At 54.7% G+C, this 55,839-nt stretch carries 51 protein-coding genes and 10 pseudogenes (2 of these 61 cut by a window edge); 39 read left to right on the forward strand and 22 right to left on the reverse strand.

From position 1 onward, the window contains the following. A protein-coding gene (locus tag ABTV29_RS14785) for an alpha/beta fold hydrolase (protein WP_433771420.1) crosses the window boundary here: on the reverse strand, nucleotides 1–27 show its 5' portion. The gene continues 750 nt to the left of window position 1, outside the view; 27 of the gene's 777 nt are visible here — the first part of the coding sequence; its start codon is at nucleotides 25–27; its stop codon lies beyond the left edge, outside the window. 602 nt (nucleotides 28–629) lie between these two features. Next, a complete protein-coding gene (locus ABTV29_RS14790; RefSeq protein WP_433771422.1) occupies nucleotides 630–1,535 on the reverse strand; it encodes an AraC family transcriptional regulator in 906 nt (301 codons plus the stop codon). Between the two features lie 109 nt (nucleotides 1,536–1,644). Here ABTV29_RS14790 and ABTV29_RS14795 point away from each other — a divergent pair, with 109 nt between their 5' ends. The 3 genes from ABTV29_RS14795 to ABTV29_RS14805 all read left to right on the forward strand — a co-directional run bounded on the left by ABTV29_RS14795 (nucleotide 1,645) and on the right by ABTV29_RS14805 (nucleotide 3,914). Next, a complete protein-coding gene (locus tag ABTV29_RS14795) occupies nucleotides 1,645–1,986 on the forward strand; it encodes a carboxymuconolactone decarboxylase family protein (RefSeq protein ID WP_433771423.1) in 342 nt (113 codons plus the stop codon). A gap of 172 nt (nucleotides 1,987–2,158) precedes the next feature. Beyond that, on the forward strand, nucleotides 2,159–2,734 hold the full coding sequence (rclC, locus tag ABTV29_RS14800) for a reactive chlorine resistance membrane protein RclC (protein ID WP_433771425.1): 576 nt from the start codon (nucleotides 2,159–2,161) through the stop codon (nucleotides 2,732–2,734). A gap of 247 nt (nucleotides 2,735–2,981) precedes the next feature. Further along, nucleotides 2,982–3,914 (forward strand): alpha/beta fold hydrolase, encoded by a 933-nt coding sequence (locus ABTV29_RS14805; RefSeq protein ID WP_433771427.1) that lies wholly within the window; start codon nucleotides 2,982–2,984, stop codon nucleotides 3,912–3,914. 183 nt (nucleotides 3,915–4,097) lie between these two features. On the opposite strand, the gene ABTV29_RS14810 is transcribed toward ABTV29_RS14805, so the two are convergent. Continuing rightward, a complete protein-coding gene (locus ABTV29_RS14810; RefSeq protein ID WP_433771429.1) occupies nucleotides 4,098–5,582 on the reverse strand; it encodes a CoA-acylating methylmalonate-semialdehyde dehydrogenase in 1,485 nt (494 codons plus the stop codon). A 166-nt stretch (nucleotides 5,583–5,748) separates the two neighbouring features. On the opposite strand from ABTV29_RS14810, the pseudogene ABTV29_RS14815 reads away from it, so the two are divergent. The 3 genes and pseudogenes from ABTV29_RS14815 to ABTV29_RS14825 form a co-directional block, all read left to right on the forward strand. Further along, nucleotides 5,749–5,889: pseudogene (locus ABTV29_RS14815) on the forward strand (tyrosine/phenylalanine carboxypeptidase domain-containing protein); the annotation flags it as partial. A gap of 242 nt (nucleotides 5,890–6,131) precedes the next feature. Beyond that, nucleotides 6,132–7,058 (forward strand): enoyl-CoA hydratase/isomerase family protein, encoded by a 927-nt coding sequence (locus ABTV29_RS14820; RefSeq protein ID WP_433771431.1) that lies wholly within the window; start codon nucleotides 6,132–6,134, stop codon nucleotides 7,056–7,058. A 34-nt stretch (nucleotides 7,059–7,092) separates the two neighbouring features. Continuing rightward, the gene (locus tag ABTV29_RS14825; protein WP_433771433.1) at nucleotides 7,093–7,518 is read left to right on the forward strand and encodes an organic hydroperoxide resistance protein; all 426 of its coding nucleotides are present in this window, start codon (nucleotides 7,093–7,095) and stop codon (nucleotides 7,516–7,518) included. Between the two features lie 400 nt (nucleotides 7,519–7,918). On the opposite strand, the gene ABTV29_RS14830 is transcribed toward ABTV29_RS14825, so the two are convergent. The 3 genes and pseudogenes from ABTV29_RS14830 to ABTV29_RS14840 form a co-directional block, all read right to left on the reverse strand. Beyond that, nucleotides 7,919–8,182, reverse strand: coding sequence for a hypothetical protein (locus tag ABTV29_RS14830; protein WP_433771434.1), 264 nt, complete (start codon nucleotides 8,180–8,182; stop codon nucleotides 7,919–7,921). Between the two features lie 817 nt (nucleotides 8,183–8,999). Then, a pseudogene (locus ABTV29_RS14835) lies at nucleotides 9,000–9,107 on the reverse strand (DUF1289 domain-containing protein); the annotation flags it as partial. Beyond that, the gene (locus tag ABTV29_RS14840; protein ID WP_433771436.1) at nucleotides 9,100–9,423 is read right to left on the reverse strand and encodes a hypothetical protein; all 324 of its coding nucleotides are present in this window, start codon (nucleotides 9,421–9,423) and stop codon (nucleotides 9,100–9,102) included. The gene ABTV29_RS14840 and the pseudogene ABTV29_RS14835, both read right to left, overlap by 8 nt. Before the next feature lie 188 nt (nucleotides 9,424–9,611). Between ABTV29_RS14840 and ABTV29_RS14845 the strand changes: the two genes are divergently transcribed. Both ABTV29_RS14845 and ABTV29_RS14850 read left to right on the forward strand, forming a co-directional pair. Continuing rightward, nucleotides 9,612–10,157 (forward strand): chalcone isomerase family protein, encoded by a 546-nt coding sequence (locus ABTV29_RS14845; RefSeq protein ID WP_433771437.1) that lies wholly within the window; start codon nucleotides 9,612–9,614, stop codon nucleotides 10,155–10,157. 19 nt (nucleotides 10,158–10,176) lie between these two features. Then, nucleotides 10,177–10,701, forward strand: a complete 525-nt coding sequence (locus ABTV29_RS14850; protein WP_433771439.1) for a DUF3833 domain-containing protein — start codon at nucleotides 10,177–10,179, stop codon at nucleotides 10,699–10,701. 91 nt (nucleotides 10,702–10,792) lie between these two features. On the opposite strand, the gene ABTV29_RS14855 is transcribed toward ABTV29_RS14850, so the two are convergent. The 3 genes from ABTV29_RS14855 to ABTV29_RS14865 form a co-directional block, all read right to left on the reverse strand. Then, nucleotides 10,793–11,719 carry a MurR/RpiR family transcriptional regulator gene (locus tag ABTV29_RS14855; RefSeq protein WP_433771441.1) on the reverse strand — a complete coding sequence of 309 codons (927 nt, stop codon included), beginning with the start codon at nucleotides 11,717–11,719 and terminating at the stop codon, nucleotides 10,793–10,795. 70 nt (nucleotides 11,720–11,789) lie between these two features. Next, complete coding sequence (locus tag ABTV29_RS14860) at nucleotides 11,790–12,902, reverse strand: succinylglutamate desuccinylase/aspartoacylase family protein (protein ID WP_433771442.1); 1,113 nt, start codon at nucleotides 12,900–12,902, stop codon at nucleotides 11,790–11,792. Between the two features lie 58 nt (nucleotides 12,903–12,960). Further along, entirely contained in the window at nucleotides 12,961–13,737 is a 777-nt protein-coding gene (locus ABTV29_RS14865; protein ID WP_433771444.1) for an ABC transporter substrate-binding protein, read from the reverse strand. Nucleotides 13,738–14,074: 337 nt separating this feature from the next. On the opposite strand from ABTV29_RS14865, the gene ABTV29_RS14870 reads away from it, so the two are divergent. The 4 genes from ABTV29_RS14870 (at nucleotide 14,075) to ABTV29_RS14885 (ending at nucleotide 18,789) form a co-directional block, all read left to right on the forward strand. Then, entirely contained in the window at nucleotides 14,075–15,790 is a 1,716-nt protein-coding gene (locus ABTV29_RS14870; protein WP_433771445.1) for a cyanophycinase, read from the forward strand. Nucleotides 15,791–15,846: 56 nt separating this feature from the next. After that, the gene (locus ABTV29_RS14875) at nucleotides 15,847–16,173 is read left to right on the forward strand and encodes a hypothetical protein (RefSeq protein WP_433771447.1); all 327 of its coding nucleotides are present in this window, start codon (nucleotides 15,847–15,849) and stop codon (nucleotides 16,171–16,173) included. Between the two features lie 424 nt (nucleotides 16,174–16,597). Further along, complete coding sequence (locus ABTV29_RS14880) at nucleotides 16,598–17,038, forward strand: GFA family protein (protein WP_433771449.1); 441 nt, start codon at nucleotides 16,598–16,600, stop codon at nucleotides 17,036–17,038. A 1,505-nt stretch (nucleotides 17,039–18,543) separates the two neighbouring features. Beyond that, the gene (locus ABTV29_RS14885; protein ID WP_433771450.1) at nucleotides 18,544–18,789 is read left to right on the forward strand and encodes a hypothetical protein; all 246 of its coding nucleotides are present in this window, start codon (nucleotides 18,544–18,546) and stop codon (nucleotides 18,787–18,789) included. 137 nt (nucleotides 18,790–18,926) lie between these two features. Here the strand turns inward: ABTV29_RS14885 and ABTV29_RS14890 are convergent, their stop codons facing one another. After that, nucleotides 18,927–19,469, reverse strand: coding sequence for a cytochrome b (locus tag ABTV29_RS14890; RefSeq protein ID WP_433771452.1), 543 nt, complete (start codon nucleotides 19,467–19,469; stop codon nucleotides 18,927–18,929). Between the two features lie 161 nt (nucleotides 19,470–19,630). Between ABTV29_RS14890 and ABTV29_RS14895 the strand changes: the two genes are divergently transcribed. The 10 genes and pseudogenes from ABTV29_RS14895 (at nucleotide 19,631) to ABTV29_RS14940 (ending at nucleotide 29,274) form a co-directional block, all read left to right on the forward strand. Then, nucleotides 19,631–20,308 carry a thermostable hemolysin gene (locus tag ABTV29_RS14895; protein WP_433771454.1) on the forward strand — a complete coding sequence of 226 codons (678 nt, stop codon included), beginning with the start codon at nucleotides 19,631–19,633 and terminating at the stop codon, nucleotides 20,306–20,308. After that, nucleotides 20,298–21,767, forward strand: a pseudogene (locus ABTV29_RS14900) (AMP-binding protein); the annotation flags it as partial. The gene ABTV29_RS14895 and the pseudogene ABTV29_RS14900, both read left to right, overlap by 11 nt. Next, a complete protein-coding gene (locus tag ABTV29_RS14905; RefSeq protein ID WP_433771883.1) occupies nucleotides 21,741–22,451 on the forward strand; it encodes a TenA family transcriptional regulator in 711 nt (236 codons plus the stop codon). The pseudogene ABTV29_RS14900 and the gene ABTV29_RS14905, both read left to right, overlap by 27 nt. Continuing rightward, complete coding sequence (locus tag ABTV29_RS14910; RefSeq protein WP_433771455.1) at nucleotides 22,438–23,247, forward strand: SDR family oxidoreductase; 810 nt, start codon at nucleotides 22,438–22,440, stop codon at nucleotides 23,245–23,247. Before ABTV29_RS14905 ends, ABTV29_RS14910 begins: the two co-directional genes overlap by 14 nt. After that, a complete protein-coding gene (locus ABTV29_RS14915; RefSeq protein ID WP_433771457.1) occupies nucleotides 23,244–23,888 on the forward strand; it encodes a tetratricopeptide repeat protein in 645 nt (214 codons plus the stop codon). The genes ABTV29_RS14910 and ABTV29_RS14915 overlap by 4 nt, the downstream gene beginning before the upstream one ends. Nucleotides 23,889–23,899: 11 nt before the next feature. Continuing rightward, the gene (locus ABTV29_RS14920) at nucleotides 23,900–24,562 is read left to right on the forward strand and encodes a response regulator (protein ID WP_433771459.1); all 663 of its coding nucleotides are present in this window, start codon (nucleotides 23,900–23,902) and stop codon (nucleotides 24,560–24,562) included. Next, nucleotides 24,559–25,926: an ATP-binding protein gene (locus ABTV29_RS14925; protein ID WP_433771461.1), complete on the forward strand. Its 1,368-nt coding sequence runs from the start codon at nucleotides 24,559–24,561 to the stop codon at nucleotides 25,924–25,926. Before ABTV29_RS14920 ends, ABTV29_RS14925 begins: the two co-directional genes overlap by 4 nt. 288 nt (nucleotides 25,927–26,214) lie before the next feature. Next, the gene (locus ABTV29_RS14930; protein ID WP_433771463.1) at nucleotides 26,215–27,255 is read left to right on the forward strand and encodes a homoserine dehydrogenase; all 1,041 of its coding nucleotides are present in this window, start codon (nucleotides 26,215–26,217) and stop codon (nucleotides 27,253–27,255) included. Nucleotides 27,256–27,267: 12 nt separating this feature from the next. After that, on the forward strand, nucleotides 27,268–28,698 hold the full coding sequence (locus tag ABTV29_RS14935) for an aldehyde dehydrogenase family protein (protein ID WP_433771465.1): 1,431 nt from the start codon (nucleotides 27,268–27,270) through the stop codon (nucleotides 28,696–28,698). A 207-nt stretch (nucleotides 28,699–28,905) separates the two neighbouring features. Further along, the gene (locus ABTV29_RS14940) at nucleotides 28,906–29,274 is read left to right on the forward strand and encodes a histone-like nucleoid-structuring protein, MvaT/MvaU family (RefSeq protein ID WP_433771466.1); all 369 of its coding nucleotides are present in this window, start codon (nucleotides 28,906–28,908) and stop codon (nucleotides 29,272–29,274) included. A gap of 219 nt (nucleotides 29,275–29,493) precedes the next feature. Here the strand turns inward: ABTV29_RS14940 and ABTV29_RS14945 are convergent, their stop codons facing one another. Then, entirely contained in the window at nucleotides 29,494–30,618 is a 1,125-nt protein-coding gene (locus ABTV29_RS14945; RefSeq protein ID WP_433771468.1) for an ATP-binding protein, read from the reverse strand. Between the two features lie 320 nt (nucleotides 30,619–30,938). On the opposite strand from ABTV29_RS14945, the gene ABTV29_RS14950 reads away from it, so the two are divergent. From ABTV29_RS14950 to ABTV29_RS14960, 3 genes are all read left to right on the forward strand, one after another. Beyond that, nucleotides 30,939–31,178 carry a KUP/HAK/KT family potassium transporter gene (locus ABTV29_RS14950; protein ID WP_433771470.1) on the forward strand — a complete coding sequence of 80 codons (240 nt, stop codon included), beginning with the start codon at nucleotides 30,939–30,941 and terminating at the stop codon, nucleotides 31,176–31,178. Nucleotides 31,179–31,800: 622 nt separating this feature from the next. Beyond that, entirely contained in the window at nucleotides 31,801–32,577 is a 777-nt protein-coding gene (locus ABTV29_RS14955) for an SDR family NAD(P)-dependent oxidoreductase (protein ID WP_433771885.1), read from the forward strand. Between the two features lie 721 nt (nucleotides 32,578–33,298). After that, the gene (locus tag ABTV29_RS14960) at nucleotides 33,299–33,739 is read left to right on the forward strand and encodes a hypothetical protein (protein ID WP_433771472.1); all 441 of its coding nucleotides are present in this window, start codon (nucleotides 33,299–33,301) and stop codon (nucleotides 33,737–33,739) included. 40 nt (nucleotides 33,740–33,779) lie between these two features. Here the strand turns inward: ABTV29_RS14960 and ABTV29_RS14965 are convergent, their stop codons facing one another. Then, the gene (locus tag ABTV29_RS14965) at nucleotides 33,780–33,998 is read right to left on the reverse strand and encodes a hypothetical protein (RefSeq protein ID WP_433771474.1); all 219 of its coding nucleotides are present in this window, start codon (nucleotides 33,996–33,998) and stop codon (nucleotides 33,780–33,782) included. 704 nt (nucleotides 33,999–34,702) lie between these two features. Between ABTV29_RS14965 and ABTV29_RS14970 the strand changes: the two genes are divergently transcribed. From ABTV29_RS14970 to ABTV29_RS14980, 3 genes are all read left to right on the forward strand, one after another. Continuing rightward, nucleotides 34,703–35,074 (forward strand): NUDIX hydrolase, encoded by a 372-nt coding sequence (locus tag ABTV29_RS14970; RefSeq protein WP_433771476.1) that lies wholly within the window; start codon nucleotides 34,703–34,705, stop codon nucleotides 35,072–35,074. Between the two features lie 388 nt (nucleotides 35,075–35,462). Continuing rightward, complete coding sequence (locus ABTV29_RS14975; protein WP_433771478.1) at nucleotides 35,463–36,965, forward strand: diguanylate cyclase; 1,503 nt, start codon at nucleotides 35,463–35,465, stop codon at nucleotides 36,963–36,965. Nucleotides 36,966–37,547: 582 nt separating this feature from the next. Further along, nucleotides 37,548–37,733: a DUF3606 domain-containing protein gene (locus ABTV29_RS14980; RefSeq protein WP_433771480.1), complete on the forward strand. Its 186-nt coding sequence runs from the start codon at nucleotides 37,548–37,550 to the stop codon at nucleotides 37,731–37,733. A gap of 319 nt (nucleotides 37,734–38,052) precedes the next feature. Here the strand turns inward: ABTV29_RS14980 and ABTV29_RS14985 are convergent, their stop codons facing one another. Both ABTV29_RS14985 and ABTV29_RS14990 read right to left on the reverse strand, forming a co-directional pair. Beyond that, entirely contained in the window at nucleotides 38,053–38,235 is a 183-nt protein-coding gene (locus ABTV29_RS14985; protein ID WP_433771482.1) for a hypothetical protein, read from the reverse strand. Between the two features lie 145 nt (nucleotides 38,236–38,380). Next, a pseudogene (locus ABTV29_RS14990) lies at nucleotides 38,381–38,503 on the reverse strand (VOC family protein); the annotation flags it as partial. Between ABTV29_RS14990 and ABTV29_RS14995 the strand changes: the two are divergent. The 3 genes and pseudogenes from ABTV29_RS14995 to ABTV29_RS15005 all read left to right on the forward strand — a co-directional run. Continuing rightward, nucleotides 38,502–38,649 (forward strand): annotated as a pseudogene (locus ABTV29_RS14995) (transposase domain-containing protein); the annotation flags it as partial. The pseudogenes ABTV29_RS14990 and ABTV29_RS14995 sit on opposite strands and share 2 nt — an antisense overlap. A gap of 294 nt (nucleotides 38,650–38,943) precedes the next feature. Beyond that, nucleotides 38,944–39,294 carry a DUF3147 family protein gene (locus ABTV29_RS15000; protein ID WP_433771484.1) on the forward strand — a complete coding sequence of 117 codons (351 nt, stop codon included), beginning with the start codon at nucleotides 38,944–38,946 and terminating at the stop codon, nucleotides 39,292–39,294. Nucleotides 39,295–39,374: 80 nt separating this feature from the next. Then, complete coding sequence (locus ABTV29_RS15005) at nucleotides 39,375–39,668, forward strand: metal-sensing transcriptional repressor (protein WP_433771486.1); 294 nt, start codon at nucleotides 39,375–39,377, stop codon at nucleotides 39,666–39,668. A gap of 101 nt (nucleotides 39,669–39,769) precedes the next feature. On the opposite strand, the gene chrA is transcribed toward ABTV29_RS15005, so the two are convergent. Both chrA and ABTV29_RS15015 read right to left on the reverse strand, forming a co-directional pair. Beyond that, nucleotides 39,770–41,134: a chromate efflux transporter gene (chrA, locus tag ABTV29_RS15010; RefSeq protein ID WP_433771488.1), complete on the reverse strand. Its 1,365-nt coding sequence runs from the start codon at nucleotides 41,132–41,134 to the stop codon at nucleotides 39,770–39,772. Beyond that, nucleotides 41,127–42,068 carry a chromate resistance protein ChrB domain-containing protein gene (locus tag ABTV29_RS15015; protein WP_433771490.1) on the reverse strand — a complete coding sequence of 314 codons (942 nt, stop codon included), beginning with the start codon at nucleotides 42,066–42,068 and terminating at the stop codon, nucleotides 41,127–41,129. The genes chrA and ABTV29_RS15015 overlap by 8 nt, the downstream gene beginning before the upstream one ends. Nucleotides 42,069–42,169: 101 nt before the next feature. Between ABTV29_RS15015 and ABTV29_RS15020 the strand changes: the two genes are divergently transcribed. Further along, nucleotides 42,170–43,411 carry an MFS transporter gene (locus ABTV29_RS15020; protein WP_433771492.1) on the forward strand — a complete coding sequence of 414 codons (1,242 nt, stop codon included), beginning with the start codon at nucleotides 42,170–42,172 and terminating at the stop codon, nucleotides 43,409–43,411. Between the two features lie 269 nt (nucleotides 43,412–43,680). Here ABTV29_RS15020 and ABTV29_RS15025 read toward each other — a convergent pair whose 3' ends face one another. From ABTV29_RS15025 to ABTV29_RS15040, 4 genes and pseudogenes are all read right to left on the reverse strand, one after another. Continuing rightward, nucleotides 43,681–43,944, reverse strand: a complete 264-nt coding sequence (locus ABTV29_RS15025) for a hypothetical protein (RefSeq protein ID WP_433771494.1) — start codon at nucleotides 43,942–43,944, stop codon at nucleotides 43,681–43,683. Between the two features lie 944 nt (nucleotides 43,945–44,888). Then, nucleotides 44,889–47,537, reverse strand: coding sequence for an EAL domain-containing protein (locus ABTV29_RS15030; protein ID WP_433771496.1), 2,649 nt, complete (start codon nucleotides 47,535–47,537; stop codon nucleotides 44,889–44,891). 24 nt (nucleotides 47,538–47,561) lie between these two features. Beyond that, nucleotides 47,562–48,680, reverse strand: coding sequence for a methyl-accepting chemotaxis protein (locus tag ABTV29_RS15035; protein ID WP_433771887.1), 1,119 nt, complete (start codon nucleotides 48,678–48,680; stop codon nucleotides 47,562–47,564). 165 nt (nucleotides 48,681–48,845) lie between these two features. Next, nucleotides 48,846–49,133, reverse strand: a pseudogene (locus ABTV29_RS15040) (PAS domain-containing protein); the annotation flags it as partial. Between the two features lie 289 nt (nucleotides 49,134–49,422). On the opposite strand from ABTV29_RS15040, the pseudogene ABTV29_RS15045 reads away from it, so the two are divergent. The 6 genes and pseudogenes from ABTV29_RS15045 to ABTV29_RS15070 all read left to right on the forward strand — a co-directional run. Continuing rightward, nucleotides 49,423–49,503: pseudogene (locus tag ABTV29_RS15045) on the forward strand (transcriptional regulator); the annotation flags it as partial. A 650-nt stretch (nucleotides 49,504–50,153) separates the two neighbouring features. Continuing rightward, nucleotides 50,154–50,594, forward strand: coding sequence for a CBS domain-containing protein (locus ABTV29_RS15050; protein WP_433771498.1), 441 nt, complete (start codon nucleotides 50,154–50,156; stop codon nucleotides 50,592–50,594). Between the two features lie 94 nt (nucleotides 50,595–50,688). Beyond that, nucleotides 50,689–51,165, forward strand: a pseudogene (locus ABTV29_RS15055) (MCP four helix bundle domain-containing protein); the annotation flags it as partial. Between the two features lie 6 nt (nucleotides 51,166–51,171). Further along, entirely contained in the window at nucleotides 51,172–52,308 is a 1,137-nt protein-coding gene (locus ABTV29_RS15060; protein ID WP_433771889.1) for a methyl-accepting chemotaxis protein, read from the forward strand. 342 nt (nucleotides 52,309–52,650) lie between these two features. Continuing rightward, nucleotides 52,651–53,664, forward strand: coding sequence for a threonine ammonia-lyase, biosynthetic (ilvA, locus tag ABTV29_RS15065; RefSeq protein ID WP_433771499.1), 1,014 nt, complete (start codon nucleotides 52,651–52,653; stop codon nucleotides 53,662–53,664). Nucleotides 53,665–53,677: 13 nt separating this feature from the next. Next, a pseudogene (locus ABTV29_RS15070) lies at nucleotides 53,678–53,785 on the forward strand (LysE family translocator); the annotation flags it as partial. A 66-nt stretch (nucleotides 53,786–53,851) separates the two neighbouring features. Here the strand turns inward: ABTV29_RS15070 and ABTV29_RS15075 are convergent. Then, the gene (locus ABTV29_RS15075) at nucleotides 53,852–54,061 is read right to left on the reverse strand and encodes a hypothetical protein (RefSeq protein ID WP_433771501.1); all 210 of its coding nucleotides are present in this window, start codon (nucleotides 54,059–54,061) and stop codon (nucleotides 53,852–53,854) included. A gap of 516 nt (nucleotides 54,062–54,577) precedes the next feature. Between ABTV29_RS15075 and ABTV29_RS15080 the strand changes: the two genes are divergently transcribed. Next, a complete protein-coding gene (locus ABTV29_RS15080; RefSeq protein ID WP_433771503.1) occupies nucleotides 54,578–54,793 on the forward strand; it encodes a hypothetical protein in 216 nt (71 codons plus the stop codon). A 774-nt stretch (nucleotides 54,794–55,567) separates the two neighbouring features. On the opposite strand, the pseudogene ABTV29_RS15085 reads toward ABTV29_RS15080, so the two are convergent. After that, a pseudogene (locus ABTV29_RS15085) lies at nucleotides 55,568–55,839 on the reverse strand (diguanylate cyclase); it runs 805 nt beyond the window's last position.

Consider the following 55,839-nt stretch of genomic DNA (forward strand, 5'->3'; position numbering starts at 1 on the left):
GGCCAGACCTGCGAATAACTTGTTCATCGAGTGTTCCTGTATGTGAAGAGGATTGAGGCAGAGAGGTCAATTTGAAACGGGTGCAGAGCCGCCTATGCCTCTCTTGGGAAGGGAGGCACAGCTACTGTGGAACGTTTAGGGCGCTCGCCTCTACGACCTGCTGCAAATCGATTACCTGCGAGGGTCATGGTCTGCTTGAATCAAACATGTGAGAACGACCAGAAACTACAATCGACTGTTTCACTCACTGAAATGGCCGATCTGCTGCGTTGGCCTTGCCAAGCACATTGATGGGGCTTAGCAGAATGATTGGCATGGACCATATGGGGTGTTCCACAGTCATTGGCAGCCGCTGGCATGGAAGTGTTGAGCATTCAATTGGGGAGCACGCAACTGCGTTTAGTGGCGCCCCTGGCAGCGGACGCATCACCAGCGGGCGTTAGCTTTCGCAACGACCTGGAAAGAAAGGGGTAGGGCATTTATGGATGTTCGCCCCGCTATCCGCGTCGACGGGCCATGTTCCACATGTGGATAACACTCCGGAATGACCAGCTTTTACAATCCAGCGTTCATCTGCTGGAAGGATCAGAGCGAGGGGGGCTCTCCGGCCAAAGGATCGGTCGGGGCAACTAAATTCCGCGCCGCACCCGTCCCGGTGCCTCACCGTAAATCTCCTTGAATTTCTTGCTGAACGCCGCCTGCGATTGATACCCGACCTGGGCCGCAATATCGTTCAACCCCAAGTGCGAGTGACTCAACAGGCTGAAGGCTAATTCCATTCGGACCTGTGTAAGCAACACCCACGGCGAAACGCCGGCCACCTTGGCGAAAGCCCGCATGAAGGTGGCGCGAGACATACTCGCGGTTTCGGCCAGGCCCTCTATGGTCCACTCGTATGAAGGGTCGGCCAACATCGCCTGCCAGGCGCGGCCCAAACGTTTATCACTCAATAAGGCAAGCGTGCCGCTGTCTTGACCGTGGCTGGTCAGGTGCGCGCGCAGGATCAAAGTGAACAACGCCTGAGACAACGCATCGAGCAAAAATCTGGCACCCACCTGATCGCCGTCCGCTTCGCTGCGCAACAGCTCGACCAGTGCCGCTAACGGCGCATTGTCCGGTAGGGCGCCGCTGGGAATCACCAGATACTCAGGTAGAGCGGCGAACAACATCGATGCCCTATTGTAGTGAAACCCACCGCACAGCATGTCCAGGTCCGTGCTGACACTGCCAATGCGATAGGTAGGCAAAACTCCACCCGAGACGAGTGTCGGGGCGGTTGGATGAACCGTTTTTCCAAGGCTGTGCATGACATGGGGGGCGCCCCTGGGCAGCAGCAAAATGTCACCGGCGCGCATGGGGAGGCGTTGACCGTCCGGGAACTCCACCCGGCAGGCTCCCTCCATCACAATGTGATAGGGCGCCTTGCCTAGGACCTCCTGCTCATGATTTCGGGCCCAATCACCTTGAAACTGACAACGCAGATCCAGGCTCCCCCGAACGTTGGCCAAGCTGATGAGTTTGTCGATTGCGTTCATATGAGAGCTTCGCAGAAAAAACTGAGTGGATTGAACAAACCCGAATCTCGTCATAAGGGAAAACTGAGCGTGTTGAGACAGTACACCAACCCGCTTAGGAGTTAATGCAATGTTCAGTAACTGGTCCGAATTGTTGCCCACCATCCAGAAAGCCTTCGGCTCGCTGGGCAAGAGCAATCCCAAGATGGTCAAGGCTTACATGGCACTCGGTGAAGCCGCCGCCGAAAACGATGTACTGGACGTCAAGACACGGGAGTTGATCTCGATCGCCGTTGCCGTCACGACTCGCTGCGACGGGTGTATCGCTGCCCACCCAAATGCTGCGATCAAGGCCGGCGCGAGCCGCGAAGAGGTAGCCGCGACGCTGGCGACCGCTATATCGATGAACGCTGGCGCTGCATACATCTATTCGCTGCGCACGCTTGAAGCGTATGACACATTGAAAAACTAGTACGACACGCGTTTACCCAAGCCTCGTCACTGCAAAGTGTCGAGGCTTTTTTGCGCCCTCAAAACCTTCAGGGCACCTTGAGACGATCAAGCAATAACTTGAGCAAGACGCACAAAAGTGGCATTCGAGATCACCGCAGACTGACTCCACATTCATTTATCGGAGAAGTCTCATGCTCACATCATTTAGCAACTGGTTAAGATTCATCAGCAAACTGGACACCTTTGGCGCAACGCTCATGCGACTGGCAATCGGCGTTGTTTTCCTTTGGATTGGCGCGCTCAAGTTCGTACCCTACGAGGCCGACAGCATCACGCCGTTTGTCGCCAATAGCCCGTTCATGTCCTTCTTCTATGAGCACCCGCAAGAGTACAAGGCTCACCTGACCCATGAAGGTGAACTGAACGCCGATAAGCGCGCCTGGCAGACCGCCAACAACACTTACGGCTTCTCGAGCGGGTTGGGCATTGTGGAAATCCTGATTGGCCTGTTGGTGCTGTCCAACCCGATCTCACGCCGCACCGGGTTGCTCGGCGGTGCATTGGCCTTCGGCACGCCACTGGTGACGCTGAGCTTTCTGATCACCACGCCCGAAGCCTGGGTGGGTGCGCTTGGTGACGCTCAACACGGTTTCCCGTACCTGTCCGGTGGCGGTCGCCTGGTCCTCAAGGACGTGCTGATGTTCGCGGGTTCCCTGCCTGTGATGGCGGACTCCGCTCGGCAATTACTCCGCGAACGTCGCGTTTGATCGTCAGATAGTTACGCAACACATGCCGTCCTATAGCCCACGTTGTGGGGTAGGGCGGCCAAGCGGGAAATGTCCCCCATTGTCCGCGCCCCGTATTGAGCATCATTCTTTCACTCGGTGAAATACCGCATTGTCACAGGTAGTCATTCCGCTCGGTTGCCAATGTGTCGAGTATTCACGTGAACGCGAGACCGCGCGCTGACTTGAACCTCTCGGCAGAGCGACTCTGCACGACGCTGGAGTACCGATGATGTCCCTGTTCAAATACCTGATGCTGTTGGCATTGCCGCTCATGTTTGGCTTTGGCCATGCTCAAGCGCAAATGCCGAAAATGATGTATCGGCAAGTGATGGTCGATGGCGTGAACATCGCCTATCGAGAAATCGGAGACGTTAATGCCCCGGCAGTGCTGCTACTGCATGGTGTACCCAGCTCATCACGCATGTATGACGGCCTGATGCGGCAACTGGGCAACCGCTTCCACCTGATTGCACCGGACTACCCCGGATTTGGCAATAGCGATGCGCCCGCACCGGACCAGTTTGTCTATACGTTCGATCACCTCGCCACGTTGATCGAGCACTTCACCGATACGGTCGGCCTCAAGCAATATAGTCTGTTCATGCAGGATTACGGTGCCCCCGTCGGTATGCGTGTGGCGATGGCGAGGCCGCAGGCGGTGACGTCCATGGTGTTCCAGAATGGCAACGTCTACGCCGACGGCTTGGGCAAAATATGGGAGAGTCGCAAGGCCTACTGGGCCGACCGTAATGCCTATGAGGCCAAGTTCCAGGCGGCGCATCTGTCCATTGAGGTCACCCGGCAGCGCCACATCGGCAGTGACCCGGATGTCTCGGCGTACAACCCCGACCTCTGGCAAGACGAAGTCGCGTTCCTCAATCGTCCGGGTGAAGGGGCCATTCAGATGGCGTTGATCTATGACTACCGCACGAACCTGGACGCCTACCCGAGCTGGCAGCAATGGCTTCGTGAACATCACCTGCCCACCCTGGTTGTCTGGGGCAAGCATGACCTGGCCTTCACTGTCGCCGGTGCTGAAGCATTCCACCGAGACTTGCCCGACGTGCAGATCAATATCCTCGACGGCGGTCATTTTGTGATGGATACCCGGCTGGACGAGGTCGCAGCCATGACACGTCAGTTCCTGAGCAAGCCGTAACGAAAAACGCCCGCCCGGATGATACCCGGGCGGGCCCTAAATGCTCAAAGTGGCCGCATCGTATGACTAGCCCACTGCAAGGTCTTCATTGCCCAGGAAACAGGGTCTTTCTTTCAAGCAAGCAAACCAGGTGCCCGACGGCGCCTTTTGATTTTCCGCGAGCAAGCTCGCTCCTGGCGCAGCTCAGGCAATGCTGTCCGGCCAGTGCTCGATCACGCTCTTGTAACGCGTGTAAAAGCGCACGGCTTCCTCGCCGTAGGCGTGATGATCACCAAACATCGAGCGCTTCCAGCCCCCGAACGAATGCCATGCCGAGGGCACCGGGCTGGGAATGTTGATGCCGACCATGCCGATCCGAATCTGCCGGGTGAAGGTGCGCGCCGCGCAGCCGTCAGAGGTGTACAGCGATACGCAGTTACCCAGTTCGTGGGCGTTGACCAGGGCGATGGCGCTGGCCAGATCGGGCACTCGAACAACGCAAAGTACCGGTCCGAAAATCTCTTCCCGGTAGATGCTCATCTGCGACGTAACGTGGTCAAACAGCGAGCCGCCAAGAAAGAAGCCCTCTTCGTGGCCGGCCACGGTTTGGCCGCGACCGTCGACGAGCAGGTTGGCCCCTGCCGTGACGCCCGCCTCGATATAGCCCAATACCTTGGTACGATGCGCGGCGCTGATCAGGGGCCCCATGTCCAGGCCGGGCTCCATGCCGCCGCCCATCTTCAGCGAGCGCACGCGTGGCACGAGACGCTCGACCAACTCATCAGCAATGCTCCCAACCGCCACCACCACGGATGTCGCCATGCAACGCTCGCCGGCCGAGCCATAGGAGGAGTTGATGATCGCATCGACGGTTTTATCGAGATTGGCGTCGGGCAAGACCACCAGATGGTTCTTCGCACTGCCCAATGCTTGCACGCGCTTGCCGTATTTCGCGCTTTCGCTGTAGATGTATTCGGCCACCTGCGTGGAGGCGACGGCCGATACCGCGGCCACATCGGGATGCTGCATCAGGGCATCGACGGTGGCCTTGCTGCCATGCACCACATTGAACACGCCTTTGGGAAAGCCCGCCTCGATGAACAGCTCGGCCAGCCGGATCGATGGCGACGCGGTTCGCTCCGAAGGCTTGAGGATGAAGGTGTTGCCGGTCGCGGCCGCCATCACAAACATCCAGCACGGCACCACCATCGGAAAGTTGAAGGGCGTGACGCCCACGGCCACGCCCACCGGTTGACGCAGGTTCCAGGCGTCGATGCCGGGGCCGCTCTGATCGGTGAAATCGGTCTTGAGCAGGTTTGGAATGCCGCAGGCGAATTCGACGATTTCGATCCCCCGTACCACCTCACCCTTTGAGTCTTCAAACAGCTTGCCGTGGTCGCGGGTGATGAGTTCGGCGAGTTCATCGCTATGGGCCTCCAGCAGTTCCTTGAACTTGAACATCAAACGCGCGCGCTTGAGCGGCGGGGTTTCGCTCCAGGCGGATAGCGCGGCTTTGGCAGCGGCGACTGCTGCGTCGACTTCGACTCCATTGGCGACCGGCAGACGGCCCGTCACCCGGGCTTGCGCCGGGTCCAATACGTCGAAAAACTGCCCGCTCGCGCCTGTGGTGTGTTGACCATTGATGAAATGACTCAGCTGGCGCACCGAGCCTTGATGTGCCTGGCTCATACGGCTCTCCCAAAAGCTAGGGTCCTGTACTAGCAGCAACATGCTGTGATCCATGATTAGGCTAGTCACTATGCGCTCGAACCGGCGTTTGGCAAGGGAGTTGGCGCGTTAACCGTCGAAAGGTGCAGCCCTGCTTTCTCGGACTTTTGTCCTAGAACTGGACTAGAACCAGTTATTGCATCACGAGGCCTTCGTGTATGTCACTACCGCACGAAATGGCGCGCTCCAGCCCAACCTCAAACGCCTGGGTTTGGGAGCGCCATGCAGGAACCAGACTCAGGAAGGCATTACCTTGAAGCTACTCTTTAGATGAGTCCTCTCTTTGTTTCATTCCCGTGGCCATACGGCGGAGCACTGCTAGGCTTTAATGCTCGGATCTATCGACGAAAGGCGACATGTTCCGATTTGAAACCCACGTTCATGTGTCTACCCGCGAAGGAATCGAGCAACGGTGAGTGATTTTTATGCACACTCCGATTAGTTAGCAGGCCGTACTGAGTGCTCAAACGGGGATCCGCATGACATAAGGTAATCCTCTGGAGGTGCGTTATGAGACTTCAGTTGCTCTCGGCTGCACTTGTTATCGCCAGTATGACGATGACGGGTGCGGCGTTCGCTGGTGAGACCTCAACTACCGGAGCGGTCAAGCAGGAAATCAAGCTAACGCGGGTCACGCCCGAATACTGGCGGGTCACGTTCCACAACCCGCCTTACAACATCTATGGCCCCGAAACCATGCCTCAGTTGAACGAGGTGGTCACTGCCATCGAGTCCGATCCAAAGCTGGTGGTCGTAGTCTTCGACAGCGACGTACCGGATTTCTTCCTCACCCACTATGACTTCGTCCCCCCACTGACTGACACCACCAGTCTGCCCAACGGCCCGACCGGCCTGCCGCCGTTGCCAGATATGTTGGTGCGGTTGAGCAAGTCCCCGGTGGTATCAATCGTATCAATTCGTGGTCGTGCGACGGGCGTTGGTAGCGAACTGGCTCTGGCCAGCGATATGCGCTTTGCGAGCCGTGAGAAAGCCATCCTCTCGCAATGGGAAATCGGCGCCGCACTCGTGCCAGGGGGCGGCCCCATGGCCCGACTGCCTAGGCTTATGGGACGTGGCCGCGCATTGGAAGTGCTTCTAACCGGCAATGACATCAACGGCGAACTCGCCGAGCAGTATGGCTATGTCAACCGTGCACTGCCCGACGCGGAACTCGACAAGTTCGTCGACACCATGGCCCGTCGCATAGCCCGGTTCGACAAGCAGTCAATTGCTGACATCAAGCGTCTGGTCGACGCTGCCAGCCTACCGCCGAATGAGGCCATTGCTGCCGAATGGGATGGCTTCATCGGATCCGTAAAACGCCCAGCGGCGCAGGCCCGCATCAAGCAACTTATGGAGCTTGGGTTGCAGAAAAAGGCCGACGTCGAGAAACGGTTAGCGCACTACACCGGCACCTTGGGTGAGGAGTCGAAATGATCCTGGCGCCCATATTTCTACAGGAGTCACAGTCATGAGTACTGCTCTGGAAAGTGTTCTGTACACCGCTAAAACCCATACCAGTGGAGGCCGCACGGGTAGCGGCAGGTCGAGTGACGGTGAGCTTGAAGTAAACTTTAGCTCACCCGGTTCAGGTAAACCGGGTACTAACCCAGAACAATTGTTCGCCCTTGGTTATTCGGCCTGTTTCATAGGTGCAATACAGGTGGCTGCTGGCAAGATGAAAGTGAAGCTACCGGAGGCAACTGCGGTGGATGCCGAGGTAGATTTAGGCAAGACCAACGGTGGCGTCGACTTTCAGTTGGCAGTAAGACTTAATGTCAGCATGCCGGGCCTGGACGAAGCGACGCAGCGGCAACTACTTGAAGCTGCTCATGGGATCTGTCCGTATTCGCGGATGACACGTGGGCATGTGGAGGTTGAAGTTAAGTTGATTTAAGGCAGGTTTATGCTTTGCAGACTTAGCTGCTGATTAGGCAACTGTTTGAAAGCGCAACGTCCCGAGCAAACGGGGCGTTGCGTGTCTGCATCGGGAGTCGACTTTAGACACTCAGTGACTTAAACCTGTCTCCTGATGCGGAGATATACAATTGCACCGCCTGCCCCAACGTGTAGGCAAGGTAGCCCAAACACCGAGGCCTGAAGTTACTCAGTATCCAGATCCATCTTTCAGCCGAGTCGAAAGCTCGGGGTAAAACTTTCCTTTATTCAATCGGCTCAATGGCGAGCCAGATGGAATCCATGCGGGTCACAGCGTAATCCCGCGAATAAAGCGCGCGCAACCTTCGGGAACGGAGGTTGGCCGCCTCACCGTAATCGACTGCGCGCCAAGCTGAACCTCATCCTGTCTCGGGCACGATTGCCAGCAAAGCGACGTGCGCAGGATCGACAACCAAGGCCAGACCACTTTCTGTCACTACAATATTGCCAATGTACTTCGCCCTTGCGTCTGCGGTGTAAACATTCCCACCATCGATTCGGAAGAGCAACGTACCAGAGATGGTGCGCACGAACTCATCCTCATCAATACGCCCAATCAGTTCAGTCATCGGCCCCCGGCCTGAATAAACGTTGTAGCGACCTTGGGTAAAATCAGTGGCCACATGCTGCTCCTTTATCCGCCTTATGCATGCAAAAAAAACCAATACACCACTACCACGAATCACGCCAGCCGACGAAGATCCTCTGGGTCCGCTTAACAGAATGAAATCCAATTCATCCAAAGCCGACCGTAGGGGTAGGTCCCCAACGAAATCGAGGGGGAGCAAGCAGGCTGATCAGTAGATGGGGGTGTGAAATCGTAAGCCGCGTGCGAGACATAAGGGCTTGAGCTAAAATTTACATGTCCGCCTCGCTAGTCTCCATGCCCAATCAGTTCGACCCTGAGGTGGCTGGTGAGGCGAACTCATCCCCATGCTTTTCCTTGTAGCCGACACCCTTATCCGGGAAGTCACCACCGTAAGGAAAACACCCCCGTGCCGGGGAATCTCCAGTAGGTAACAGGCGCCTGCCGTGCAGAAGTGGCCATCCCACTGCTGGCTTGGTTTTTGCCGCGCTGCTCGCACTCAACATTCGTTGAGTGATCGAAACCGGAGATTGAAGCCTTGTGGAACCATCCTCTATTGCTTGGAATCACCTTCGGAATTGGGATCATTACCCTAGGTTTGGTTATGACCCTAATTCTTGTGGAATGGCTGGTGAGATAACCAATCGGCCCAGATCAGTCGTCGCGCGGAGATAAGCAGAATTTGCGTTGAAAGGTGCTCTCGAACGGCCCCTTTTGGCCGATCACTGCCAGTCGCCAAGGGCAGAAGCCGACCCAAAGCGGTCATCTAGGGCCAGCGATTTTCCCTGTGCCTACTTCAGCCCTTTCAAGCGCACATTCGCTCTTAGCACCGCGGCCATTTTTTCAGGCCGTTACATGCGTTTCCACTTTCTGATGTCTCCCTTGCTCCGCCCATAACTCATACACAGATCACCCCTCAGTTGACACACCGAGATGCAGGAATTTTCGATTTCTTTAGCCATCGTCAATAACCTTTAGCCAGACGCTTTGCCAACTGCCACCATGAATGCGCTGGCATTCTTCCTCAGAGTCAAGGCTGAATTTGCGACCTGAAAAGTTCAGGTCGATGGAGGTCTCATTCAATGCGATGGCCGTCGGCTCAAATATGCGAGCCTTCGCGTCAACCTGGGCGAGCTTTCTGTCAGCTAGAGTTTCGAAAACCCAAGTTACCTTCAGGGTTACAGCCAACGCGTTTAGGTCAGCGGTGCGGGTGAGCGAAGAAAAGCCTGTGATTTCACCTTTTGCTTTTTCGCACGCTTTGGTGAAGGTGGTAATCATCGCCGAGGTTCGACAACTTCTAGCCTCATCGTGAATCGCGGACAGGTTGACAATCCCCAGCGGTTCGCAAGGTGTAGGCTTCCGTTTCGTCTTAATAAATCCAGTTTAGTTTGTTAGCTGTACAAAATAATAACTTGGTATGACTTTTAAAAACGTTCTTTGAGTTCTATCGAGGTCTTTGCAGGACTATGCTTACGGACCGCCTAAGCTGCCGCGTTATCTGTCTTGTTCTGATGCTTCAGAGTGCAGAACTATTTGCTGATTGGCGTGAGGTTTTACCCGATGCTCGCCTGTTGGGTAGCGGGGATATGCGTGTATTCGGTTTCTCGATCTATAGCGCGCAATTCTGGAGCCCGAGCCTGATTGTCGGTCAGCCGCTTGGTGCGGATGTGCCTTTTGCGCTGGAGCTGACCTACAATCGCGCTGTTAGTCGCGATGATCTGGTCGAGGCCAGCATCAAGGAAATTCGTCGCCTGTCGTCCAACTCACTGAACTCAAGGAGGATGGCTCGCTGGGAGTGGGAAATGCAGCAAGCGTTTGTCGATGTGCGCGCAGGTGACCGCATCACCGGAGTCTATAAGCCTGGAGAGGGCGTGCGTTTTTACGTCGGCGAGAACCTACAGCATGTGGTGAGGGACGAGGCGTTCGCCAAAGCCTTTTTTGCCATCTGGTTTGACCCCCGCACTCGCAATCCAGAGTTGCGCGCCCAATTGCTGGGCGCAGCTAAACCCTGAGGCCGTTGAGGAAATGCACATGTTTAAGGTCTGGATAATTCTACTTTGCATTGGCCTTGTGAGTTGCAGTCGGGTGGATGTGCACACCTACAGCCAGGAGACGCCGACGCTTGAGTTGCGCGAGTTCTTCGAGGGCCGGGTCGAAGCCTGGGGAATGTTTCAAAAGCGTTCAGGCGAAGTAACCAAGCGCTTTCACGTAGTGATCAATGGGCACTCCGAAGGCAGCAGGCTGATCCTCGACGAATCATTTACGTACAGTGATGGTACTAAGCAAAAACGGGTGTGGACGCTAACCCCCACTGGCCCTAGCCATTGGCGCGGAACCGCTGGTGACGTGGTGGGCGAGGCGAGTGGTGAGATGGCAGGTAATACACTGCGCTGGAAGTATGTGCTGAGCCTTCCGGTGGATGGCAAGGTGTACCAGGTTCAACTAGACGACTGGATGTACCTTATGGACAAGAACACCATGATCAATCGTTCGTTTATGACCAAGTTCGGGGTAGAGGTTGGGCAGATCACCTTGTTCTTCCGTAAGCAACCCTGAGTCATCGGCAATGCTGTCAAGCCATCAACTGCAACGCCGGCATCAATATTGTCCTTTAGCAGAATCACCTAGCGCCTAGCCCAAGTGTGCCTCAGCGGGCAAGCGGTCGCTTTTTGGTTTTGGTCTTGTTGCTAGCTGAAACATGCAGATATGAAAGTACACTTTCAGTCAGCTCGGCAGAAAGCCTTACTGCTTCCTTATTTTGCGTCATTACAGCGGCAACCAGCCCCTCGATCAATGCTAAAACAGCCGAGTTTGAGCTGATCAGTACGGGATGGTTTGCCGCCGCGAACAGTGTGTGATGGGCGATGTTGGCCAAAGGCGATGCTGGAGTGTCGGTGATGGCTAGCACCGATGCTCCGCATTCTTTGGCGAATCTCGCTAATTGCAGCGTGTCCTGGGAGTAACGTGGCAGCGAGATCGCCAGAAGAACGTCGGCGGGTGTGATGGACGCCAATCGATAGGCTGCGTTCTCGTTGCCACCTTCCATGCTGATAGCCTGGGCATCAGCAATGAAGGGAATCAGGTTGGAGGCAGCAAGTCCCGCCATGTAGGCGCTGTTACCAAAACCCAGGATATAAATCTTGCGTGCTTGAATCAGGGCACTGACAAAAGCCTCGAACACCTCTGAGGGGTTGTTGGTGTTGGTCGTGCTCAGATTGCTGGTTGCGATTTGAAGTTGTTCGGTCAAACCGAATTCGCCCGAGGGCCGATGGGCCATCTCATTGCGCAATTTGTCGACAGGCGAAACCATGTCTTGCAAGGTCGCAACCAGTTCGACCTTCAATTGCGTGTAGCCCTTAAGTCCGATGGCGCGCGCAAGCCGATTGACCGCTGCCGGGGATGTCAGTGACTCTTGGGCCAGTTCTTCGATGGTCAGAGTCGCTGCCTTGAGTGGATGACGCAGGATAAAGTCAGCCACCTTACGCAGTGAAGGTTGTAAATCCGGTGCGGCCTCGGCGAGGTTGCGCATGATGGGGGCTGCATATACGGTGGCATTGCGAGGAGGTTGGAGCATAGGGTGAGCCGGCCTGTCGATCAGTTGCCCCAGTGTATCTGAAGCGAGCGGATTCACGGGAGGTGTTGCCTCAATCGGTCAAGAGGCGCCCGTGACGAATGGGGTCGCTGCCGGTGACCTTGGCCAGCCAAAGGCCGGGCTGAGCAAACCGCAGGCGCTCACGGGCATAGAGCACGCCGTTGGTGGTAGCACAAACGCGTGTATGACGGTCAGTGATTGGATCGAAGACTTCAAATAGCGCGTCACCTTTATTTACCCGCGCACCTAGTGGTTCCAGGAATGAAATGACACCGGCGTGTGGTGCATATGCATACTGCGCGCCTGCAAAAGGCGTGGCTTCACAGTACGAGGGTGGCATTTTTGGCCAGTCGCCGCTGATCATCTTCAGGTCACCCAGGTACGCCAGAATGGCTTCTGCATGAGCTTGGGCAGCGAGGTGACCGGTGTCTGCCATACCCCCCAGTTCTATCGTCGTCGCCATGCAAGCCATCGGAATGGATGCGTCTGGAAATTGCTTGGCCAACTGGAGCCAAGGGGTGGAGCACGCTTCGTCAAAGGAATCGCCACCGGCCGCTTCGGCCAGTAAAGCCGCGCCGGCGCCGAGGCGGTTTGCCAATGGCTCGAGTGAGTCCCAAAGCTGTGGCAGGCTGTAAAGCAGAAGAATGGACTCAAAGTCGCAATGCAGATCGAGCACCACATCCGCATCACAGGCGTGAGTCAGTAAAAGGCGTTGCAACCCTTCAAGCGTCGAGTTCGCTGGGGGCAGCTCGTTTAGCACTTCGTGCATGGCTGCTCTAATGACCGCCACATTTTCCTTGGCCTTTCCGTTCAGGCGTCCGGTCACCCGGGCAGCCACGGGGTCGCCGAGTGACGGGAAATCCCGATTGAAATTCTTGCCGCTGGCAAAGTCGAATCGACCCTGATGAGTGGCTTGAAACATCTGTGACAACCCGATGGGATTGGCCACCGGAACCAGTTCAATCGTCGCGTTCAGCCGACCTTCTTGCTCCAGCTCGCGCAGACGCTTTTTCAGCTCGACCGCTACGCGCATGCCTGGCAATTCATCCGCGTGCAGCGAGGCCTGAATGTAGGCTTTGCGAGGACCGCTACCAAAACGGAAAACCGACAGACGTCGTTCGATACCCGGGCTGCCCCAGGGCAGCAAGTGCTCAATGTGTTGCATGAAAAGTTCCTGAAGAAGGCAAGCAGGAGTCGCTAAAACACGACTCCTGCGCAAGTGATCAGCCGCCGTAGATGTCGTAGTTGAAGTACTTGCTCTGAATCTTTTGGTAAGTACCGTCTGCGCGAACGGCGTCGATGGCGGCATTGAGTTTTTCAGCAGTGGCGGAATCGCCTTTGCGTACCGCAATACCCGCGCCATTGCCGAAGTATTTGCTATCGGTGAAGTCCGGGCCTACCAACGCGAAACCCTTGCCTGCGTCGGTTTTGATGAAGCCTTCATCAATATTGACGATGTCGGCAAGGGTGGCGTCCAGTCGTCCAGACGCCAGGTCAAGAAACGCTTCACCCTGGGAGCCATAGCGCACGACTTCAATACCTGCCGCGGCGAATTTGTCACTGGCATAGCGATCGTAGGTAGAGGCACGCTGAACACCCACCCGCTTGCCTTTGAGGTCAACCAGCGGGTCGTTGACGACGGTACCGGCCTTCATCGCCAGCTTACCCGGGGTGTGGTAGTACCTTTTGCTGAAGTCGACCGATTTAAGCCGATCGGGGGTGATCGACATGGAGGAGAGGATCGCATCGATCTTGCGTACCTTGAGCGACGGGATCAATCCGTCGAACTGCTGTTCAGTCCATACACATTTGACCGCCATTTTCTCGCACAGCGCATTGCCGATGTCGTAGTCGAAACCGGTGATTGCGCCGTCTGCTGTCTTGGATGCGAAGGGTGGATAGGCCGCTTCGATACCGATGCGCAGTGTCTGTTCTTCTGCCGTCGCGAATGCGCTCATGGCGGTTAGCGCCACGGCGCCGAGAAGCGTGATTGTTTTCATTTTATTACTCCTTATAGCGGGTATCAGAGAGAGGAACGGGTCGACGAGCGCGTATGGCGTTTGCTTGGGATCGGGATTCGTCACGCCATCAATGAAACGATTATTTTCACTGAATGTAAAATAAGAAAATTATTAATCCAATGTGGCTAGGCGAAAAGTCATTTACGACTATCGTTTAACTTATTGAAAAATAACGGTAAAAATTTAATTTTTACGAGAATTCGAATTTTTTAGCTCAGATCAGAGGTCTTGATCAGTCAAAATATGCGGCGTATAAGCTTTCACTTGGAGTGAGTCTGATAGAAAAATTTTCAGATCGACGCCGTCAGGATCGGCTGTGAAGCCAGTGATGTTCTCCCCACAAAAAGAGCAAATGCGGATGAGCAAAGTGAGAAAGGGCAGGGTGTTGGTCGCGTTGGCTATCGCTTCTTCAGCGACGTCGGTGCTCGCGGATGGCCATTTACTGGCGGTAGGGGGCATGCTGAGAGCCAGCAATTTGCCCGTGTATCACAAATTCGTGGATCTGGCGGGCGGGTCTGGTGCGGCGAGGATTGTAATTTTCCCCACCGCCAGTGGCAGCCTGGGTTCAAGTAAGCGATTCCAAGCCGAGCTGGTGGCGTTGGGTGTGCCGGCTTCTCACGTCACGATTGCGTCAATTGACAGCAAAAACTACGCGCAAACCATGAATGATCCCGAGGCTGTCAAACCGATCACTGAGGCAAGCGCCATATGGTTTGTGGGCGGCGATCAAGCGCGAATTGCCAAAGCATTGTTCAACGCCGATGGGAGTGATTCGCTGGCGATGCAAGCCGTGCGCAAAGTGTATGAGCAGGGCGGAGTCATCGGTGGCACGAGCGCGGGGGCGAGTATTCTCGGCGCACAGATGCCGACGGCTTATGGGGTTGTCATGGACACGCTGGACTTCGGTGTAGCGAAGTCAGCCGGGCAGCGTGGTGCGGCATTGCTCAAAGGCTCTGGCTTGTTCAAGGCCGGGATAATCGATCAGCACCTGGATCAGCTCGAAGAGACCAGTACCGGGCGAACCGCGCGCATGGCCAGTTATCTGGCAGGCAACCCGGGTGACAAGGGTTTCGGGTTGGATACCAACACCGCCATGTGGGTAAAGCCTGACGGTCAGATCGAGGTCATTGGCGAAGGTTATTTGACGGTGATGGATGCCAGCCATGCGACCAAGCAGTTCGGCGTCTACGGCACTGAACTGCATAACGTGCAGCTCGCGATGCTGGGCAACGGCGATCATTACAACCTTTCGACAAATGCAGTCATACCGGCTGAAGGCAAGGAGGTCATCAAGCCGGGCGATGAGTATCTGGTGGGTAACCAGCTGATTACAGACCTATCGGCAGTGGCGGCGATGCGCCGGGCGGTGCTGTATGGTCTGGCGGACAATACCGCTAGTCGTCAGACGGGATTGATGACCCGGTACAATCCTGCCAATGGGTACCATTACGGGTACCGGTTTGATTTCACCAAGGCCCCAGGTTTTGTTGCACACAGCAAGACTTATGACTCATTGACCAACTACACCGCACAGGGCGTGATTCTGGACGTTACGCCGGTTGACGCGAGATTAAGACCTGCGCAAAAAAGCCTGCCTGCTGACATCCCTGCCAATCAAACATCCGAGGCGGTGCGGGCCGTGGTCTTCCGCGGGCTGATGACTTGCAACGAGGCCAATGCCTTTGAGCCGGCCCGTGCCATTACCCGAGGGGAGCTGGCTAACACGTTGCAGATGACGTTGGCCGGTGAGATAAAGGTCGACAATCGAACTGCCTTCACTGATCTGTCAGCGGATTCCCCTTTGTTTGATCAAGCCGAGATTGTGGTTTCCAATGGCTGGATGAAAAGTGGACCGGCGTTTGAAGCGAATAAGCCAGTCACCCGGGAAGAGTGGCTTGAAGCCGCCAAGGTTTTGGTGGGTCAAAGTCGCGTCGCAACGGTGGCGCCTGAGTCGAGTAAAGCGTCGACCGTACGTCGTGATGAAGTGGCCGAACTGATCGCTCGTGCTTACGACCTTGGAGGCAAATCTTGAAGTCGGTCTTATGCGCCTGTGCAGCTCATGCGTGCTGACTAAATGAACTGATTCTGATGCCTCTCGACCAAATTGAGATTATCGCGCTCTCTAACCTGTTTGCTGGTGAAGAAATAGGCTCGGCTTTTGCGAAGAGTGATAACCGAATGTTTCGAGTGATTGCGCGCGAGAAAACCAACGCGGGCTTTTACTCGATCATTCAGTGTTCGCTGGAAGGGCGATGGGCCAATGAAGTCAGGGAGCGATGCTGGACATTTGATCATGCTTCGCTGAGTCAACGGGGCGTTTTTGTTTGCTGGTCCGATGACGACCGGACTTTGTGTTTGGAGGCATTCAGTTGTGAGGGCGAATGGCCTTTGGAACTTTTGCCTAAGCAACTATGATGTTCGATTTGTCTTTTATACTAATTGTAATTTTATGGGTTATGTTAGCCGCTGTCGTGGCTGTTTATACTCGAAGTATTCGCTGAAATCCTCAGTCAAGTATGCGGCAGACGCCTAGTTGCGTGGCAGACCGTATGAGAACGACATGGGTAAAATATAATTGCTTTAAAAGTATAGTTTGTCCGATGTGCGGACTGAGTAAGGGGCTATGGTTTCGTGTTGGTACAAGTGCACGTATTAGTATCGGTTTCATTGGATCCCGCCTTTTGCCAATGGATGCCCAAATTTACATTTCAGCCCGCAAAGCTCGATCAGCCATATCTTGAACTGTCCGATCAATCGCCGCTAGGTGGAAAGCCATTTCAGTAGTGTTTCGCTGCTGGTATTAGTAATATTGAAAAAATAATATATGTGAGATTGCGAAGTGAAGGAAACATTCGAAGGTCAATGTCAGTGTGGAAATATTAAATATCAAGTGGTTGGCGTTGCCGCTACGGTATTTGCATGCCATTGCACCGAGTGTCAGCGCCAATCCGGAAGTGCTTTCGGAATGGCACTATGGGTGAAAGAGCCGGAGGTGAAAATTATTAGCGGACAGCTTCAAGAGTGGGTCCGTGAAATGCCCTCTAGCCGTCTTATGTCATGCTCCTTTTGCTCTGTTTGTGGTACGCGTGTTTTTCATAAAGTGGCAGAGCAAAATGACGTGCTTAGTATCAAGCCTGGAACATTGAACAATTGTAAGAATTTAGTCGTTGAAGCTCATATCTGGACAGGAAGTAAACATGAATGGTTGAAAATTGAAGATGGCGCGCCGCAATTTAATAAAAATCCGGATAGTTTTTCTGATTTGATGAAGGCTAGATAGAGAGTGGCCGTACAATGACCAAGGGTTAAAGATGATTAGAGTAATGCTGTTAACTGGATGTTGCAGTGTAAGATTTGCATCCTTTTCGATGATTCGTGCCAACGTGGGCAAAAGCACCGTATATCGTCAGGCACATGAGCCTAAAACAACAAGCGCTGCGATGCATTAAAGGGCGGATGGGATTATTCCAGTCTTGCCAGGTAGAGAGTTTGGGACACTTTGGGACGAGCTTTCATCGTTTCATTCCTTGATAACTAACCGTTTGCATTCAACTTAATTTGTACACGCCGTCGTGACGACCGGCAGATAACAGCCGATTGCTGCCTATCTAAGATCCATTCAGTCGATTTCGGTGACCTGCTGGCAAAGCTCTGCTTTTTTCCTCAAAAGTGCTGCCTCCGACTTGCCTTTTCGAAGCTTGTTGTAGCAAGTAGGAATGCTCACTCGTTTTAAAATCTAATGACTTCATTTTATTTTCTAATGACCACTGAAGGTGAGGTCGGCAGTAATTGCGATAGGCTGCGCAAACCAAAAGTTTATAGTCATAACAATGGAAACCTTCAGGAGTATCGAATGTTCAGTAAGCTGTATCGGGGTGGCAGATTCGCAGGGGCCGCTCGATGCTTTAGCGATGCCAACTGCGGAGCTAAGAGTATCGCCAAGCTCGATGTGCGCCTCGAAGTGCGACTGGTCAGCGCCACATCGGGAAACCCTTATAGGGCCCGACATCGGGACATTAAATATTTAACACAGAACGCCCATCCTGAACTGTAACGTTCGCGTCAGATATCTGGCTAATTTCATTCTTAATAAAAAGAATTTTTATCGAAGTAAAGAGCCCTGCTCCACTTACGTTCCGGGCAGCGGACACACGGTCGCTTGCCGATGGATATCGCATGTTTTGAGCAATAATTTGTCGGTTTTGATTATCGAATATCAGCATCGGATCTCTTACTATTTTGGATGACTGATATAGGCGAACGCCTTCTGGATTTTTCCGTCATCGCTCGTTGTGTACGTACTTTTCTTCAATTGAAATCTTGACTGACTTCTTTAAATTAATCGCTCGATAGTTGCCTTTCACAATTGGAAGAATTAGATGTGCTAGGACACAAAGGCTTGGAGATGATTCAGTTTCTGATGATTCTGTTTCAACTTTTAATGGTTCTTGTCGCGACCCTAAGCGGACTGACAGCGAAAACTCCTAAGTTTGTGAGTTTTAGAAAGCTGATAAGTGGAAGTCAGCCAGCCCTGAAGAGTTTCCCTGGGCGGTGGGTATAAAGGGGATGCAATTATAGAAACGCTATCGACCTTGGATTCATTTGGTCATAGCTTCGGTAGCGGTTCACTTGGTGGGGTAGACGGCGTTGGGCGAGTGGCTGTGGGTCTGAGACGCAACCGGTAGTCTTGTGAGTTAACGTAACCTTGAGACCGGTGTCACACTCAAACTACAGGAACAATGGCTCGTAATTCCGAGCCACGCCTATGATAGGTGTACCTCTCCGATGATCAATCAAGATGATTATCGCTTTAAGTCCCACCACCTATTGCTTGAGCTTGATGCCGCCACCACTCATTTGATGATGCTTGTGTCAGCACGTCAGTTAGAAGGCGCCTCGTGGATTGAAGCGACCAATCGCCAGAAGCTGGCCTATGAGGCATGGGAAGCGTTTCTAAATGCACCTGAAACTGATCCTATGCCTGTTTTCGATGGGCGAGGGCCCAGTGTGAACGGACCATTGACCGATTGATGAGTAGCTTCCATTTTCGCAGGCACTAGATTCACATCCGTAGACCGTTGCGAAGTTTGTTGCTCATTGCGAGGAGCCTTCATCCTCAAAAGCGCTTCTGAGGACGGTGAGCAGCCACACCATCAAGTCATAGGTATTTACCGTCTCGGCAGGATTCGGATCAAGGTGTTGTCTCGGACCCAATAATGGTGAAACAACCCGGCCGCTGCATGCACCGCGATCAACCAGTAGCCGGCATTGCCGAGCAATTCGTGCCAGTGTTTAAACTGCCTGGTCAATGCCGGATCAACCTCTATTGGCGTAGGTAGAAAAAAACCGAAATAGGGCATGGGTTTGCCTTCTGCTGATAGCAGCAGCCAGGCCAGCACTGGCGTGGCGATCATCACCACGTACAACAGCAGATGGATCAGGTGGGACGCGCCAGCTTGCCAGGCGGGTAATGCCGGTGTGATGGGGGGGCGCGGTGCCAGTCGTCCGAGCAGACGAACCCAGACGAGGGCAAAGATGCTCAGGCCGAACAATCCGTGTAGCCCGAGAAACAATGTCCTCAAATGCCCGCCACGTGGCAGCAGCCCCTTGATTTCGATGCAACCGTACACACCGACAAACAGCGCCAGCATTAGCCAGTGCAGGGTGATCGACAGTTTTGTGTAGCGCTGCGGTGTTGAGTGACGGGTCATGGTGGGCCTCGATAAGTTGATGCTGCAAGTGGGTTGCCACCCTGCCTCCCCAGTCTTAAGGCAATCTGAAGACCCTTGGGCCAATTCTTTTGTCACCTTCAGACTTCGTTAAGAAATGCCTTTAATAATTCACCCCAATTGATCCGGGGAGGTGTTTTTCAATGTCCGAATTCAACTGGAATGTTCAGTTGCCGCTGCATTTCGGCCAGGCCGAAACACCACAGATGAATCTAGTCAGAGCATTGCCGGGCGACGCGCAGCGGTCCGTCTTCGAAGGCTTCATTCAGCAACGTTTTCGCAAGGCTCACGGCGCCGACATCCGTCATTTCATGCCGGAACTGTTTGGCATGAGCGATGTGTCCGGTGCGTTGTGTGCTGTGGTCGGTGTGCGTCTGGCAAACCCGGAACCGCTGTTTTTGGAGGGCTACCTGGATGAACCGATTGATTCGCTGATCAGTGCCGCAGCAGAGCGGACCGTAGACCGATCCGTCATCGTCGAAGTTGGCAATCTGGCGGCAGCCGACACAGGCAGCGCACGAATGAGCATCATCGCCATGACCTACGTGTTAGCCATGGGCGGCCTGGAGTGGGTGGCGTTCACCGGCAATATTGGTCTGGTGAACAGCTTCCATCGCTTGGGTTTGAAGCCGGTGACACTGTGTGCAGCAGACCCTGCGCGCTTGGGTGAGGACCGCCACGCTTGGGGCAGCTATTACGAAAGCAAGCCCTGGGTGCATGTTGGCAACATCCGTTCCGGTTTCACTCACTTACGCAATATCGGTCTTTTCAGTCGCTTGGGTTTGCCGTCGGCCATCGAGGGTTGCTGCCATGTCGCATGAAACGACGCGTTTTAAACAAATCCTGCGTAACCATGCTGAGCTTAAAACCAATACCACTGCGTTGTGGGATGATCAGCTGAAACTGGACTACGCCACGCTGTACAGGGAAGTGATTTACCGCCAGCAACGACTGCGCGACGAACATATCAAGGTGGTCGCCCTGGCGTTGGATAATGGCGTCGAAGCGATGCTTTGGGACTTGGCAGCCCTGTTTGAGGGCTTGACTTGTGTGGTTTTGCCACCGTTCTTCAGCCCGACGCAACGCAGTCACTGCCTGGAACAGAGCCAGGTTGAGAGAGTGATCGCCGAGCCGCAATTGGCAGCCGAACTGCAAGCGGTCGGTTATGAAAAGAAAGGTGAATTTTGGCGCCGCACCTTCAGTGGTTCGAATCGGATACCCGAAGGGACCGCCAAACTGACCTTCACCTCCGGCACCACCGGAGCACCTAAAGGCGTGTGTTTGAGCGCCGACAGCATACTGGGGACCGCCCGCGAACTGGATCAGGCCAGTCGAAGCGCCAATCCGCAGCATCATCTGGCGCTGCTACCGCTCGCCATTTTGCTGGAGAACATCGGTTGTTATGCCGCGTTGTATGCCGGCGCGACCTTAAGCCTGCCCAGCCAGAAAACCCTGGGAATCCAGGGCGCCAGTGGTGTGGATGTGCCGCAACTACTGGTATGCCTGGCCAGTCGATCCCCGCAAAGTTTGATCCTGGTGCCGCAGTTGCTGCTGATGCTGGTCAGCGCCGCCGAGCAGAAAGCCTTCGATCCACGGCCCCTGCGCTTTGCCGCCGTGGGGGGCGCCCGAGTCAGCGAAGAATTACTGTATCGTGCGCAAACCTTGGGCGTGCCGGTTTTCGAAGGTTACGGATTGTCCGAGTGTGCGTCAGTGGTGTGCCTCAATACGCCACAGGCCAGCCGTCCTGGCAGCGTCGGTCGACCCTTGCCCCATGTGCAGATTCGCCTGGCCGATGACGGCGAAGTCCTGATCAAGGGCTCGACCCTGCTGGGTTACCTGGGGGAGGCACCTCACGCTGGTGAGTGGTGGCCCAGCGGCGATCTCGGCGAGTTCGACGAGGAGGGATTTCTCTACCTCAACGGCCGTAAAAAACATCAGTTCGTCACCAGTTTCGGTCGCAACGTCAACCCCGAGTGGGTAGAGGCCGAACTGACCCAACGCCGTCACATCGCCCAAGCCTTTGTCTACGGCGAAGCCATGCCGGGCAACCATGCATTGTTCTGGCCACACCGTGCGGACTGCTCGGACGAGCAGTTGGCCGCCGCTGTGGACGAGGCCAACGAGGCTTTGCCCGACTATGCCCGAGTCCATCAGTGGACCCGCCTGGAACAACCCTTCACTGCTACAAATGGCCTGCTGACGGCCAATGGTCGGCCGCGCCGCGATGCCATCGTCGAGCGTTACCGGGCGCAGCTGACTCAACCCGCTTTTACCGAGAGTACCCGCATCATGAGCTTTTTCGACACGCTGCAAGCAGCCACCCACCAGGAGCGCAACACGCTTTTCAATCTTCCGATCATCGTGGATGCCCTCGAAGGTAAGGTCAGCCTGGAAAGCTACCGGGCGTTCCTGACGCAGGCGTATTACCACGTACGCCACACCGTGCCGTTGATGATGGCTTGCGGTGCACGTTTGCCGTCGCGCCTGGAGTGGCTGCGTGAGGCGGTGTGCGAGTACATCGAGGATGAATACGGCCACGAACAATGGGTACTCAATGATATTCAGGCCTGTGGTGGCGTCAAGGAAGCCGTACGCGACGGTCAACCTTCGTTGGCCATCGAGCTGATGGTGAGTTTTCTCTACGACCTGATTGCCCGGGGCAACCCGGTGGGATTGTTCGGCATGGTCAATGTACTGGAAGGCACCAGTATCGCTCTGGCCACTCACGCTGCCGATAGCATTCGCGACCGCCTGGCCCTGCCGGAAAACGCCTTCAGCTACCTCAGTTCCCACGGCTCGCTGGACATCGAGCATATGCAGACTTACCGCCAACTGATGAACAAACTGGACGACCCTGGTGATCAGGCTGCGGTCATTCACGCCTCCAAAGTGGTGTACCGGCTCTATGCCGACATGTTCCTTGGTCTGCCACGTGATGAGGAGAGCCCACATGCGCCTGTCTGAGGCTCGCGTGGTACTGACCGGTGCCAGCGGCGGCATCGGCCTCGCGATCACCAACGCCCTTTGCTCCAGTGGCGCCAAGGTGTTGGCCGTGGCCCGGCATCGGGAGGCGCTGGAACCCTTGCTGGAACGCTATCGGGAAACGCTGTTCTGGGTCGGTGCCGACCTGAGACTCCAAGCTGATCGCCGAAAAGTGCTGGCCGCCACTGAAGCCTTTGGCGGGATCAACCTGTTGATCAACGCCGCCGGGGTTAACCACTTCGCCATGCTTGAACAGCTGGATGACAGCGAGATCAATGCGATGTTGGCGGTGAACATCAGCGCGCCGATCTGTCTGACCAAAACCTTGCTGCCTCTGCTCAAACAGGCCGAAAGCGCCATGGTCGTGAACGTCGGCTCGACCTACGGCTCGATTGGCTATGCCGGTTACGCCAGTTATTGTGCCAGCAAATTCGCCTTGCGCGGGTTTTCCGAGGCTTTGCGCCGGGAACTGGCGGACACCCGGGTCAGTGTGTTGTACGTCGCACCGCGCGCCACTCGCACGAGTATGAACAGCCTGGCGGCGCAGGCCTTGAATGATGCACTTAAATCCAGCGTCGATGACCCGCAGACTGTCGCCTCGGCAGTGATCCACGCTATTGCCGGCGACCGCCGCGACTTGTACCTGGGGTGGCCGGAACGCTTTTTCGTTCGCCTCAACAGCCTGCTGCCCAACCTGGTGGACCGTGGTTTGCGCAAGCAACTGCCACTGATCCGCCGTCTGAGCCAAAAGCCAAACGACGAGGATCTCAAGCCATGAAGAAATTTGCTGCGTACTTATTTCTGGGAGCCTTAAGCCAGAGTGTCTGGGCCCTGGACGCTGCCGACCAACAGCGACTCACTGGCATCCAGCAGAGCTGGGCGCATATTCAGTACGAAGTGCCCGAGGGGCAACGCACCGCCGCCTTCGAAAAGCTCGCCACCCAGACGACAGCGTTTACCCAGGAACGCCAATCGGTTGCTGAGGCCTGGATCTGGTCCGGCATCGTCACCAGCAGTTGGGCCGGCGCCCAAGGCGGGCTCGGGGCTTTGAGCAAGGTCAAAGCGGCGAAGGATGACCTGGAAAAAGCCTTGGCTCTGGACCCCAAGGCCTTGCAAGGCTCGGCCTACACCAGCCTCGGTGCTCTTTATGACCGCGTACCGGGCTGGCCCATCGGTTTCGGTGACTCGGACAAGGCCGAGCAACTGCTCAAGCTTGCCTTGCAGTTGAACCCCAACGGCATCGACAGCCTGTACTTCTGGGGTGATCACCTCTACCGTCAAAAGCGCTACGCTGAGGCCAAGGCAGCGCTGCAAAAGGCGCTGCTGGCAGCCCCTCGTCCTGGCCGGGAAACCGCTGACGCCGGACGCCGCAAAGAGATCGAAACGCTGCTGGTGGACGTGAATAAGAAACTCAGCTGACAGGAGTCTGTGTGCGCTTATTACTGATTGAGGATGACGTGCCCCTCGGCGAAGGTATTCAACAGGCCTTGGCACGCGAGGGCTATACAGTTGACTGGTTGCAGGATGGCAGCCGCGCCCTGCATGCGTTGCTCAGCGAGTCCTTCGACCTGGCGGTGCTCGACCTCGGCCTGCCGCGCATGGATGGGCTGGAAGTACTGCGGCGCCTGCGTGACAGCGGCTCAAACTTGCCGGTGTTGATTCTCACGGCTCGGGATGCCACCGAAGATCGCATCGCCGGCCTCGACGCCGGGGCTGACGATTACTTGATCAAGCCCTTTGACCTGGCCGAATTGAAAGCCCGTTTGCGGGCCTTGTTGCGGCGCAGTGCCGGTCGCGCTCAAGTACTCATCGAACATGCAGGCATCTGCCTCAATCCCGGTACCCAGCAAGTCAGCTACAAGGGCACACCAGTATTACTGACCCCCAAGGAATATCAGCTACTCCACGAACTGCTCTCACCGCCGGGCCGAGTCATGACCCGCGATCATTTGATGCAGTTACTCTACGGCTGGAGCGAGGAGGCTGAAAGCAACACCCTGGAAGTGCATATCCATCACCTGCGTAAGAAATTTTCAAGCGATCTGATCCGCACCATTCGCGGCGTTGGTTATCTGGTGGAGGAGAGTCAGTGACGTCGATCCGCCGTCGTACCCTCACGCTAATCATCGGCCTGATGCTTGCTGGTATTGCCGTGATCAGTGCATTCAATTTACACGACAGTAATCATGAAATCGCCGAAGTCTATGACGCCCAACTGGCACAAAACGCGCGGTTGTTGCAAGGCGTGTTGCGTATGCCGTTGGCCAGCAAGGAACACGCCGACCTGTATCAAGCGTTCAACAAGGCATTGGGCGAAGCGGAGCCCGGAGTTGTCGGTCATCCATATGAACACAAAATTGCCTTTCAAGTTTGGAATCGCCAGGGCCAAGTGCTGGTGCACACAGTCAGCGCTCCCTCTTTCACAACAGCTCCGTCTCAAGCCGGCTTCAGCGATGTAGTGGACCTGAACAATCGTCACTGGCGCGCGTTTCTGCTCGAAGACAAACAGAATGACCTACGCATTTGGGTCGGCGAACGGGAAGATGTACGGGCTGAACTGGTAGACAGGATAGTGCGCCATACCCTGTGGCCCAATGTGTTGGGCAGTCTGATACTTGCGGTGATGGTTTGGTTGGCCATCGGTTGGGGGCTCAGGCCGCTGGCGAACATGGCGGCGACCCTGCGCGCACGCCACAGCGGCTCACTGGAGCCCTTGCATCTGTCGCCGCTGCCCAGTGAGTTGGAGCCAATGCAAGCGGCGCTCAACCGGATGCTCGCGCAGATTCAGGAAGTGTTGGGGCGTGAACGACGTTTCGTCGCCGACGCCGCCCATGAAATGCGTACACCACTGGCTGTGCTCAGGGTGCATGCGCAAAACCTGATGGAGGCTGGGAGCGAGGAGGAGCGCCGGGCATCGCTTGGACACTTGATTGCGGGCGTGGACCGCACCAGCCGACTGGTTAACCAATTGCTCACGATGGCGCGCATTGAACCTCAGGCAAGCATTCAACCGCCTGAATACATTGACCTGGCGGCCACGGTTCGCGACAGTCTGATTCAGCTGACTCCCTGGTTGTTGGGCAAGGGTCTGGAACTGGTGCTCGATGTAAGTGATGACATCAGCCAAGTGAGGGTCGATCCGGCCGCCATCGATATTGCACTGAACAATCTGGTGAGCAATGCGGCGAATTTCTCGCCCGCGCATGGGCTGATCACCGTAAAGCTAGTTAAAACAGAACATGGCTATGAACTGTCCGTCGAGGACGAAGGGCCAGGGATCAAGGACGAGGATCATGATCGGCTGTTCGAGCGATTCTACAGTCGCGGAAATGAACAGGGAGCGGGATTGGGGCTGACCATCGTTCAGACTATCGCGGTTCGGCTTGGTGGGCGGGTCAGCCTGGAGAATCGCACACAAGGAGGCTTGCGCGCTATGTTAGAAATCCGCCGCTTTTGATGTTGTCATTTACAAGACGCGTGACCTCTTTTGGCCGCTCTCTGCCTGTCACCGCTACTGGCGGCAATCCGGAATTCTTTACCGATCATGGTTGCGATGCGTGCTGGTCAGATCCCATGCGATCGATGGTCAGGTCGAATGCAAGCGGGTGACCATGTGAGTGCAATTTCGCAGACCACATCGTGCTTGGGCAAAACGCCCAGTTAATACAGCACTCTGCCATATTCAACTGCCAAAGCCCGGCTCTTAGCATGTTCCTATCGAACAACATCAACAGGAGCAGCGCTAATGACTGAGTACAAAATTGCCTTGGTAGGGTTTGGTGGGGTGAACCGTGGCTTCGTCCAATTGGTCGCCGATCGTAATGCCGAGTGGAAAAAATCACTGGGCTTCACTATTAAAATTGTCGGTGTCACCGATCTGTTCCTTGGCTCCATCGTTGCTAAAGACGGTCTGGATGCAAAACAGTTGGTTGCGCTGCCGATTGAGAAAGGCGCACTCGCTCAACTGCCCGGAGGCAATGCTGAGGCATTCAACGAAACCGTAATCAAGCATTCTGGTGCAGACATCATCGCTGAGGCCACTTTCACCAATCCGGTGGATGGCGAGCCAGCAACTACCTTTTGCCGCTGGGCCTTGGAAAGTGGCATTCATGTAGTGACCACCAATAAGGGGCCTATTGCGCTGCACGATGCCGAGCTCGAGGGATTGGCCCGTCGTAACCAGGTCGCTTTCGAATACGAGGGGGCGGTGATGAGTGGCACCCCTGTGATTCGTCTGGCCAAGCAGGCCTTGGCGGGTGCCAACGTGCAAGGCTTCGAAGGCATCCTGAACGGCACTTCCAACTACGTGCTCACTCAGATGAAAGACGGTCTAACGTTCAACGATGCCGTCGTACAGGCACAACAGCTCGTATACGCGGAGGCAGATCCAACCGCCGATGTGGAGGGGTTCAACGTACGCCTCAAGGTGGTCATCCTGGCCAACGAACTTCTGAATGCACGACTGAATGTCGGTGATGTAGCGTGTTCGGGAATCAGCAATATCAGCGCGGAAGATATTGCTCAGGCAAGTGCCAATAGCTCGAGCTGGAAACTGATTGGCTCAGCCAATCGTGAAGCCGATGGCTCGGTTCGAGCGAGTGTCGAGGCCCGGCTGCTGCCGAATTCGCATCCTCTAGCAGGTATTGCCGGCGCCACGAATGCCGCGTCACACAATACCCAACTGTTGGGCGCCGTCACGGTGTCCGGGCCTGGGGCAGGTCGTATCGAGACAGCCTTCGCATTGCTGTCTGACATCGTCGCCATCCACACCGCCCACGGCAAATAACAGGAGATAGTCATGAGCGTATCCAGCATGGCCAGTATCCAGCTTGTAGAGGCCAAACAGATTGATGTGTTCAGTCCATTCGATGGTCGCTTGGTAGGGAGTGTCCCTTGCCTCGATGCTGCCGCAGTTCCTGGCTTGCTGGAACGCGCGCGAATCGGCGTGCGCGAGAGCGCGGCAATGCCTCGTCACATGCGTGCGCGCATTCTTGAGGACGCCGCCCGGTATGTGGAGATTGAGTCTGACGCATTTGCCAAGCTGATAGTTGCAGAGGCGGGAAAAACGCTTCGACAAGCAGAGAAGGAAGTGAGGCGTTGTGTGAACACGTTGAAACTATCGGCGGAAGAGGCGCGTCGTAACGCCGGTGAAGTTATCCCATTTGGGGCTTATGAAGGATCGGAGTCGCGCCAAGGTTGGTTCACGCGGGAACCCTTAGGACTTATCGTCGCCATCACGCCCTATAACGATCCGCTGAATCTGGTCGCCCATAAACTCGGCGCGGCAATCGCTGGTGGCAATGCTGTGATTTTGAAACCTTCGGAACTCGCGCCGTTGTCTGCTCTCAAGCTCGTTGAGTGCTTGGTGAAAGCGGGGCTTCCACCTTCTGTGATTACCCCGGCAACTGGTGGCGTCGACTTGGGTAAAGCATTAGTGGAGGTTCGCGAAGTTCGGATGATTTCCTTTACGGGTGGTTTTGCCACGGGAGAGGCTATCGCTCGCAGTGCTGGGTTGAAGAAGCTAGCAATGGATCTGGGAGGAAATGCCCCGGTTCTCGTGCTTGAAGATTGTGATATGAAACCGATTGTTGAGTCCTGTGTGTCTGGTGCCTTTTGGGCAGCAGGCCAGAACTGTATCGGCACTCAACGCATCCTTATACATAGTTCAATTTATGAGGACTTCCGTGAGCGTTTTGTCAGCCAAACGCGCGCCTTAGTAGTGAGGGATTCTGACCAGCGAGCAACAGATGTCGGCCCGATGATTACGGAGCAGGCGGCCCGTCGTACCGAACAATTGGTAAACGAAGCACTGGCCGAGGGGGCCGTTCTTCTGTGTGGGCACCATCGCCAGCTAGGAAGCTATGCGCCTACCGTACTCGAGCATGTGAGGCATAGCAGTACGATTTGGCAGCAAGAAGTCTTCGCACCCGTGGTTATCCTAGAGCCTTTTGACCAGCTGGAAGACGCTATTGCTCTGGCCAACGTAACAGAGTACAGCTTGCATGCAGGTCTTTTCACACGAGATATTTCCACAGCTTTGAAACTAGCGCGTCAGATTGAAGCGGGTGGCGTGATGATCAATGATTCTTCCGATTATCGTTTCGACGCCATGCCTTTCGGTGGATTTAAGTACGGAAGTTTGGGGCGTGAAGGGGTTCGATTTGCGTATGAGGACATGACGCAGCCTAAAGTCGTCTGCATCAACGAGCTGGATAAAACTATGAAGTAAATTGCTTTCGGTTTACATCGGGTGGACGCTTTTATCCGACGCCCGATGTCCCTTGTGTTAAAAATGGAAGTGGATCGAACGTGCCTACACAGAAGTGCACGCCGATGCTTTGTGAGATATCCTGACCTCAACTGTAAAGCGGTGAACGGACAACTTCTTTGGTTCACCCTATCTCACATTTTCATGTAGTCATTTACGAGGTTAATCATGTCCAAACTCGCAGAATTCCGCCAACTCGAAAAACACCTGGCTGAGCAGCTCCAAGCTCTCGAAGCCCTGAAAGGCGATGCAGGTCTCAAGAAAGAAATCGAATTTGAAACGAAGCTGCGTGCTTTGCTCGCCGAATACGGTTACAGCCTGCCGAACGTGATCAACTTGCTCGATCCACAAGCTGGCCGCCGGCGTGCTCCTGTTGCCGAATCTACTTCCGGCACTCGCAAGCCTCGCCAGGTGAAGGTCTATAAAAACCCGCACACCGGCGAAGTCGTCGAAACCAAAGGTGGCAATCACCGGACGCTGAAAGAGTGGAAGGCCGAATACGGCTCTGACACGGTCGAGTCGTGGCTGTCCAAGTAATCTTGGTTTGAATACAAGAAAGGGCCCTTCAAGGGCCCTTTCTTGAGGGCTAGATTGTCGCTCACGAACAGCAATCAAAATTCAGCTGATGTTGCTGATGTTGAGTAGGTGCCTCGCGATGCGGTGTCGTGAGTTCTGGGGTAATTAGATCTATTAGGGTAGTGCTTGATGTGTTTTGCGTCTTTTGAATAATGGGTAGTCCGATTGCTGTTTTTCACATCAGCATGCAGGTACTTTCACTAGAAAAGTGGTTCCAGACACTTTGTCGGAAATCACATCAATAGTACCCATATGCGCAGCCACGATTTGGGAGGCGATGTACAGACCCAAACCCAAGCCAGTGCTAGGGCCAAGGTCAAGTGAAGCGTGCTGGGAGAAGCGCCCCATAGGATTAAAGATGAAGGGCAGGGTATCTCCTGGTATAGGCTCGCCGAGGTTGTGGACTGAGAAGACAACGTTGTTATCAGATACGTCGAGTGAAACGTTAATCGGGAAAAGTAGATCACCATGCTGCACTGCATTGCTGAGCAGGTTTGAAAATACTTGCTCCATGCGGGCTCCATCAAATTGACCGCGAGCCGATCCCACTTTTTTGAGTACGATATCTGCCTGTGGATGAAAAGTGCGGATCTCTTCAACGATACGTGTGCACAGTGGTGTGAGGTCGATATCTTCCTTTTTGACGGGAATTCCCGGGCCCATTTGGCAGCGAGTCAGATCTAGCAAGTCGCCAACTATCTGACTAGCCCGTCTTACGCTGGTGTAAATCCCCAATGCGATTTTTCTGGCGCGAGTCCCCAGATCACCCGATTGTCGTAATACATCGGCGCCCAACAAAATGGCTCCGAGTGGCGTGCGTAAATCATGGCCGAGGATGCCTAAAAAAACGTTGCGTGAAGCCTCTACCGCGCGAGAGTAGCTAGCAATGGATTCGGCGAGCGCTTGGTCGATTGCCTCGTTGAAGCGGATCATATCGTCTACCTCTAGAACTGTACCTGCCTTCATCTGGCCCAGCCATTGACTGAGTACGCTTGTTCTCAGAGCGCGATATTCGGATACCATTTGATCCAGCGTGAAACCCGCCATTAAACGTGTGACGGCATGGGTTTCAGCAGCGGTTTCCAACTCGTCGATAGGTGCGTTACCTTGGGCCTTGGCGATCTGTTCTTGCGCGGACTGGTATGTGCAAAGATCTAGCGCAATTGCTCGCAGCATCTGCTCTGCATGATCCCGTAGGCCCTTGGAGTCTAAATCCTCACCGGGCACTTCAATAGTTCTTGCGAAGTCTTCCCAAGCTTGCAGTATCGGCTCAAGTTCCTTGATGATGAAATCAGACAAGCGCATGACGTGAATCCTGATTATGAAGTCGTATTCGAGGTCGAAAGCGCGAACTTTGCAGCGTTAGCTAAATTAGAGCACCGATTCGGTCACCTGGCATTGATAGCTGACACCGAGTCTATTCGCTACGAACGCAGAGAAACAATCTTCTAGCCCATTTCGAGTGCCATCGGCCTGCCTGAGTGCTGGCCGACGGTTTGACGTTGAAGTTAATGGCGAAGAGTTTTTTCCACGTTAGTCGCCATTTCCGTGTCTTGACGCAGGCTCAGGCTGACGTCCCAATGGCGTCAAGCCTTAGTCACTAAAATCATCTGTATTTCAGTCCTATGCAGACGAGCTGTTTCTTCAGTCGGGAGACGGTTACACCTACCGGGGGCATTTTGATTACGCGCGGGCGTGAGAGTCTCTTCGCATTTCTGGTGCAGAACGCGCACAGCGACCTCAAGTATTTCAAGGTGCCACTGAACAGGGTGATTAGGCTAGGAGTTCACGTGGGGACGTGGCATGCAAGACCCCTTCGGGGGGGGGCGGTTTCGATGCGAGCAAAACGAAAATTTGGCTCGTGAGTATGCGCAATAAAGAAGCCATCCTGACTATGGAAATCCAATAGGTACGTCCGTTCAGTGAGTTGCTTTTGAATGGAGGAAATGGATTCTTACACCCAGACTCCTCTTGTGTGATCACCCAATGACATCGGGTCGGCAGGCGCTAAAACTGCTCAAGCTCAGGGCCCGCTCAGCTAGTCGTGCTTCTGGCCGCTTGCGAATGCTTTTTCGACATCGTCTAAGGCCTGCCACGGAAGGATGCCTAAAGAGGCCTTCACGCATCCTGTGTCATGCGGGAATGTCTGGTCTCTGTTCAATTCAGCCTGCTCTGCGTTGCAAGTCTTGCATCTGATAACTCCCTGATTTATCGCCCAATTTGAATGCCATTCCAGGAGTTTCTCTGTCGGTGTCATTGGATGAATTCTCTCGGGTGAGGTTGCTGATTTCTTGATGCCCTTTCGGGATGACAAAGGGGACGTCCAGCAGTTCAAATGTCTAATATTTTTTGTCCAATAGCTCCCTGTCAGAGGGTTGCAGACGGCCCAGATTTGCTTCTGGTGCAACGCAGAAGGGTTTTGAGCATTCGATTATCTGCTACACCTCCATTCGTGAGCTTCGCAAACCTTCAACAGAGGCAAGGATGATGAATTCAAGCTGGGCAGATCAGGTGGCGCTTGTGAGTGGAGCGGGCAGTGAGCTTGGAATCGGTATGGCTATTGCCCATCGTCTTGGGGCCCAAGGGGCCAAGCTGATCGTCACGGCAAGCAGCGCACGCATCAATGAGCGGGTTGCGGAGTTACGCGCCGCCGGCTTCGAAGCAGAGGGTCGATCGGTAGACTTAACTGAGGAAACTAAGGTTAGTGAGTTCGTCGCTTGGGCTGAGGCCGTCTGGGGCCGCATCGATATTCTTGTAAATAATGCCGGTATGGCGATGCAAGGGAGTCCAGAACTGTTCGTCGAGTTCACGGATACGAGCCTCGAAACCTGGAATCTTTCCATCGCTCGAAATCTGACAACTGCGTTCCTGTTAACTCAAGGGGTGTTGCCTGGGATGCGGGCTAGAGGATATGGCCGCATAGTGAACATCAGCTCAACCACAGGTACACGAGCCAGTAATCCAGGAGAGGCTGCTTATAGTGCAGCAAAGGCCGGAATGGTAGGGATGAACATGAGTCTTGCTCTTGAGGTTGCTCATCTAGGTATAACGGTGAATTCAGTTGCCCCTGGTTGGATAGCTACAGGGTCGAGCACTCCTGATGAAGTCAAAGCAGCACGCTCTACACCTCTTGGGAGAGCGGGTCGGCCAGAGGAAGTGGCCGCTGCCGTTGTATTCTTGGCTTCACCTGAAGCGAGTTACATCACAGGTGAGTTGCTCGTGGTGGATGGAGGCAATTGCTTGGTTGAGAACAAAGCTTATTAAGACTTTTTTAATCCCTTCTGCGACCGTTGACTCCTGGCTGGCCAAGTGATTTTGATTTGAGTACAAAAGGGCCCTTCGAGGGCCTCCTTGTATCTCATTCGAGAGCGGCGGTTGTTCTTCTCGGCGCAGAGATCAAGCAACTCCTGGGTCTCTTGAGTAACGCCTCGCTGGCGCTACCATCCGTGCGCTTCTGGCCAAAAGAGGGGCACACGAGTATCAATGCTGGCCAACGCTTCCAGGTACAGACCCACCCTGACCGCCCCTGCGCAGTATCAATACCGCCACCTCATAAACAAGGACGGCTTTTCCCCCCGTCGTAGCGACGTCGACTTTAAACACAACCCAACTTCGCTCATTGTTTCCCGCGTGGATGAGTGATCGAACGACTTGAGCTGAGAGCTTGAGAATGTCTCCAGGCACTACTGGAGCAACCATCCTAAATCCATCGATCTTCACACCCGCCACGACGTTTGTTTGAAGCATTAAGGCATCACACATCACCGGAGAAGCGTCGCCGTTTTGTGCTGGCTGTCTACGCCGAAATTCGACGTCAAGTCGGAGCGGACTTCCCGGTGGGGATTAAACTCAACTCCGCTGACTTCCAGCGCGGTGGCTTCACTGAAGAGGAATCGATGGAAACAATTCGCGCGCTGATCGACGCTGGTATGATCTAATCGAGATATCCGGCGGCACCTATGAGGCTCCAGCCATGAGTGGTGCGATGCATGAGCCGAAAAAAGGCTTTACCGTAGCACGCGAAGCGTACTTCTTGGAGTTCGCAGCGAAAGTTCGAGCTAACGTGCAAGTACCCTTGATGGTCACAGGCGGTTTTCGCACTGCGGCAGGGATGAACGAGGCACTGCGCTCCGGATCGCTAGATGTGGTCGGTCTGGCACGATTGTTGGCTATTGATCCGGATGCCCCAGCGGCATTGCTGAAGGGGAGCGACAGCAATCAACAGGTGCGACCAATCAATACCGGCATCAAGGCAGTGGATCGCATGGGGATTATGGAAATCCTCTGGTACACCGGACAACTCAAACGCATTGCCAAAGGTGGCGAACCTCGTCCCAACGAAAGTGGATTCTGGGCGTTCCTCAAAGCTGCGTTCGGCAGCGGGTGGGGGGCATTCCGCACTCGCCGCTTGCGGGCCCGCCCCTAGCACCAGCCGACTGCTTTATTGCAGCACTGGCGTTGACCTCTTACTCGGGGCGCTCAGGCGTCATAAGCACCGCTAGCGTCATTTTGATAAATTCCTCGTTGCGGTCGATGGAGGGCAGAGCCCCTCGTACGTTCTCGGCAACCTCACCTGATCCATGCTGCTCGACCCAAAGCGTCAGCTCTAAGATGGCAGCCTCAAGGGCAAGCTGGTTCTGATTGATCTTGAACAGCAGGGAAGGGAGCAGGTCTTCGTTGGCCATCGCGATTCCTCCGTGGAAAGGAGAAGCGTAGTAGGAGGAGGTGTTAAAGACTGGGTAGCCTATGGCTGCACTGTAGGTATTCACCAATTCGGAATAGTCATCCGTAATCGGCGTGCCGATACGAGTGGTTCAAAGACTCAGGGACGTATGCCCTACGCCACTCTGACGAGGATGCTCGGCATTCAGGAGCGAACAAACAGCCTCCGCCTCGATCTTGGAGTTGAACACACCGTGTTTGCTAGCAGAGCCTCCCTCGACGAGATCCACAACTCGATACTGCTTGATGCCGTCATCCGTTCTGGTTGTTTCGATGACCCTGAATCTTGAATGCATGGTACGTTCCTGCTGAAACTGGTGCTTTAGGAGTACCGCTATGACTCCATGATTTCAAGAATTATGCAGGACTGAACTGAGATAATTTATGACAGGGCACAGTGATTCTCTGCGTGAGGATAGAGTCTTTGCGGGAGGTGGGAGGGGGGGGCTCAAATGTAAGTGTTCGGCGAACACACCTTTCTGCCTCATCGCTTGCTCGACACACACCTACGACAGCAGGAGTTACTCTTCAGCTTACAGGCTAGCCGTCAAGTTTTGGCATCAAAAATGCCTTTTCCAATTGTGACGATTTGATGACGGCGCAGTCCTATAGATAGGCAGTTCCATCGAGCCTACCAAGACTTAAGTGCAAGGTAATGGAGGTGAGTATGAAGGCCAGAGCCACAGTGATATGCCGCAAGAATGATCATGTCCTCTATGTGCGCAAGCCGAAATCCAAATGGGCACTACCTGGCGGCAAGATAGAGTTAGGCGAAACACCTGCTGAGGCCGCAGTGCGCGAGCTTGAAGAGGAAACAGGACTGGTTGCTGAAGACTTAATCTATCTCGCACGTTTTGAGAGGGACGACACCACCCACTTCGTGTTCATGACCGCACTCCAGCCTGGTGAGAAGCCGTCTCCGCAAAATGAGATTGCCGCGTGCAAGTGGAGTCACTGGAAACGATTTCGTGATATTGAGTCGAGTCCTGTTACGAAGGTAATCGTGAAAACGTTCGCTGACTTCCAATCGATTCACTGAACTTCCTTTGAGGTCGCTACCTCGGGCCAATGGGCACGGCTCATATAGTCAGCCGAGCATCTCCTTGATGAAGGATGCAACGTTCTTGGCATCGCCGCTCCCTCGGTGATAGGTACCTTGCCATTCCAGGCCCGCGACTCGACAGTTTGCTTCAGTTATTTAGGTCGATCGTCATATAGGCTGGCATACCATTTCCTGGCATTTAAATTTGGCAAGCCGTCGAGTAGGGAATCTGAGAGTAAAAGGCTCTGGATGGCGCATTAGTGGCTGCGTTTTCAAGTGGACTACTTGTATCCTCTAATCGGCCAGGGACATACGCTGGCAACGATCTCAATAATTTCAGTAATAGCGAAAACGGGGAAACCGGATTTTGCATTAAGGTGCTGACTTGAAGCGTGACATCCACCTCGTTGTACTTTTGCTATTGGTCATCTGCTGTTCCTTAGCGTCCCTGACTATCTGGAAGGTTATGGCTTCGCGCGATCGGGCGCTAGAGGAGGTGAACATCCATGGATTGAACCTAACCCAGGCGCTTGTTACCTATTCCGAGGGCATCGTCACGCAAAGCTCACTGCTCTTGCTAGGGCTCGTCGAGCGACTGGAAAAAGAGGGAAATGAACCCGAGCAGATTTTGCGGCTGAGTGCGCTAGTCAGTCGACAGCAACCTCTTATGCCACAATTGAGTGGCATAACCATCTATGACAAACAAGGCCGCTGGCTGATGTCTTCCAACCGGCCTATACCGGTTGGAGCCAACAGTAGTGATCGGGCCTATTTCATACATCACCGTGATAACGCTTCCCGGGAACCCTTCATCGGGCCACCGATTCGTAGCCGGGCTAACCAGGAGTGGGTTATCACAGTCAGTCGGCGTTTCGACGATGCTCGGGGAGATTTTGCCGGGGTGGTAGCGGTAACCCTGGGGGTTGAAAACTTCCTGCGATTGTTTGGACAGATTGACGTCGGACAGGACGGGGCCATTGGGTTGACTAATACCGACGGTACGTTGCTGGTTCGTTACCCATTTCGTGAACAGGACATGGGCCGTAACTTTTCGAAGTCAGTGATTTTCGCTCAGTACCTCGTCGACAAATCAGTCGGTACCGCCTCGTTTACTTCGAGCTTGGATGGAGTGGAGCGCCTCTACGCTTTCAGGAAGAGTGACAAGTTACCGTTGGTGACTACCGTTGCGCTGGGCAAGCGCGAAGCCCTGGATACATGGCGGATAGAAGCGTTGCTGTCGATAGGGGTCGTGAGCAGTTTGATCGTAATCACTGGAATCATTGGTTTATCGCTCTTGCGGCATATTCGCCGACGAATCAAAGTTGAGGAGGAGTTGCGCGTCGCGCAGCAGCAACTGCTTTGTTCTAACGAGCAATTGGAGTTGTTGGCGATGAGGGATGCGTTGACCGGCTTGGCGAACCGCCGTTGCTTTGATCAGACACTTGCCATCGAAGCGCGGCGAGCGAAGCGGGAAGGGGGTCCGCTAGCCTTGCTATTGATCGATATAGACTATTTCAAATTGTTCAATGACTCGCTTGGGCATGTCGCCGGAGATACATGTCTTCAGGAGGTAGGCAAAATTCTGGTGGATTGCGTTCGGCGACCATCCGATTTGGTAGCAAGATACGGTGGAGAAGAGATGGGCATCATCATGCCCAATACGAACAGTGAAGGTGCCGCTGTAGTAGCGCAAACCATCCTCGACCGGGTAAAGCAAAGGAGTATTCCTCACAAATCCAGCCCGTTTGGGCTTCTCAGTGTAAGTATCGGCATTGCCACAGCTTCGGGTTCAGAATTGGAACAAACTCAATGGCTTATCAAATCAGCTGATCAAGCACTGTATCGTGCTAAGGAAGCTGGCCGGGGCCAAGCTGTCTGCTATTCCTAGTGCTGTAACTGACTAATTGAGAGTTCGAAATCGCCAAAGTCTAAGCGCGCTTTACGTTGACTTTCCGCCCTTGCGCAAGTCCACTTGTCAGCAAGCCACGTTGCCGAACACCACCCATTTTGAGTTTATTCAGCGTTTACTTCTCAAGATGGGTAAGCGTCCGATGATCTCACCTTGCAAATCAATTTTAAAATCTGATTGCATGCCTTTATTGGTATTACGCCACCGTTCCCCTTAGCCGCAGCGCTTTGGGAGACGCTCGAAGTAAAGCCACTTGCGCAATTGGATGGACTTGAACACCCATGTGCACTGCCACTGATCAGTCAATTGCGTTCGTGCTGTCCAATCGTTTGCATTCGACTTGACCAGCATAAGCGGTAGTGACGACCACCGGAGAACGACCGGAAACGGTCAATTCGCTTCGGAGGAACATTGTTCGCCTGTCAAGGTTTCACCAATGGAGCCGGGGTTTTGATGGATACCAACGCCAACGAATCGTTGACGTTTTTTTCACAAAAAATTACACGACCCACCTGATCCGATTATTCTGTTTGGACATACTCAGTAGACACGGAGACTCCTATGAAACCGCGAAAATTTATTTGCGGCACCGACGAGATCAGAATCAACATCAACGACATCTCCGAGCTTACGTACTGGGCAGATAAATTTGGAGTGTCCAAGGGTGAGATCATATCTGCTGTCAGGGAGGTAGGTGATTCGCTAACCGCAGTCCAGAAGCAGCTCAAGAAAATACTACATGTCTGAAGCGGGCGGGTCAGTCAACGTCGTTGGAAACGTGTGCGGCGCCCTGGGAGCCATCGACAAAGACGAAGAATTCATCAAGAAAACGCTCGCGGTTATGATGGCGTCGTAGTAATTCCTATCCGGCAGAAGTTTTCAGTCAAAGTGCGCTGATAAGGAAAATGTATCGTGCCGCCTACATCTGCGTACCTAACAAGTCTAGGATCTAAGGAATCTCGTAGCTGGTACTTAGCTAAGCGCACTGCAAAATAGGAGGTAAAAAGCGGACAAGGCATGTCTGGTCACCTCAGCGCTTATTATAGGCAACACGTTACATACAGGCTTATGATCCGGTGTAGCGCTGATAAAGGCTTGTCAGTGCCTTCTGATACTGGTCACCAGTAAACTTAAACCTAATTTTACCGATGGCTTCCGCCGCCTCAATGACCGTTTGAGCTTCGTCCTGGCCATTCTTCGCCGCCCACTCTCTCGCTGCCTTGATGACAGACACTTCAGTTGTTCTCATGGCTGCGCTCAACATGATTTTTTCGCCCGACTTTGCTATCTGCTGAACAGTTCAGCAGAAAGACTCTGCTGATGCGTCGAAAATAACAATCGTCTTCCCCGCGCACGTGATTAAACGCCCCCCACCAGTGCGGCCACAGCTCGATAATAGAGAAGCGCCCGAAGCGTCTGGGCAACCAAATGATGCGTGCCCCCGACGGAGATTGCAGGTTCGCACGAGCTAATGGCTTTCCATTTTCGTCTTCTGGCTGAACACCGGCGGCCATCAAACGGGCAGCGGCGATCATGAGCTTGATCCAATCATGCACGCATGAATGGGCACGATCCGTATGCTTACCTGAAAGAGGTGCTGACACGCCTGCCGACTCAGCGGGCGAATGAGATTGCGGAGTTGCTACCACAAAAATGGGCGTCCGTTAAACTACTTAGGCGTGCTCGCCGGACGATTACGCTTGATCAACCTGAAACGGTTTCGCGAACAATATCTATGAAGGCTCTTAAGCCGCCTACGCCGACGTGGTGGCTCCCAACACTGAAGGCTTAGGTGAATTGTCGGGGCAGATTGTGCAACGGGTACACAAGAAAACGCGCATGCTGGCATTGCCTGATAGGTCAGCTATTGTTGCTTGATTATATCCTCCCTGGGGGGATATGATTTTCGAAATCTTCAAAGCGAATTAACCGCCTCAAGTTTCGATCGGGAGCTGACATGGCTTGGGTCATCACTAAGTACTTCGTTACCGCTGGAGTCGTGGTTCTGGTGTCCGAGCTGGTGAAACGTAGCGACAAGTTGGGCGGTCTAGTGGCAGCTCTTCCGCTTGTCACTGTGCTGACTCTGATCTGGCTCTACGTCGAACATCAGAGCCAGGAAAAGATTGCGAACCATGCCTGGTACACCTTCTGGTACGTTGTGCCGACACTTCCCATGTTCCTGGCGTTTCCTCTGCTACTTCCCCGGCTGGGGTTCTGGCCGACTTTGATCGGCAGCATCGTCATAACGATGTTGAGTTTCGGGCTGTTCGCCCTGTTCGTGCGGCGATTCGGTATTGAGCTGCTTTGAGTAAAGCGCGACTCGTGATCGCATGGGGGGTATCCCCCGAGGGGATTGTTGCCTCTTGTCTAACTATTTGGGATTAAAACATGACCAAGCTCGCCACCCCGCATGAGCACACGCACCTATCGCACAGCGCCATTATCAAGCGGTTGAAGCGCGCCGAGGGTCACTTGCGCAGCATCATCACGATGATCGAGGATGGGCGCGCCTGCGTGGATATCGCTCAGCAGCTCCATGCGGTGGAGAAGGCCGTCTGCCATGCCAAGCGCACGCTGATCCAGGATCACATCGACCATTGCCTCGAAAACACCCTTGGAGCGCTTGCTAGCGGCGAGCCAGCGCCGCTGGATGAGTTCAAGCAGATCACCAAATACCTCTGAGCCGCTGAATAGTGAGTAATCAGCCCATTTCATTGCACGCCTCCCGCACGAAGCGATAGATCATGGGTGAGCCGACCAGTCGGACAGGCCGGCTCTTGCTGTCAACCGCGCAGCAAATGTACCGCGAGGCCTGCTAGGGCGCAGGCCAGCAGAACCTGGATTACGCCGCGCTTGAAGCGGAACAGGGCCACCGCCGCCGCGATGGCGATCAGCGCCGACGGCCAATCGAAGGCGCCACTGAAGCCGTTGGGCCAGAGCATGTGATAGCCGAAGAACAGGGCAAGGTTCAGGATCACTCCCACAACGGCAGCGGTGATGCCGGTCAGTGGCGCGGTGAATTTCAATTCGTTGTGCGTCGACTCCACCAGCGGGCCACCGGCGAGGATGAACAGGAAGGACGGTAGGAAGGTGAACCAGGTGACCAAGGTCGCAGCTATCGCCCCGGCGAGGAAGGGGTGCTCGGCGCCAAACATCGGCTGGACGTAGCCACCGACGAAACCCACGAACGCCACCACCATGATCAACGGCCCCGGTGTGGTTTCGCCCAGAGCGAGGCCATCAATCATCTGAGAGGCGGACAGCCAGCCGTAGTGGCCGACCGCCCCTTGATAGACGTAGGGCAGCACCGCATAGGCACCGCCAAAGGTGAGCAAGGCAGCCTTGGTGAAGAACCAGCCCATCTGCGTCAGTGTTCCGTGCCAACCGAACGAGGCTGTCAGCAGCCCCATTGGCAGCAGCCAGAGGGCGGCCCCGATCACGGCCAGGCGCAGCAGATGCCCCCAGCGAAAGCGCGCATGCTCGGGAGTCGGGGTGTCGTCATCGATCAGCGCCGGGCCATAGCTGGCCTTCGCTGCCCCATGTCCACCGCCAATGACAAACTTACTCGGCAGTAGCCGTCCGCCGATATAGCCCACGATCGCAGCCACCAGCACGATGATCGGGAAGGGCACGTTGAGCGCGAAGATGGCAACGAAGGAGGCCGCAGCCATGGCCCATAGCCAGGCATTCTTCAGGGCCCGTGAGCCGATCCGGTGGGCCGCATGGATGACGATGGCCGTCACCGCAGGCTTGATGCCGTAGAAGATGCCAGCCACTACCGGCACTTCGCCAAAGGCGACGTAGATCCACGACAGGCCGATCAGGATGAAGAGCGACGGCAGCACGAACAGGGCGCCGGCGATCACGCCGCCCCAGGTACGATGCATCAGCCAGCCTATATAGGTGGCCAACTGCTGAGCTTCCGGCCCCGGTAGCAACATGCAATAGTTCAGGGCATGGAGGAACCGCCGCTCGCTGATCCACCGACGGCGTTCGACCAATTCCTGATGCATGATCGAAATCTGCCCCGCCGGGCCACCGAAACTGATGAAGCCCAGCTTCAGCCAGAACAGGAACGCCTCGAACAGGCCGATGGGAGCTCTAGCGGAGGTAACCTTCCCGGTGGCACGCATAGTGGATTCAGTCATGGTTTTTCTCGTCGTTTGCGAAGGCGATCAGCAGGCCATTGAAGATGCTGCTGGCTGCCTGAAGAAGCTGGTCGTCATCCGTGATGCTTTCTCGCAGCCCGGCCAGGACGCGTTCGATACCCGATGCCTCAGTGGGCTGGCTGCCACCGACGTCTAGGTAGTGCACGACGGCGGCGATGCGATTCAGGGCAGGGCTTTCGAGCTGGAAACTGGCCAGCAGGGTTTCGAAGGTGACGCGCTTTCCGGCGTGGCTGAAGGTGGCCCCGTCGAAGTCGAACCCCAGTGCATCGGTTGGGCAGTCATGTACGGAGTCCAGCCAGAGGATGTGCGCCGCCGGGTCGATGAAGCGGTGGATCAACCAGGCGCTGGCAAGACGATCGACCCACGGACGTTTGCGTGTAGCCCAGACGCGCCCCTGGAAATCCCCCGAGGCAAGCATCGCGATGGGCTCTGCATTGCTGCCGGGTTCGTCCGATGAGAGCGCGCTGCTGATGGCCGTTTCCAACGTCTGCAGCGCTGAGTCGGCCTGCTGTTTCTGCTCGTTTGGGAAAAAGTCGATGGCGCTCAGCTGGGCGAACGCCTTGCGCAGCTTGCGGGCTTGACGTGCGGTTTGCAGGGCGTTCTCGCCAGTCAGTTCGCCAAGGCAACTGGCGATATCGTCCCGTAGTTTGCCGTATTCCTCGCTCCGGTCGAATAGCGGAATGAATCGCTCGCCGGGCTCGCTGATCGAAAACAGGTAGGCCGTGCCATTGATGGCGAGCACCTCTCGTTCGATCATTTCGAGGGCTTCCCGGCCAGCGACATGCTCGGGCAACAGATAGATGCCGTCGCGTAGCACTGCCGCCCCGCAAGACTTGAGCGCTCTCCAGGCGCGCATACGCTCGGTCGCGTTGGCGGTTGGGAGGCCGAGCACCAGAAGCAGCCATGTATTCATGTAGAGGTCTCAACGTATTTTGTTGCTATCTCTACTATAATAAATATCCGGACGGGCTGTAACCAGTATTCAAGTTACGAATGCACGTTGGAGGTTTCGCGATGACTCCTCGCCCCACACGCCTCTCATCAACACTCGCTCTGGTGGGCGTCGAGGCAGGCGTGTGGCGGCTGCTTGTGGCGAGGAGCCTGCGAGGCTTTTGTGATGGTTACATTGCGGTGCTGCTTCCGGCCTATCTTCTAGCACTGGGCATGTCGACCCTATCTGTCGGGCTGATCAGCACATCAACGCTGCTCGGTTCCGCGATCGCCACGATGCTGATCGGAATGCTGGGCAATCGCTTTTCACACCGTTCACTGCTGCTGATCGCTGCCTTGGTGATGACGGCAACGGGCATCGGCTTTTCCAGCTTCTCGACGCTATGGCCCCTGCTCGTAGTGGCGTTCCTCGGCACGATGAATCCCAGTGCGGGCGATGTCAGCATGTTCCTCCCTATCGAGCACGCGTGCCTGGCCGAAGCGTCTGAAGCGCAGGCACGCACGTCACTTTTTGCACGCTACAGCCTCGTTGGAGCACTCTCAGGTGCTCTGGGTGCTCTGTTGGCCGGAGCACCCGATTGGATCGCTGCTCATCTCGGCGTCGCCGCGCTCTCGGCCATGCGTGGCATGTTTGCCCTCTATGCACTGTCGGGGCTGGCGATCCTGGCGCTATACCAAAGAATGCCTACGTATCAGCCCGCGTCGACCATGGCTTGCGCGTCGCTCGGGCCGTCACGGTGGATTGTCGTTCGCCTCGCGTTGCTCTTCAGCGTTGATGCATTCGCTGGCGGACTGGTCGTCAACGCGTTGCTGACGCTTTGGCTCATGGCGCGGTTCGACCTCTCAATCGGCGCTGCCGGACAGTACTTTTTCTGCACGGGCTTGCTGAGCGCAGGGTCTCAACTGGCAGCGGCGCCACTTGCGCGCAGGATTGGCCTGCTGAACACGATGGTCTTCACGCACATCCCATCAAGCTTGTGCCTGATCGCAGCGGCCTTCATGCCGTCATTGCCGCTCGCATTACTCATGCTGTTGCTCCGCAGCGCGCTGTCGCAGCTCGACGTGCCCACGCGCAGTGCCTACGTCATGGCCGTCGTAACACCGGCGGAGCGAGCGGCTGCTGCGAGCCTGACAGCGGTGCCGCGTAGTCTCGCCGCCGCTATTGCCCCGACTATCGCCAGCGGATTGATCGGGCTGGGTTGGCTCACGGCGCCGCTGCTCGCATGCGGTGTGCTCAAGATCATCTACGATCTGGCACTGCTCACAGCGTGCCGGCACGTCCAGCTTGAGGGAGACTCCTCATGAACTCACTACGATATAGACCGCACTTTGCCTGGATCAGCGCTGCACTGATGCTAACGGCTTCGTTCATGGCGCACCTCGCTACGCGCCGAAATGGCCAGTAGAAACCCCGCGATCGCCGAAAGCGCGCCACGATTGAGCTGATTCTGATCTGTACACTGCTATCAGAGATTAAGGACGGTTAGCGAGATCTAAGTTGGGCATGGTTCGGCAGCACGCGTAACGGTCCGGCTAGACCAACGCGTTACAAACCTTTAACGGCAAACGCCGCCTTATCCTTGCTGAGGCGCGATGGTCAGCAAAGCGACATGCGCAGCATCGACGACCAACGCTTGACCGCATTCTGTTATGACGATATTGCCGATATATTTCGCGCTTGGGCCTGCGGTGTACACATTGTCACCATCAATTCGGAAGAGGAGATCACCTGAATTGCTACGTACGAACTCGTCTTTATCAAGACGCCCAATCAGTTCATCCATGGGGCCCCGACCTGCATAAACGTTGTAGCGACCTTTCGCAAAATCAGTGGCCATCTGCCTCTCCTTGATCCGCCTGCATGCCGAGTAGAACACAAATAGCTTACTTCAAGGGATCACGCCATCAGGTTAGGATCCTTTATATCCGCACAACAGAACAAACCCCAATTCGTCCACGGCCAACCGTAGATGTAGCTCCTCGACAAGACGCAGGGGGGAGTAAGAAGGCTGGCTAGCAGATGAGGTTGGAAATCGTGGGTTGTGTGTAAGACAAGATGATGGATTGAGCTAAACTTTATTTGTTCGCCTCGCTAATCACAGCTCCCAATCAGCTGCTCCCTGAAGTGGCTAGTGAGGCGAGCTCACCCCATATTCTTACAGGCAACCGACAGCGCCATTTTCATTTTCTCTGGTTGCGGCAATCTGATGAAAGCAAACAGCCGCGATGTCGACACCATACATGGCAATCCAGCACCGTATTTAAGGAAACCGCCCCCGATGGTGGAGGAATCTCCAGGAGGTAACAGGCACCTGCCGTGCAGAAGTAGCCACCCCTAACCTCTGGCTTGGTTATTGCTCCGCTGCTCGTACTCAACATTCGTTGAATCATCGAAACCGGAGATCGAAGCCGTGTGGAATCATCCTCTACTACTTGGAATCACCTTCGGAATCGGGATCCTTACATTAGGCTCGGCCATGACCCTTATTCTTGTGGAGTGGTTGCTGAGATAACCAATCAGCCCAAGCAGCGACCAGTGGTGTGAAACCCAGCATTGAAAGGCACTCTCGGACGGCTGCTTTTGGCCGATTGTCGCCTGTGGCGGAGGTCAGCGGCTCGTAGCGTTCGGTACGAAGCCCACGACTAGCGGTATGGCACGAGGATATTTTGGATGGCTTGAAGGAGAAGAGCTTTGGTTCAAGGCTCATGGTGTGGAAGTTCTAACTTCGATCTGTCCATGATAAATCGACCGGTGGATACAGCTACGCTCTGAAGGCGTTGGTCAAGCGAGTGCTGTTTCTGTTCCGGCGTGGAGGCTACTAGACAGCATTACACGCTCAAGCTCTATCAGTGGCATTGGCCGGCCGAATAGGTAGCCCTGGAAGCTCCGGCAGCCGAGCTCCAGGAGAGCGATGTGTTGCTCATGACTCTCTACCCCTTCGGCAATCACCTCAAGCTGCAGACTGCTGGCCAATGCACAGATGGCTCGGACAATCGCAAGACTGTTTGAATCACCCGGCAGCTCGCGAACAAAAGACTGGTCGATCTTCAATTGATCTAGCGATAGTTGCTGCAAGTAGGCCAGCGACGAGTAACCCGTGCCAAAGTCGTCGATTGAGAAGCGAATTCCATGGGCCTTGAGTTCACATATGCGAGCAACGGCACTTGGCAAGTCGTCAAGGAGTAGTGTTTCGGTAAGTTCAAGTTTCAGTCTGTGTGGATCTGCACCACTTTGCTCCAAAATCTGAAGCACTCGCTCAACAAAGTTTGGCTGATAGAGGAGCCGTGCACTTAGGTTGACGGACAAACTGAGCGATGCCGTTGACGATTGGTGTTGCCACAATGCTAGCTGACGGCAAGCCTTCTGCAGCATTTGCAAATCCAGCGTCTCAATCAAGCCGGCCTGCTCAGCCACCTCAACAAAGGCAGCTGGACTAAGCACGCCGCGTTGAGGGTGTTGCCAGCGTGCCAGTACTTCGGCGCCTACCAGACGACCTGTGTCATCTTGCTGCGGCTGTAGGTAGGGGATGAACTCTTCGAACAGTAGGCCTCGACGGATTTCCTGTTCTAGGTTTAGGCGCTCGCTAACAGCCTCCTGCATGCGTGGATCGAAGAACCGCACAGTGTGCTTACCCGCAGCTTTTGCCTCGTACATCGACAGGTCAGCGCGTTGCATGAGCTCATCTATCGAGTGAGGCTCGTCGTTGAACAGTGTTACGCCGATACTCGCGCTGCTGCGCAGTTCTAGTTCGCCAATTTGGTAAGGTTCGGCCAGTGTCGCTAGCATTAATGTCGTGACATGCTCGACCTGCATGGCAGCCTGTTCTGGTTGCTTATTCAGATGTTCAAGCAGCACCACGAACTCATCGCCGCCAAGGCGTGCCACTGTGTCACTCACCCGCACCGCGCCGTTGAGCCGTGCAGCGACAAGGCACAAGACTTTGTCACCAATATGATGTCCATGCAGATCGTTGATGTTCTTAAATCCGTCGAGGTCGAGAAACATCAGCGCTGCGCATTCGCCGCTACGCATGCAACCATCTAGCGCGTGTTGCAAGCGATCGAGGAGAAGACTCCGATTGGGTAGGTCGGTTAGTCCATCAAAGAAGGCAAGACGCTGGATACGCTCCTCGGCGGCCTTACGCTCGGAGGTATCGTCAATTGATGCGACGTAATTGATAACTTGGCCCTGAGTATTTCGCACCGCGCTGATCGACAGCCATTCGGGGAAAATTTCTCCGTTTTTACGCCGATTCCAGATTTCGCCTTGCCAGCGATCCACTGCCTTGAGCTGCTGCCACATACTTTGATAAAACGCCAGGCTCTGGCGCCCAGAGCTGAGCAGGCTGGTTCGCTGTCCAACAGCTTCCTCGCGGCTGTATCCGGTTATGGTGCTGAAGGCCTGATTCACTCGCAGGATGCGGTTGAACTCGTCGGTGATAATCATGCCTTGTTGCGTTTCAAACGCGGCGGCTGCGATGCGCAATTCATGTTCGTCATCGACCCGCTGGGTTATATCGCGGGCGAGTACCACCACCGCCTGCTTACCGTTGAGTTGAATATCCAGACGCTGAGCATGACCCTCAAGTGTCTTTATGCCATCTGCGCTCTGCCGAGTGTATTCGATGAGTTGCGGTCTATCGCTGGCTAAGGTCTCTCGTATGAATTCCATAAAGCGCTCGGCCTCGCTTTGAGGCAATACGTCGTACACGCTTTGGCCAATACGTGCGGTCAGGGCACCGCTGTGCGCCTCTTTCTTCGAAGGGGTCACCTCAAGATAAAGTCCATCTTCATCCAGCACCAATAGGGTGTCAGGGATCGCCTCGGTGATTGCGCGTAGGCGCGACTCTCTAAGTTGAAGGGCGAATTCTGTTCGTTTGCGTTGCTCGATCTCTTTGAGCATCAAACCAAGTACGAGCGTCGCAACAGGCATGACCAGGAGCAAGGGAACAGCTGTCTGTTCCAGGCTAGATGCTGCTTGTGCAGCGGGCAACAGCAGCATATCCAAAGCCTGCATTAACAGGCCTAAAAACCACAGCTGCCAAGGGCCGATAGTGAGTTTGCCGCTCAAGGAAAAATGCCGGTACAGCAGGCCAAACAATATGGATAGGCCGATCTCTGCCAGACCAAACCCCATACCGCTGCCGCCCATCCATACCCGGTAAATACCAGCGATTAGGCCGGCAACGCCGGCTACCAGTGGCCCGTTAAATAGCGCGGCCATGCTTAGAACTACGCTACGGCCGTCGAAGAATATTCCGGGCTCTGGCGAGATGGGATTTAGCATACCAATCACGCAAATCGCGCCAAATAGCAGGCCAAACACCAACTGTATGGCTATGCTGTCTCTGTCCCAGTGGCGCGTGATGAACGCGTGGAGCCAGCACAAAGCCAAAAGCAATGTCGCTCCATTAATTAGGTCGATAATCAAGGCAAGCCCTCTCCCTAGGCCTAACTACCTGTTGAAGCGTTCAACCAGTGCCCGTAAACCACGAGATGTAGTCTCCAGCTCACTGCCACGAGCTACTGCTGCATTAGCATTTTTAGCTGTTCGATCAACCGTCCCTGCGACATTGTTGATCTGTTGAGCAATATCTTCCGCTACATGCGCCTGCTCTTCTGAAGCGGCTGCCATTTGCTGACTCATGCCACTGATACGCTCAACCGCTTCGCGAATACCTTGAAGCGCTCCCTGCGCCTCTATAACTTGTTGTACGCCGTGATCTGCCTCGCGGATACCGAGCCTGGCAATGCTCACTGCCTCATCAGCCCCCATTTTAAGGGTTTCAATAACACTCTGAATTTGTTGGGTGGACACGCGGGTTTTACTGGCCAGCGCCCTAACTTCATCAGCGACCACAGCAAAACCCCGGCCCTGTTCACCAGCCCTGGCGGCTTCAATTGCAGCGTTAAGGGCCAGCAGGTTGGTCTGATCCGCAATAGATTGAATCACCCCGGCAGCGGTCATAATTTGCTGCGTTTCATTGGCGAGGTTGTCTACTGCTGCGCTGATGTTTGTGACTGTGCGAGCCAGAAGTTGAATCGCCTCTCTAGTGGTGCCAGCTACTTTGTCGCCTTGTTCGGCCAGTTCATTCGCTGTTTGTGCCTCAGTGGCGGTTTGTTGAACATGCCCCGCCACCTCACTGATTGATGCAGCCATTTCAGTCATTGCGGCTGCGGTCATGTCCGTTTCGGCCCGCTGTTTGAGTAAGGCATGTTCAGTTTGGTTGGAGAGCAGGGAGGAATCTGCAGCGGCTTCAGCCACCTGGCTAGCCAGATCACTGAGCCGGGTGAGTGCGGTTTTAAGGCGCGCATCCTCACTGATCAGTATCATTTCCAGCTGCGCTGAAGGGCCGTATATATCGCTGTAGGTGAGGGCGCTAATCGGATCACTGAAAGCATCAGGAGCGCCTTTAATAATTCGATTGAGTTGGTTGCCTTCACGCGTATATGACCACCATCCCATGGCTAGAAAGAGCATGGCGATTATTGACTGCGCCAGCAGACTCGGCAGTGTGTTAATCACTCCGAAAGCGATCAGTGCCGCAATTATCGGCAGAATCAGCCTGCCCATAAACGCGGCACAGTGACGCCTTTTGGGAACGGCTTGTTTGCCAGCCCGTAACCGCTGATACAGTGCTTGTGCACGTTCAATCTGCTCGCGAGTCGGCTTGACCCTGACGGACTCGTAGCCTATCAGGTGGCCATTTTCGAGAATGGGTGTGACATACGCACTGACCCAGTAATAGTCGCCATTCTTGCAGCGATTTTTTACGATTCCCATCCAGCTTTTACCGGCTTTCAGGTAGCTCCACATCATCCCAAAAACAGCAGGTGGCATATCGGGGTGGCGAACCAAATTGTGCGGGCTACCGATCAACTCCTCACGGGAGTAGCCGCTTATTTTCGTGAACTCGTCATTACAGTAGGTGATGTTGCCGCTGGCATCTGTAGCGGAGATCAAGCGCTGCTGGTCGGGGAAAGTTTGCTCAACAGTCGTACTCGTTTGAGTTGCACGCAAGGTCAATTCCTACAAAAAGGCATACGGTATGGCCATTATGCCATCATTGGTGCTATTGCCACAATTTTAATAAGGTTAACGATGGTTGTTGAAATGAGTTATGGGCAACGGCACTCAGTTGAAATTCCTCTTATGCACCACTCAAACCTTTTAGCCGAAAACGATCCAGACACAGGGGGGGGTCGAGGAGGGCAAACAGTATTTAAACCTTCTTGCCGTCAAAAATATTGAGAGGCATTGTCGCGATCTCCCCAGCCACACAACGTGAGCGGTCTCCTGGCGAAATCGTAGAAACAAAGGTGGCAATCACCAGACTCTGAAAAAATGGAAAGCTGAGTGCGGCTCTGACACTGTCGAGTCTTGGCTGGCCAAGTGATGTTGGTTTGAGTAGAAAAGGGACTTTAGCAAGACCCTTTTTTATGCAGAGTAGTGCTTCATTACCCGTCTGATATCAAGGTTGTTGGAGCCATTGCCACGCTCGACTTGGTGTAGCAGCAGGAGATGCGATCACGCCGAGACCCTGGAAACTAGCAATGCGGATTGCCGAGCGATTGAACCAACCAGGCCATGCACTGTTGTAAAGCTTTGTGCTTAACAATGTGCACCAATCGGAAGCGACGCGATGTGCTTTCACCTCCATTAAACCAAAGCTCGTTGATTCGCTGACCTTGGCAATTCGGTTTTCGGGATGCCTACTCACGCTACAGAAACTCGTTTGGATCGCGGTCACCGTGATAATCAACTATAGCTCGGGAGCCTGGAATTCCGCACAGGATGAAGTGGTTGTGCTGCCGGCTGGCACAAAGGCTGCAAGAACTACATCAGGGTTACCTACCACATATTCCTCTGGATACCTTCTCGGTCAACGATGATCGATTTGTCGAACAGACCATGAATAACTTTGGTACCTCAGGCAGGGATCTCAGGTTTTAACACTGCAAAAGAACAGGCAAAGGCGCCTGGAACCGAATGGTTTCAGGCGTTTTTTTTTGCGTTTTTAATCCGTAATTCACTTCGGAGCCGTACATGAAAACAGCCGCACAATTGCTGAAACTGAAGGTCAAGCAAAACCAGCAGGTACATAGCATTGCGCCAGATCAGATGGTGTATGAAGCGCTGAAGATGATGGCTGAAAAGAACGTAGGAGCTCTTCCAGTGATTGAGAAGGGGCAGGTGGTTGGCGTTATCAGCGAGCGTGACTATGCGCGCAAGGTCGTTCTACAGGGGCGATCTTCAGTCGGTACTCCAGTCCGGGCCATCATGAGCGCTCCTGTCGTGACGGCAGACAGTCAACAGAGCATCGAGCGTTGCATGATGGTCATGACCGACAGTCATCTGCGTCATTTACCTGTGGTGGAAGGTGATCGATTGATTGGTCTCTTGTCGATTGGTGATCTGGTGAAAGAAGCCATCGTCGAGCAGGCCGATCTGATCAGACAGTTGGAACACTATATTCGCGGGCATTGAACCACCGAGCGTACTGCGGATGTAGGGCTCATGGGCACATGGAGTTCACAGATGTGATGCCCGTTGGGCAGGTATTAATCATGGAGCATTTGATATGGCCAAGTTAAACACGGCACGACGTATTGCTATCGGATTTGCAATTGCGCCGTTGGTATTAATCGGCCTGGCGTTCTACGCGCTGCACGATCTAGCAACGCTCAAGGAACAGGCAATGGTGATCGTCAAACAGGACTGGCCGAAAATTGACCCGATTCTGATCATTGCCACAGGCGTACGGGACAACGCTAGGAACACCAGGGATTTGCTGATCGATAAGGAGAATCAGCAAGCGCAACAGGCAATTGATGCCACTAAAAAGCGCATCAGCCAAGCACTCGAAATGCTTGAGTCATTGTTAGATTCACCGGATGGCAAGGCCGCCTATGCTGCCCTGAAACAGAACCGTGAGGCTTACGTCTCTGCGTTCACCCAGGTGCAGGTGTTGATCAGGCAAGGCGCTTTTGATGCCGCGATGACGCAGTTGAAACAGCACGTCGTCCCAGCCGAACAGCAGGTTTATAAAAGCCTGGATTCCTTGATGGTGCTGCAAGGGCAGATCTTTGCCGATCGCGAAAAATCGGCACAGACGCTGTACAACGATGCGCGTCTGAACATGCTGGGGTTGCTTGTGTTCTGCCTGGCCTCGGTCATCGTTGCTGCGGTCATCGTGACGCGTAGTGTCACCCGACCTTTGGGTGGAGAACCGGTTGATGCCGCACGAGTCTTGAGTCAAATCGCGCAAGGAGACCTGACGATTCAAGTGCCATTGAACGCAAGTTCTGACGACAGCGTAATGATGAACATGCACCAGATGCAGCAGAGCTTGAATGCGATGGTGAAGCAGATCGCGGCCTCGGTCGAACAGGTGGCAAGCTCCTCCGAAGAGCTGAGCGCGGTCAGTCGCCAGACAAGTGGTAGCTTACAGCAGCAGGGACTGGAGATCGAACAGGCTGCGGCGGCGGTCAATCAAATGACGGCGGCCGTCGACGAGGTTGCACGCAACGCAGTCAGCACAAGTGAGGCGTCGCGGGTGTCTGAACAAACTGCGCAACGCGGCCGCGAGCAAGTTCAGGAAACAGTTTCCTCAATTGGAGCACTGGCGGATGGCATGACGGATACCTCAGTGCGTATCCAGCAATTGGCCAAGGGTGTGCAAGAAATCAGCTCGGTGCTTGATGTGATTCGCAGCATTGCAGAGCAAACCAATTTGTTGGCCCTCAACGCGGCGATTGAAGCCGCTCGTGCTGGCGATGCCGGACGGGGTTTTGCGGTGGTCGCTGACGAGGTGCGGGCGCTGGCTCATCGAACTCAGGTGTCGACCCAGGAAATCGAACAGATGATTGGCACTATTCGTCTCGATACCGTGCACGCTGTTAACGCCATGCAAAGCAGCAGTCTCCTGGTGCAGTCGACTCTGGAAGTCGCTCGACGCTCAGGCGATGCGCTGGAGGAAATTGCCGATTCGATCTCGCAGATCAATGAGCGCAACCTACTGATCGCCAGTGCCACGGAGGAGCAGGCCTTGGTGGCGCGTGAGGTGGATCGCAATCTGGTTGGGATTCGTAACGTGTCCGACCAGGTCTTAGTGGGTGGGCAGCAAACCCAGGCAGCAAGTCTGGAGTTGGCGCAGATGGCAGGAGCACTGCACGAGACGGTAGCGCGTTTTAGAGTCTGAGCTTGCACGCTTTGCCCGTTGCTAGCGAAGAACTGATAGTTCAATGCTCTCTTACAGAACAGTCTGTCCCGTAGCGTCGAGTGGGCGACGGATTTCATGGTTCTTTTCTTGGGTCAACGAACAGAGTGTCTGATTGCCGAGGCTCATAAAGTTTAGCTGTTGACTTGCAATCAGCAGCCAGCTAATTTTCGGGCATGACTTCCATCGTATTGCGCTGCCAGCCAAGCATTATCACCGCCATTCCTCATTTGGCGGGCTAGCTCACGACTGCAGCACCCAACCCGCCCTAGAGGCGGGTTTTCATTTCTGTCTCGGGGCTCTGATCAATGTCAGGAGACGATCATGCCCAGTACACTCGCCCAACAAACCCTACTTGAGCAGTACGTCAAAAAGATCCTCGCCGCACCGGTCTACGAACTGGCCGTGCATACGCCCCTGCAGCCCGCACCCGCACTATCCTTGGCATTGGGCAACCAGATCCTGCTCAAGCGCGAAGATCTGCAACCGACCTTTTCCTTCAAGATCCGTGGCGCCTACAACAAGCTGGTGAACCTGAGCGATGAGCAAAAGGCTCAGGGTGTGATTACCGCCTCCGCAGGTAACCATGCCCAGGGTGTCGCACTAGCGGCCCGGGAGTTAGGCATCGAGGCAAGCATCGTGATGCCCGCTACGACGCCTGAGCTGAAGGTGGGGGGCGTGCGCAGTCGCGGTGCCGAGGCGCTGTTGTATGGAGAAAGCTTTCCGTTTGCCTTGTCTCATGCGCTAAAACTGGCGAGTCAAACCGGCAAAACTTTTGTTTCGCCTTTCGATGATCCGGATGTCATTGCAGGGCAGGGTACGGTCGCCATGGAAATAATGCGTCAGCATCAAGGTGCGCTGGATGCCATATTTGTGCCCGTGGGTGGTGGCGGCTTGATCGCTGGCATCGCGGCTTACGTCAAATACTTGCGGCCTGAAGTGCGGATCGTTGGCGTCGAGTCGGAACATTCAGCCTGTTTGTATGCAGCCTTACATGCAAATGAGCGAGTGGCGCTGCCAAGCGTTGGCACCTTTGCCGATGGTGTGGCGGTCGCGCAGGTCGGTGCCCATGGATTTGAGGTGTGTAGGTTTTGCGTCGATGAGGTGGTGACTGTCAGTAACGATGAGCTTTGCATTGCAATGAAAAATATCTACGACGATACGCGCTCTATCACCGAGCCTTCTGGTGCTCTAGCCGTTGCCGGCATCAAGAAATACGTTGCACAAAACGGTGTGCGAGATCAGACCCTGATCGCCATCGACTCGGGTGCCAATATCAATTTTGACTCTTTACGGCATGTGGCCGAACGCGCTGCAATCAGCGAGGCTTCAGTGTAATGGAGGATTCTAAGGCGTGTTGACCAGGCCAGTGGTACCAAGATAGGTTAGCCGTGTGGTGGGATCGACCTTCATCTGTTTCGGAGCATCCATCCTGACTATGCGTCGACAGAGTGCATAAGAGGAGGGCGGGTTAGTCGCTGCTTCGGGCCAATAGGGCCCGGCTGATCTATCAGGATCGAAATCGTCACTCTGGCGTCATGAGCACCGCGAGCGTCATATTGATGAACTCCTCGTTCCTGCTGATGGCTTGCAGCGCACCCCGTACGTTCTCGGCTACATCAACTGAGCCACGCTGTTCGACCCAAAGCGTGAGCTCCATGATGGCGGCATCAAGGGCCAGCTGATTTTGGTTGATTTTGAATAGCAGGGAAGGGAGTAGGTCTGCATTCGACATCTCAAGTCCTCCATGAAAAAGAAAAGCGTAGCAGGAGGCAACATTGAAAAACGGTGATTCATGATTTTGCGATAGGCACTCGCCAAGTCCGAATAGCCATCGGCGTTTGGCGTTCCGAAATGAGTGGATCAAAGACTCAGAGGCGTACGACCTACACCATGCTGACGTGGATGCTCGCCGTTTAGGAGCGAACAAACCGCCTCTGCCTCGCCCCTGGTCTTGAAGACACCATGCTTGCTAGCTGAACCTCCTTCGACGAGATCCACAACCCGAAATTGCTTGATGCCATCGTCAAGTCTGGTCGTCTCGATCACTCTGAATCTTGGCTGCATGGTGCATTCCCTGCTGAAGAGTGGTGTCCTACAAGTACCGGTAAGACATAATGATTTCAACAACTATGCGGGACTGAGCTGCGACAATTTATGACAACGCGTCTTGACCCGCGTCCCCAGCTGAAACTGAGCGAAACATTCCATCCATATGATCCGCGTCATTGAAATTTAGGGGAAGGTGGAGATGAGTCGGCCATCAAGAAGCTTGCGCAAGCTGCTCGACTCCGTGGCAACAAATAATGAGGCAGCGGCGCTCGATATGATGCGTGCAGCAGAGCAGCTTCAGAACGAGGTGCTTCGTCAACGTCTGCTCAACATGATTCACCGACTCAACCAGGACGCCCATGATTTGCGAATGGCTCGAGACGAAATCCAAGGCGGCGCCATCAAGGTTGCGTGATCGGTCTCGCAGGAGTTCTTTGCCTCGCTTCTTCGTGCCATCGAGGCCCGGCTAGACCTTCTTTTCTAGTACAGAGAAACTAGCAAGCGGCAAACCATCGCGGGCGCTGGAGCTTCTCAGCCGCATCCCGAGGCGAGTGGGAAAGCACAGATATGCCCGCCCATTTGTACTCGACCTGACCAATCATTTGCATCGGATTTGAACATCACACTGTGTGGCCATGACCGGCAGAGAACGACCCAAAGCTGTCACTGCAATGCCAGTCATAGAGCGTTGCTTACTGATGAAGGCCTAGCTGGTTCCACCGAACTTTTTGCAGATTGCGTCCAAGTCATCCCACGGGTTACGCCGTTGTCCTGAATAGCCACAAGCTGAGGAATGGACGAACGCTTCATTACGATCAATTTCTTTCTGCTGTGCTTGGCAGCGTCGGCAAGACACGACGCCGTTAGTGATTTTCCAGCGACCGTTCCAATCAGTTAGGTCCTCGCTCGCCGTCATAAATCACCATGTCAGAAATAGGCCCTAATAGAATGAGTAGCTGGTAAAGGGTAAGGTTCCAAAAACTCTTGGGTAAGGCTTAAAGCGTTCTGTAATCGTCTCTGGTGCGGCAGTTGGCTAGTACATCAAGCCTTTCGAAATTGGAGTCGACGGGAGGGTTTATTGGTCCGTTGGATGGTCAGTTTAGGTAGCTCTTGATGACTCAGGCCTAGCTGTTTGTACTCGCAGAACGGCACCGCTGCCGCCATTCCTGTTAAGAATATTTCCCGCGACTCAAGGTGCGTTGACGATGTCGCCTTGGGTGAAATGGACCTTGTCGCGCCCACTGTTCTTGGCCACATACAGCGCCTTGTCGGCTTCGTTGAGCCAATCTGCGGCGTCGGTCATTGCACTGCAGCACGACGCCAAGCCGATGCTCAGGCTGACTCGCAGCTCAGGGAGTTGCTCATTGCGGTAGTTGCCCATTGCCCCCCGCAATGTCTCCATAATTTCGCTGGCGTGGCTCAGTGGGCTGTTGGGCAGAATCACACAGAACTCGTCTCCAC

Source organism: Pseudomonas putida (assembly GCF_050989985.1).
In the GTDB taxonomy this organism is placed as follows: Bacteria; Pseudomonadota; Gammaproteobacteria; order Pseudomonadales; family Pseudomonadaceae; genus Aquipseudomonas; species Aquipseudomonas putida_AI.

What these genes read in the sequence shown, in the direction of transcription:
- ABTV29_RS14930 (WP_433771463.1), top strand. Translation starts at nt 26,215, where the DNA reads ATGACTGAGTACAAAATTGCCTTGGTAGGGTTTGGTGGGGTGAACCGT.
- ABTV29_RS14980 (WP_433771480.1), top strand. Translation starts at nt 37,548, where the DNA reads ATGAAACCGCGAAAATTTATTTGCGGCACCGACGAGATCAGAATCAAC.
- ABTV29_RS15035 (WP_433771887.1), bottom strand. Translation starts at nt 48,680, where the DNA reads ATGGGCAGGCTGATTCTGCCGATAATTGCGGCACTGATCGCTTTCGGA.
- ABTV29_RS15020 (WP_433771492.1), top strand. Translation starts at nt 42,170, where the DNA reads ATGACTCCTCGCCCCACACGCCTCTCATCAACACTCGCTCTGGTGGGC.
- ABTV29_RS15005 (WP_433771486.1), top strand. Translation starts at nt 39,375, where the DNA reads ATGACCAAGCTCGCCACCCCGCATGAGCACACGCACCTATCGCACAGC.
- ABTV29_RS14945 (WP_433771468.1), bottom strand. Translation starts at nt 30,618, where the DNA reads ATGCGCTTGTCTGATTTCATCATCAAGGAACTTGAGCCGATACTGCAA.
- ABTV29_RS14865 (WP_433771444.1), bottom strand. Translation starts at nt 13,737, where the DNA reads ATGAAAACAATCACGCTTCTCGGCGCCGTGGCGCTAACCGCCATGAGC.
- ABTV29_RS14850 (WP_433771439.1), top strand. Translation starts at nt 10,177, where the DNA reads ATGTTTAAGGTCTGGATAATTCTACTTTGCATTGGCCTTGTGAGTTGC.
- ABTV29_RS15015 (WP_433771490.1), bottom strand. Translation starts at nt 42,068, where the DNA reads ATGAATACATGGCTGCTTCTGGTGCTCGGCCTCCCAACCGCCAACGCG.
- ABTV29_RS15080 (WP_433771503.1), top strand. Translation starts at nt 54,578, where the DNA reads ATGAGTCGGCCATCAAGAAGCTTGCGCAAGCTGCTCGACTCCGTGGCA.
- ABTV29_RS14885 (WP_433771450.1), top strand. Translation starts at nt 18,544, where the DNA reads ATGATCAATCAAGATGATTATCGCTTTAAGTCCCACCACCTATTGCTT.
- ABTV29_RS14955 (WP_433771885.1), top strand. Translation starts at nt 31,801, where the DNA reads ATGAATTCAAGCTGGGCAGATCAGGTGGCGCTTGTGAGTGGAGCGGGC.
- ABTV29_RS14805 (WP_433771427.1), top strand. Translation starts at nt 2,982, where the DNA reads ATGATGTCCCTGTTCAAATACCTGATGCTGTTGGCATTGCCGCTCATG.
- ABTV29_RS14915 (WP_433771457.1), top strand. Translation starts at nt 23,244, where the DNA reads ATGAAGAAATTTGCTGCGTACTTATTTCTGGGAGCCTTAAGCCAGAGT.
- chrA (WP_433771488.1), bottom strand. Translation starts at nt 41,134, where the DNA reads ATGACTGAATCCACTATGCGTGCCACCGGGAAGGTTACCTCCGCTAGA.
- ABTV29_RS14965 (WP_433771474.1), bottom strand. Translation starts at nt 33,998, where the DNA reads ATGGCCAACGAAGACCTGCTCCCTTCCCTGCTGTTCAAGATCAATCAG.
- ABTV29_RS14860 (WP_433771442.1), bottom strand. Translation starts at nt 12,902, where the DNA reads ATGCAACACATTGAGCACTTGCTGCCCTGGGGCAGCCCGGGTATCGAA.
- ABTV29_RS14960 (WP_433771472.1), top strand. Translation starts at nt 33,299, where the DNA reads ATGCATGAGCCGAAAAAAGGCTTTACCGTAGCACGCGAAGCGTACTTC.
- ABTV29_RS14950 (WP_433771470.1), top strand. Translation starts at nt 30,939, where the DNA reads ATGCAGACGAGCTGTTTCTTCAGTCGGGAGACGGTTACACCTACCGGG.
- ABTV29_RS14810 (WP_433771429.1), bottom strand. Translation starts at nt 5,582, where the DNA reads ATGAGCCAGGCACATCAAGGCTCGGTGCGCCAGCTGAGTCATTTCATC.
- ABTV29_RS14940 (WP_433771466.1), top strand. Translation starts at nt 28,906, where the DNA reads ATGTCCAAACTCGCAGAATTCCGCCAACTCGAAAAACACCTGGCTGAG.
- ABTV29_RS14910 (WP_433771455.1), top strand. Translation starts at nt 22,438, where the DNA reads ATGCGCCTGTCTGAGGCTCGCGTGGTACTGACCGGTGCCAGCGGCGGC.
- ABTV29_RS14840 (WP_433771436.1), bottom strand. Translation starts at nt 9,423, where the DNA reads ATGATTACCACCTTCACCAAAGCGTGCGAAAAAGCAAAAGGTGAAATC.
- ABTV29_RS14875 (WP_433771447.1), top strand. Translation starts at nt 15,847, where the DNA reads ATGCCTCTCGACCAAATTGAGATTATCGCGCTCTCTAACCTGTTTGCT.
- ABTV29_RS14970 (WP_433771476.1), top strand. Translation starts at nt 34,703, where the DNA reads ATGAAGGCCAGAGCCACAGTGATATGCCGCAAGAATGATCATGTCCTC.
- ABTV29_RS14855 (WP_433771441.1), bottom strand. Translation starts at nt 11,719, where the DNA reads ATGCTCCAACCTCCTCGCAATGCCACCGTATATGCAGCCCCCATCATG.
- ABTV29_RS15075 (WP_433771501.1), bottom strand. Translation starts at nt 54,061, where the DNA reads ATGTCGAATGCAGACCTACTCCCTTCCCTGCTATTCAAAATCAACCAA.
- ABTV29_RS15025 (WP_433771494.1), bottom strand. Translation starts at nt 43,944, where the DNA reads ATGGCCACTGATTTTGCGAAAGGTCGCTACAACGTTTATGCAGGTCGG.
- ABTV29_RS14790 (WP_433771422.1), bottom strand. Translation starts at nt 1,535, where the DNA reads ATGAACGCAATCGACAAACTCATCAGCTTGGCCAACGTTCGGGGGAGC.
- ABTV29_RS15050 (WP_433771498.1), top strand. Translation starts at nt 50,154, where the DNA reads ATGAAAACAGCCGCACAATTGCTGAAACTGAAGGTCAAGCAAAACCAG.
- ABTV29_RS14820 (WP_433771431.1), top strand. Translation starts at nt 6,132, where the DNA reads ATGAGACTTCAGTTGCTCTCGGCTGCACTTGTTATCGCCAGTATGACG.
- rclC (WP_433771425.1), top strand. Translation starts at nt 2,159, where the DNA reads ATGCTCACATCATTTAGCAACTGGTTAAGATTCATCAGCAAACTGGAC.
- ABTV29_RS14825 (WP_433771433.1), top strand. Translation starts at nt 7,093, where the DNA reads ATGAGTACTGCTCTGGAAAGTGTTCTGTACACCGCTAAAACCCATACC.
- ABTV29_RS14845 (WP_433771437.1), top strand. Translation starts at nt 9,612, where the DNA reads ATGCTTACGGACCGCCTAAGCTGCCGCGTTATCTGTCTTGTTCTGATG.
- ABTV29_RS14895 (WP_433771454.1), top strand. Translation starts at nt 19,631, where the DNA reads ATGTCCGAATTCAACTGGAATGTTCAGTTGCCGCTGCATTTCGGCCAG.
- ABTV29_RS14985 (WP_433771482.1), bottom strand. Translation starts at nt 38,235, where the DNA reads ATGAGAACAACTGAAGTGTCTGTCATCAAGGCAGCGAGAGAGTGGGCG.
- ABTV29_RS14890 (WP_433771452.1), bottom strand. Translation starts at nt 19,469, where the DNA reads ATGACCCGTCACTCAACACCGCAGCGCTACACAAAACTGTCGATCACC.
- ABTV29_RS15060 (WP_433771889.1), top strand. Translation starts at nt 51,172, where the DNA reads ATGGTGCTGCAAGGGCAGATCTTTGCCGATCGCGAAAAATCGGCACAG.
- ABTV29_RS14935 (WP_433771465.1), top strand. Translation starts at nt 27,268, where the DNA reads ATGAGCGTATCCAGCATGGCCAGTATCCAGCTTGTAGAGGCCAAACAG.
- ABTV29_RS14795 (WP_433771423.1), top strand. Translation starts at nt 1,645, where the DNA reads ATGTTCAGTAACTGGTCCGAATTGTTGCCCACCATCCAGAAAGCCTTC.
- ABTV29_RS15000 (WP_433771484.1), top strand. Translation starts at nt 38,944, where the DNA reads ATGGCTTGGGTCATCACTAAGTACTTCGTTACCGCTGGAGTCGTGGTT.
- ilvA (WP_433771499.1), top strand. Translation starts at nt 52,651, where the DNA reads ATGCCCAGTACACTCGCCCAACAAACCCTACTTGAGCAGTACGTCAAA.